Origin of the sequence: Cecembia lonarensis LW9 (genome assembly GCF_000298295.1) — a bacterium.
Taxonomy (GTDB): domain Bacteria; phylum Bacteroidota; class Bacteroidia; order Cytophagales; family Cyclobacteriaceae; genus Cecembia; species Cecembia lonarensis.
In genome coordinates, this window is sequence record NZ_AMGM01000017.1 from 1 (window position 1) to 57,671 (window position 57,671).

Here is a 57,671-nt window from a genome sequence, read left to right on the forward strand (position 1 = left end):
GCTGAAAGCCTGATCACGGATTTTATCCAAGTCCTTGGTGTCTGTACCTTTCAACTCAATTACAGCCAATGCAGTACCGTCTTTCAGGATGGCACCATCTGTCTTTTTGGAATCTTTGATGTTTTTGAGTTCCGTGGTCAGATTATAATCCGGCTCAGGATTGATGGTATAGCCCAAGATGTTGACAAAAAGCTCCCTGAGAAATCCTTCCTGAAATTGTTCTTCTTTTGCAGCACGGATATTTTCACGGACCTGTGGATGATGGAAATACTTTTGATACGCTGAAAAAGCTTCCTTTACCAGCAATTGATCTTCTGCTCCAAGGTATTTCTTAAGTACTGAATTTTGAAAAAGGGCCATAAGCAACTATTTGCCTAAAAATATAAAATTAAAATGATTCAGACGTTCATTGGGACGATCAAGACACAAAATGTCTTAAAATTTAATAAAAACATTAATGTTCTTTGATTTTGCCAATTCCTTGTTTGAATTCCGTAAGAAAACCAGTTTAATATTCTGTAATTTTGGTTTACCAAAATTAACTTTAATTCCAAAGAGCTTAACAAACTGAAAAACACATGAAATCTTTCCTGCTGACCATTCTTTTCTACCTTTACTTGTCCTTTCCAAATCATGCCCAAACCCATCCCAATAGCGATACTGAAAAAGAAGTCATTCAACTCTCCATGGACAAATGGCAGTGGATGGCAGACAAAGACGTTTCGAAACTTGCTCCTTTGTTCCACCCGCAGGCAAAGTTTGTCCATATGAGCGGAACATGGACCACAGCCCGTGAACTGGAAATCATCGAAACAGGCAGCATATGGTACAAAAAAGCCACCGTGCATGACACAGCAGTAGAGCTTGTGGGAAATACTGCCATTGTCTGGAACCGGATCACCCTCGAATCGGTAGTCCGGGGAAATGATGCCAAAGTAGAATTTACAGTAACTGAGGTTTATCAAAAAGAGGGTTCTGACTGGAAAATGATGGCCATGACCTTTAGTAGTGTAAGAGACACGCATCAAATAGAAAAGTAATGAAATCTAACAGGTTTCTCTTTCGTCGAAAACAAATTCCTAAAAACCTTCAATCAATTTGCCTTGACATTAGGGCTATATACTGGTAAATTGAGAAGATAATCCATCAACTCATAAAATGACCTTATCCAAAACTTCCCTTAACCGCCGCTCCTTTCTTAAAGTATCTGCCCTTGCCGGTGGAGGATTGTTTTTGAGTGTGGGTTGGCTGGCAGGCTGTAAACCCGGATCCAAAGAAGCGGCACTTGGAATGCCGGAGGAATGGTTCAGGATCAATGGATTTATCAGAATCGGTGAAAACGGTCTCATTACCATCATGTCTCCCAATCCGGAAGGTGGGCAAAACGTCAAAACTGGCATGCCCATGATCGTGGCGGAGGAATTGGACGCAGACTGGTCTAAAGTAGTTGTGGAACAGGCACCATTGGACACAGACAACTTTACCCGACAATTCATAGGCGGAAGTCAGGCCATCAGAATGGGTTGGAATGTGCTGAGACAAGCCGGTGCTACAGCCAGACAACTACTGGTCAATGCTGCAGCCCAAACCTGGGATGTCCCAGCCAATGAAATTACCACCGAATCAGGTTATGTCATCCACACAGCATCCAGGAAGAAAGCCCACTATGGAGAAATGGCTTCTCTGGCAGCAACACTTCCTTTGCCTGAAAATGTTCAATTGAAAGATAGAAAGGATTATAAGATAATAGGAACTGCACGCAAGAATGTAGATGCCAAAAAAATCGTTACAGGCAAACCGCTTTTTGGAGTGGATTACAAAAAAGAGGGTATGCTTTATGCCATGATCATCCACCCTCCTGCCCACGGATTAAGATTGAAATCATTTGATGCTTCTGAGGCCACAGGCATGCCGGGAATCAAAGATGTTTTCCAGGTCAAATCCCATCAGGATGATTACGAACGCACCTTTTTTGACACCACCAGTTTCACGGATACCGTTGCCATCGTCGGGAATTCGACATGGGAAGTAATGAATGCCAAAAAAGCAGTCAAGGTAGAATGGGAAGAATTTTCAACTTACGAGGAAAGCAGGGACTGGAATGGCAGAAAAGAAAAGAGAACGATCCCGGCAGGACTGGAAGACGAACAGGAACAGCTCCGAAAAATGGGTATTGCAGCTAAAAATGCACGGACCGTCAGAAAAGACGGTAACCCAGAAGATGCTTTTCGTTCAGCTGCAAAAGTAATCGAAAGGACCTACAATGGGCCATTCCTGGCACACAACTGCATGGAACCAATGAATTTCTTTGCCCATGTCAATGGAGATAAAGTGGAATGCGCTGGGCCACTGCAGAAACCCGAACTGACCGAACAGGCCCTTTCCAGTAGATTAGGGATTCCCATAGAAAATATCCATATAGATATGACCCGTTTGGGCGGTGGTTATGGCCGTCGCTCCTATGCCCATTGGTTGATCGAGGCAGCGGTAATTTCCCAAAAAGTGAATGCTCCCATCAAACTGATATATTCTCGGGAAGATGACATGACCGGGGGAATCTACCGTCCCATGTACCAGGCTACCTATCGTGCCGCTTTGGACAAGGACAATAACCTGATCGGTTTCCACGTGAATGCCGGTGGATTGGTAGAGCCTCCTTTGTACGCGGACCGCTTCCCTGCCGGATCTGTGGAAAATTACCTGGCAGAGGAATGGACTGTAGCCTCCAACATAACTGTGGGCTCATTTAGGGCTCCCAGGTCCAACTTTATCGCTGCCGCGGAACAATCCTTTTTGGATGAAATTGCTGAGGCTATTGGAAAAGACCCCATTGATTTCCGCTTGGAATTATTGAAAAAAGCAAAAGAAAACCCGATCGGACAAAACAACGATTATGATCCTGTTCGATATGCGGGTGTCTTGGAACTGGTCAAAGAAAAATCCAACTGGGAACAAGTTCCCGCAGGAATATCCAGAGGTGTTTCCGCCTATTTCTGCCACAACAGCTACGCAGCACAGGTAGTAGATCTCAAAATTGAAAACGGGCAGGTAAAAGTAGAAAAAGTGGTTCAGGCCGTGGATTGTGGCCTGATCATCAATCCTGATGCTGCCAGAAACCTCTGTGAGGGTTGCGTCGTGGACGGTATTGGAACTGCGATGTATGGAGAATTGAAGTTCAATCAGGGAGCACCTGACCGATCCAACTTTGACCGCTATCGCATGATCAGGATGAGTGAGGCACCAAAAGTAATTGAAACCTATTTCGTGGAAAGTCAGATAGAACCCACTGGTTTGGGTGAACCCGGTTATCCTCCGGTTTTTGCTGCCTTGGCCAATGCACTTTACCAGGCGACAGGTAAGCGGCTGTACCAGCAACCTTTCGCTCCTCAGCTTTCTTAAAAAATCAGTTCAACTCATTTCAAAAAAAATATCCATAAATATCCCGGCCGTGGCGGATCCAATATCAAATAATATCCATAAATATCAACCAATATCAAGTTATATCCCTAATTACGATCATTTAAAGCAAAAATATATGGCAACATTCAACCTCAACATCAACGGAAAAACCCAAATAGTGGATGTCGATCCCAACACCCCAATATTATGGGTATTGAGAGACCATCTTGACCTGGTGGGGACCAAATATGGATGCGGTATAGCCCAATGTGGCTCCTGCACGGTTATTATGGATGGAAATGCGGTACGCTCCTGCTCTATACCTGTTTCAGCGGCTGAAGGCACTAAAATAACCACCATAGAGGGTCTTTCAGAAAAAGGAGATCATCCCGTTCAAAAGGCATGGATGGAGCATGATGTGCCACAATGTGGCTACTGCCAAGCAGGACAGATCATGAGCGCTGTAGCTTTGTTGGACAACAATCCCAATCCTAGTGATACGGATATAGACAATGCCATGAATGGCAACATCTGCCGTTGCGGTACTTATGTAAGAATTAAAAAGGCCATCAAGACAGCTGCCAATTCCTAACCCTAAAGCATACAACCATGAGCATTGTAAAAACAAAACTCGATAGAAGATCCTTTTTGAAGGCATCGGCTCTGGCAGGAGGCGGTATGATGCTGAGCTTTAGCTGGCTGGCGGGTTGTAAACCCAGTCCTAAGGAAGTGGCTTTAGGATTACCGGATGAATGGTTTGAAATGAACGCCTTTATCAAAATAGGTGAAAATGGTGCTGTTACACTATTCAATCCAAACCCGGAATTTGGACAGAATGTCAAAACTTCCATGCCGATGATCCTTGCAGAAGAGCTGGATGTGGACTGGAAAAATGTATGGGTAGAGCAGGCAGATTTTTATCCGGAAAGATATGGAAGACAGTTTACCGGAGGTAGTCAGTCCATCAGACAGGGATGGCAACCACTAAGAACGGCAGGGGCTACGGCCAGGGCCATGTTGGTCGCTGCAGCAGCACAAAGCTGGAATGTTCCTGCAAATGAAATCACCACAGAATCAGGAGTTTTAATCCATCAAGCCTCCGGCAAAAAAGCTGGTTATGGGGAGATGGCCTCCTTGGCAGCTACTTTACCTGTTCCGGAAGAAGTAGAATTGAAAGACAAAAAGGACTTCAAAATAATTGGAACATCAAAAAAGAACGTAGAAGTCAATAAAATCCTTACCGGGAAACCGCTTTTCACCATAGATTATAAAAAAGAAGGCATGTTGGTGGCCATGATCGAACATGCACCTGCCTTCGGAATGCGCTTGAAATCCTTTGATGCGGCTGAGGCCAAATCCATGCCCGGTATCAAGGATGTATTCAGCTTCAAGGTGCACCAAGATGATTATGAGCACAACTTCTTTGATACCACTACCCATTATGAAATGATTGCCGTCGTCGGCAATACCACATGGGAAGTGATGCAGGCCAAAAAGAAGCTCAAAGCCGAATGGGAAGTAGCACCGGAAAGGTCTATAATGCAATCAGGTTTTGGCGGAAATGCCAGCAAGGTAAAAATCCCGGCAGGTTTGGAGAGTTCAGAGGGACACCGTGCCAGGATGGAAGAATTCTCCAAAAAACCCGGAAACATCCTGCGCAGAGATGGGGATCCTGAAGCTGCATTTAAAAAAGCCGCCAAGATCCTGGAAAGAACCTATAACGCGCCATACTTAGCCCATAATTGCATGGAGCCGGTCACCTGCTATGCTCATGTGACTGCAGATCAGGCAGAACTTTACGGACCAATACAGGCACCGGAAGTGATCAGCAATACCTTATCGGCAAGATTAGGGCTACCTAAAGAGAAAATTCAAATCAACCTGGCCAGAATGGGTGGCGGATTTGGTCAGAGGGCTTATGGCCACCATTTGGTGGAAGCAGCCGTTATCTCTAAACAAGTTGGCGCTCCTATTAAGATGGTGTACTCTCGGGAAGACGACATGACTTATGGTATCTATCGTCCTACCTATACCGCCACTTACAGGGCAGCTTTGGATGAAAACAACAAGCTTTTGGCGCTTCATGTCAAAGCAGGAGGCATTCCTGAGACTCCGATTGCACCAAACAGATTCCCCGCAGGTGCATTGGATAACTACCTTGCTGAAGGTTGGGCCATAGAATCCAATATCACCATTGGGGCTTTCAGGGCTCCAAGATCCAACTTTATTGCCAGTGCTGAACAATCCTTCCTGGATGAATTGGCCGAAGAAATGGACAAGGATCCAATAGACTTCCGCTTGGAACTCCTGGAAAGGGCTAAAACCAATCCTGTAGGCAGCAACAATGACTACGATGCGGAGCGGTATGCAGGAGTATTGAAATTGGTAAAAGAAAAATCCAACTGGGGTCAAAGCGAACCTGGTATCCACCGGGGTGTATCTGCTTATTTCTGTCACAATTCTTATGTGGCTGAAGTTTTGGACCTTCGATTGGAAGGAAATAAACCGGTAGTGGAAAATGTTGTCGCAGCAGTAGACTGTGGTATTGTCATCAACCCTGATGCTGCTGCCAATATGGGTGAAGGTGCCATTGTGGATGGAATCGGCAATGCCTTCTTTGGGGAATTACCATTCAAAGATGGAGTGCCTCAAAAAAACAACTTCCATCAATACCGCATGATCCGTATGGCGGAGGCGCCTAAAAAAGTAGAGGTCCATTTTGTGAAAAATGACATTGACCCCACCGGATTGGGAGAACCCCTCTTCCCTCCTATTTTTGCGGCAGTTTCCAATGCCCTGTACCAGGCCACGGGAAGAAGGCTGTACAATCAGCCTTTTATGAAGGAACTGGAGTCAGAGATCACGAGGATGTAGAAACCTTTGAGTACGCCGCGGCGCACTCGAAGGTTTTTTATTAAGGAAAAGCTGATCAATTGAATATTAGAAAAGATTAAAGACCTTCGAGGTTTTTGGAAACCTCAAGGGTAAGTAACTATTAACCTTTGAGGTCTTTTTTTGACCTCGAAGGTTTTTCAATATCACGATTCAGGCATAAAAAAAGATGCGGAAAACGCAAAGGAATTTAACCCAGTACCACACTTTTCCTCTGCGTCATTTTTAGAAAACCCTTTTCTTGACACTTTAAAAAATAATATGTTTTTTATATAAAACATTTTGATATATTGTTTTACAGAAAAAACATTTTATATTTTTGTTTTGTTCATAAAACAACATGGAGCGACTCATTCAATTTTCTGAGAAAAAAAAGAAAGAAATCAAACAAGATTTCCGACGCTATCTGTTTGATCAAATAGATTGGTCACAGCGGTTGATTTTGGTTTTGGGACATCGTGGAGTTGGAAAGACCACGCTTCTTATTCAGCAAATGCAGCAGGTTACAAGCCCTTCCATTTATCTGAGTTTGGATGATTTCTTTTTTGAAGAAAATAGATTGGTGCTTTTTGTGGAAGATTTAATTGAGAAAGGATATCAAACTTTCTTTTTGGATGAAGTGCATCGCTACCAACATTGGTCAACCGACCTTAAAAACCTTTATGATAATTTTCCAGAGGTTCGGTTTGTCGTCTCAGGTTCTTCTATTTTGGCTTTAGAAAAGGGAAAAGCAGATCTCTCGAGAAGAGCCGCGGTTTACCATTTAGCTGGTCTGTCTTTTAGGGAGTTTTTAAAGCTGGAAAAGAAAGGTGAGTTTCACAAGCTCATGTTATATGAAATCTTGGAGAAGCATCAAGAACTGTGCGAACAGGTTACCGATCAGATTGAGGTTCTTTCTCTATTTAAGGAATATCTGGAATTTGGCCACTATCCTTTTTATAGGGAAGGTAAGAGCAACTATAAATCCCGACTATTGGAAACAACACAGGTAGTTTTAGAAATGGATTTGAGCCCTTTGGAGGACTTGACGCATCAGACAATTCGCAACATGAAAAAGTTGATACTGATCATCAGCGAATCTGTTCCTTTTATTCCGAATATCAGCAAATTGGCAGAGAGACTGGAAGTGTCAAGGAATACTGTCCTTAAGACATTGGATTTACTGGAACAAGCCCAGATATTGAACCTCCTTAGACAATCTACCAAAGGAGTGTCTTTTCTCCGGAAGCCTGAAAAAATCTACCTTCAAAATACCAACTTAGCATTTGCATTTTCTTCTCATTCAACTGATTCAGGAAACTTAAGGGAAACATTTTTCTTCAACCAACTCCGGCAAATGCATGATGTAACATTCCCGAAATTTGGGGACTTTATGGTAGATGATACTTACTTTTTCGAAATCGGTGGACCAAATAAAACTGCTCAACAGATTAAAGGTGTTCCGAATGCATTTGTGGTGGCTGACAAGATAAAATTTGGAAGTGGAAATAAGATACCCATATGGCTATTTGGCTTCCTATACTGACCAATTTGCAGATTACCTTCAAGGAGCCAATAAACTGTTTGATTTTTGCAAGGAATTGTGTTTTTCCCATTATCATTTTTGAGCCCTTTGGTATAATTTTACCTTAAATGGTGATAGAATTTCACTCGGGTTCAGAACCTTTTGATCCTATTTTCGATTATATAAAAGTGTTTGTCCAATTCAGCCTTTTTATGAACTGAATTTCTCATCGTGAACATTGGCACTTTGATGATCAGGCCCTTATACAAACAATAACCCAAACTTAAACAGTAAATTCGAATGCTTCAGGTTTAAATTAAATAGGACTTCCTGTTTGATTATAACAACCTTGAGGCCAATAAAAATATTTAAAATTTCAAAGTTCGGTTTAGGCCGAAAATTGATTGGGTAATAATTATTAAAAAGCGATGGCTCCATGGGCCATCGTTTTTTTTATTCATTTTCCTGCTAAAACTAATCCATAACCCTCCTGCTCAAATATATCAGAAGGATTTATCAGGAATCCTTCATTTTCGAGCAGCTGTTTTATTTCGGGGAGTGCATATTTTCTGGAATTCTCCGTATGAATTACCTCTCCTGCCTCAAATTCTATGAATTGGCCGGCAATTTGGACCTTTTGTCTTTTTTTGCTGACCAAAAAGCTTTGGGCCAAACCACTGAGTGGATTATAGGTAGCGTAATGTTCAAATTGATCCAATCTAAAATCTCCCTCAAGCTCCCTGTTCATTCTTGCCAGAAGATTTAGGTTGAATTTTGCAGTAATGCCATGGGGATCATCATAAGCTTTCGCTATTTTTTTGGGATCTTTTTTCAGATCCACTGCCAACAAAAAATAATCTCCACCATCCAAGTGGTCATAAATCATCTTCAAGAAGTCTCTGGTCCTATTTTCGTCGAAATTACCCAGATTACTTCCCATGAAAAGCAAGAGTTTTTTACCCTCCATGCCAGCGGCTTTCGATAAGGTTTCGAAATAATTCCCGGCAATAATCTTTACCTGAACACCTGGGATGGCTTTTACCGTTGCCTGCTTATTTTCTTCCAAAACATCCTTATCAATATCAAGTGGAACATACGTGACATTTCTAGAGGACACTGACAAAGACTCCAGGAGAATCCGTGTTTTACTTCCATCCCCTGCTCCCAGTTCAATGACCGTAACAGGCTCCTCTTTGAAATGCGCGGCAATGGATTCAGCTTCTTTGATCAATAAAGCTTTTTCCAGTTCCGGTAAATAGTATTCCGGCATATTCATGATTTCCTGGAAAATTCTGGACCCCTTTGTGTCATAAAAATAAAGAGAGGATATTTTCTTGGGTTTTTGACGCAGTCCTTCGATGACATGGTCTAAAAAGGCTTTTTGTTGACTCATAATGATTTGGCTAATCGGATACCTGCAAAATGCCATCTGCAGGCCGCATGAAAGAAATTTCTATATGTGATTCTGCTATGCTTGGGCGCCGTAGCCACGGATGCACCACGCAAGACATTTTGGTTGATCATGAATTTCCCATTGTACTCTCCCAGAGCTCCCGGGGCTTTTTCAAAGTCGGGGTAAGGTTGATAGGCACTGTAGGTCCATTCCCACAATTGCCCCCAGTTCAATTGTGATGCTGCAGCCTCCCATTCAAACTCCGTAGGCAAGCGCATTCCTTTCCATTCAGCAAATGCAAGTGCCTCATAAAAACTGATATGTTGTACCGGTTGATTTGGATCTATTTTCTGAAAGCCTTGTAGCGTATATTGCCACCATTCCCCTTCCAGTTGATGCCAATATAAAGGCGCCTTTATTTTTTCCCTTTGGATAAAATCCCAACCCTCCGAAAGCCATAAATTGAAATCTTTATATCCCCCATCAGCAATAAACTCAAAATACGCTCCATTGCTGACTAAGGTATTACTGATGGCATATTTCCCCAAGTAAACCTGATGCTGTCCTCTTTCATTGTCGTAACAAAATGAGTGGCCATCAGCCCCTATGTTATAAAGCCCTTCTTTCAGTTCTACAAATCCTTTCCCGGTTTCAGGTTTTAATTCGAAACCTTCTCCATATATAGGAAAGGTTGGTTGGTTACCCAATATATATTTGATATCATAGACCAACAATTCCTGATGTTGTTCTTCATGATTGATTCCCAATTCCACAATGTCCATAATCATTGGATCATCAACCTGTGATAAGAATTGCAGCATGGCTTCAGTTACATAATCTCTGTAAGCCATCACTTCCCTGACCGGTGGGCGGCTCATCAGTCCTCTATTGGGGCGCAGTACCCTTTTGCCAGCATTGTTGTAATAGCTGTTAAACAGATACGCAAAATCATTGTCATAAAGCCGGTAATCCTTAAAGTAGGGCTGCAAAACAAAAGCTTCAAAAAACCAGGTAGTGTGTCCTAAATGCCATTTAGGAGGGGAAACATCTATGGTCGGTTGGGGAATGTAATCTTCTACTTCCAAAGGCTTGCAAATCGTAGAGGTACGCTGTCTACAGGTTTTAAAAAGTGTTTGCAATAATTTATTTCTGTTCATACTTTTTTTCTAAATACAATTGAAAGATAAAATACAAAACCATTCCTAAAAACAAAAAGCCAAATGGAAGGGCGGCCAATATCAATAACTGACTGACGGATTCCAGCAAACTCTCTTTTCCCACCCATATTACAGCAATAGTAAAAAGTGCAATGAGAATACCCCAAAACAACCTGATTCTTTTATTGGGTTGGGTTTTACCATTTTCGGAAAACATACTCAATACAAAAATGGCTGAGTCGACTGAAGTCAGCAGAAAAGTAAAAACCAATAAAGTACTGACCGCATTACTGATCAATGAGCCTGGAAAGAAATTCAGGAAATTAAATAATGCACTATAAATAGATTCAAAATAGTCCTCTGGAATTTTTCCCAATTCGATCAATTCAAAGGCGTTGATGCCAAAAACAGTAAACCATAAAAAAGTACCCAAACTGGGCACTAGCAAAACACCAATAATGAATTGCCGAATGGATCTACCTTGTGATATTCGGGCAATAAAAACACCGGTAAAGGGGGCCCAAGCCAACCAAAAAGCCCAATAAAAAAAGGTCCAATCCAAAAGAAAATCTTTAGATACTTTTTGTGTCCCAAAATTCAGGCTCATGGGAACAAACTCCAAGATATAAATACCCAAAGATTCCACCAGGGAAATAAGGACTGAGCCCTCAGTACCAATGATCCAAATAAATAACAACAGGGCAGTAGCCATGGCTAAATTTAGATTCGACAAGACTCTGATTCCTCTACTAACACCACGGAAAGCTGACCATGTGGCTAAAATACAAACCAAAAACACTATCAGGATAGTGTTTTCTATCACCAAATTTTGACTTTCAGTCCAATAAACAAAGGATTCCAAAAGCTGTCTGCCGCCCAGTCCTACAGCTGCCACCACTCCTAAAAGGGTACAAATGATGATTAGAAAATCTATTGCCACCGCCCAAATGGAGGACTGTAGATTTTCAGTCAGTATTGATGAGCCCAAAATACGTTTACCCCGTACAGAGACTTGATAACCAATAACGAGTCCAAATAACCCATAAAAAGCCCAAGGCGTAAATCCCCAGTGGAAAAAGGTATATTGTAGTGCAAATTCAGTTGGAACATGGAGTGTCTCCCTTGGTGGATTGAGGTAATAAAAAACAGGTTCCTGTACTGCCCTCAGGAGCAGGCCCGCTCCCATTCCTGTGCTGTACAGCATGGCGATCCATGAAAACCAGCCATAGCTTGGTTTTTCAGAGCCAAGTCTTTTTCTTCCTAATGGTGAAATAGCAAGCACTATCAGTAAAACCACTGCAAAAAAGCCAAGCCACAGGTAAAACCCTCCAAATACATCCATACTTGCAGAAGACCATGACTGCAGCTTGCTTTTAAAGCTTTCCGGAAAAATCAAAGTAATCCCCAAAAACAACAAGCAAAAGAGTAAAGAAAAAATGAAGGTTAAATATTGCTTTTTTGGCTTCCTCATAGTCAAAACGAATATGGCGTAAGATACATAGTTGTGCTTGGCACTAAAAATTGCATCTTGGTAAATAACTATGTTTATGCATTCCTCATGATGATGATCAAGGCTCCACTTTTACACCCTTCCAAAAGGCGACATAACCTTTGATTTCCCTGGCTGCAGGTTTGGTTTCAGGATAGTACCAAGCTGCATCTTTATTGGTCTCACCATTGACTTCAATATGGTAATAAGAGGCCACTCCTTTCCAGGGACAGGTGGTATGTGTTTCAGATGGGGTAAAGAATTCTTTTTTTATTGCTTCGGCAGGGAAATAATGGTTGCCTTCTACTTGAAGGGTTTGATTACTTTCGGCGATCACTTGATTGTTCCAGATTGCTTTCATGATTATTGAATGGTTAATTATTTATTCCTTTATAAATAAAAGAACAATGCCTTGAAAATGTTTGACTTTAGGGTTTAAGGTAATATAATAAGGCCAATTATTCCTTCAGTTATATATAAAAAATAAGAGCCGTTACCAGAGGTAACAGCTCTTAATAATCAAGGTGATTTACAACTTTACTCAGCTTTTTCTTTTTTATTGACCGAAATGGTCAATTCTTCTCCTTCTCCACCGTAGTCTGCTAAGATGACGTCTCCGTCTGACAATTCACCTTTCAGTATTTCTTCCGCCAGCGCATCTTCCAAGTATTTTTGGATGGCCCTATTTAAAGGTCTTGCACCATATTGCTGGTCGTACCCTTTTTCTGCCAAGAAATCTTTCGCTTTGTCTGTCAATTGTATTTCGTAACCCAAATCGGTAATTCTACTGAACAACTTTTTAAGACTGATATCGATAATTTGATGGATATGTTCTTTATTCAAAGAATTGAACACTACTACATCATCCAATCTATTAAGGAACTCAGGACTGAAGGCTTTTTTAAGGGCACTCTGAATGGTTGACTTCATCACTTCGTCCATACTCTGCTGCTTGGATTTAGATGCGAAACCAATACCAGCACCGAAATCTTTTAAATCTCTTACACCGATGTTTGATGTCATGATGATGATGGTATTTCTAAAATCAACCCTTCTTCCCAATCCATCTGTCAAAATACCGTCATCCAGTACCTGAAGTAGGATATTAAACACATCTGGGTGTGCTTTTTCTATCTCATCCAAGAGAACTACTGAATAGGGCTTCCTTCTGACTTTCTCGGTCAACTGTCCACCTTCTTCATAACCTACATATCCAGGAGGCGCACCTACCAGTCTTGATACGGAGAATTTTTCCATATATTCAGACATGTCGATTCGCACAAGGGAATCTTCTTTATCGAAGAGATAGGAGGCCAACATTTTGGCCAATTCTGTTTTACCTACACCGGTTGGTCCAAGGAAAATGAAAGAACCGATCGGTTTTTTGGGATCTTTTAAACCTACTCTTGTTCTTTGGATCGCTTTCACCAATTTTTTTATGGCCTCATCCTGACCAATCACCTTGGCCTGAAGATCATGCGCCATACTAAGCAATTTAGACCCTTCATTTTGGGCAATACGCTTGGCTGGAATACCTGTCATCATCGCAATCACTTCAGCTACATTATCTTCTTCGACCATGTAACGTTTTGTCTTGCTTTCCTCCTCCCACTTCACTTTGGCATTCTCCAATTGCTCAAGAAGTTTCTTCTCCTTATCCCGCAATTGTGCTGCTTCTTCGTATTTCTGGCTTTTTACAACCCTGTTTTTCTCTACTTTTATCTGTTCAACTTCTTCCTCCAGTTTCAGTATCTCTTCTGGGACATGGATATTGTTGATGTGAACCCTGGCTCCTGCCTCATCCAATATATCAATGGCTTTGTCTGGAAGGAACCTGTCTGAAATATACCTGTCAGACAACTTCACACAAGCTTCAATGGCTTCAGGCGTGTAGATCACATTGTGGTGATCTTCGTACTTATCTTTAATGTTATTGAGAATTTGAACGGTCTCTTCAGGAGTAGTGGCGTCCACCATAACCATTTGGAACCTTCTTGCCAATGCCCCGTCCTTTTCTATGTACTGCCTGTATTCATCCAAGGTGGTTGCGCCTATACACTGTATTTCACCTCTGGCTAAAGCAGGTTTAAACATGTTGGAAGCGTCCAAGGAACCACTTGCACCACCTGCACCAACAATCGTATGTAACTCATCGATGAAAAGAATGACATTTGGCGATTTTTCCAACTCATTCATTACCGCCTTCATACGCTCCTCAAACTGTCCTCGATATTTGGTGCCTGCCACCAAGGAAGCCAAGTCCAAGGTAACTACACGCTTATTGAACAGCACTCGGGAAACTTTCTTCTGCACAATACGAAGTGCCAAGCCTTCTGCAATGGCTGTCTTACCGACTCCCGGTTCACCAATAAGAATGGGGTTGTTTTTCTTTCTCCTGGAAAGAATCTGCGCAACGCGTTCGATTTCCTTTTCTCTTCCAATGATCGGGTCAAGTTTATCATCTTCCGCCATCTTGGTCAGATCTCTTCCAAAATTATCTAAAACCGGAGTCCTTGATTTTTCAGCGGATCCTTTAGCGCTGCTTCCTGAACTTCCACTACCGGAAGAGGAACCAAATAATTTGGATCCATCCTCATCTGGATCATCAGCCTGAGCTTTGGACCTTGGCCCGCCATCAGTCTGAAATTCCAGCATTTCCTTTACCGCGTCATAATTGGCATCAAATTTTTGTAAAATCTGCGTCGCAATATTGTCCTCATCCCTCAGGATGGACAGCAATAAATGCTCAGTACCAATTAACTGACTTTTAAATATTTTTGCCTCCAGATAAGTAATCTTCAATACTTTTTCAGATTGCCTGGTCAGAGGAATATTTGCCAGATTCTTCACGTTGTGATTGGCAGTACCTTTTACTGCCCTTTCGATGGAATTTCTGAGCTCGTCCAAGGGGACACCCAACTTTTTCAATATGGAAACAGCCACTCCTTCACCCTCACGGATCATTCCCAACAAGAGGTGTTCCGTACCGATGTAATCATGGCCCAACCGTAATGCTTCTTCACGGCTGAGTGAGATCACCTCTTTGACTCTGTTTGAAAATTTTGCTTCCATTTATTTCCTTTCTGAATTGATTTTAAATCTGTATTAATGTTACCGAATTTGTTTTAAAAACACAATCCTTTTAACGTTTGTTCAATCATTTTTTTTGAGAAGCCCTGAGGATGGACTCAGCGGAACTTCCTTCACAAAAAAGCAGATCGATGATGCTTAGATTAGGTGCAAAGTCTACGCCAAATAACTGCAAATATTCCTTTTCTTGGTAGAAACTGTACATTCCAGGTCCTGATTTTACATGTAAAAGACCTCGAATATCCATTGAATCAGGTATTTGCCCCTCTTCTTCCCATACGGAAACTTTGACATTGAGTTGGAGTAACTTAAGACAAACTGTCAGTAAATCCATGTTCATGTCAAATAAAAACTTGTGGTTTTTTAAATAAACATTTTCAATATAAGGATAAAAATATTCAAAAAAAGGAGCTTTTCCATATGCTGACTGAATCCCCCTTAAGTGAACATTTTTCCATTTTTGGTTATAATCAATTTGAATGTCTCTGTATTTTCTCTTTTTGTTACCACCTGCTACAGGGACCGAAAGCGTTTCAACCTTATTGGCGAGGAGGATTTTTGACCTGTTCCTAAAGGTCTGTTTTTGATAATATTCAGTACCGTCCAAAAACAATTCATCCTTATCCAAAATTGCTGTAAAATACTCTAGATTGGGCAAATAAAATAATTCCGTATAAATACGCATCCTTGGTTTTTTCAGGAATTATAAAATATCATCCACAGGCCCTAAACCTTCCCTGACCAATTCAATCTCACTTCCTGTACAATCAAGTACTGTGGATGCGACATTATTGCCATAGCCTCCATCAATTACCACATCTACCAAATCTCTGTATTTTTCATAAATCAATTCAGGGTCGGTACTGTACTCCACCACCTCATCCTCATCATGAATGGAAGTAGTCAAAATTGGCGAACCCAATTCTTTTACCAAAAGCCTTGGAATGGAATGATCCGGCACGCGAATACCTACCGTTTTTTTATTACTATTTAATATCTTGGGCACAGCGTTATTTGCCTCTAAAATAAAAGTATATGGGCCTGGTAATGCTTTTTTCATTACTTTAAATACAGGTGTGCTCAATGCCCTCGTATATTCCGATATATTGCTCAAATCATAGCAAATGAATGAGAAATTGTGCTTTTTGGGTTTGATGCCTTTGATCTGGGCAATCCGTTCAACTGCCCGTTGATTATGGATATCGCACCCCATACCATAGACGGTATCCGTAGGATAAATAATAACCCCACCATCACGAAGCACCTCTACAATGCGTTGGATCTTCCGCATTTCAGGATTTTCAGGGTATAATTTGATCAATTCCGCTGCCATTGGATTTCGTGTTTGGTCTTGTATTAGGTATTGTACTGCTTCAATGTGACTTCTCAAAGAAATACATACCGAAATTAGGGGCACAATGCATTAAGTCAAAATATTTAACGGTTTAAAATAAATTTAAAAAATAGACACTGTTCAATACCATCATTATCAATCGCTTAAGATTTGCATGCATTAGCAGGATTCATTACATTTCAACATGTTTTTTTATTCAATTTGGGAGTGGTTTTTGACAAAAACACGCATTATTGGAATATCTGCTTCAGCCCAATCCAGATTTTTTAAATCATGAAAACCTTTCCAGATAACCTGCTTATGTTCTCTTACCTGTAAATCCCCCCCTTTGATACGGGCTAAAAAAGGAATCAGTTCAATCTGCCTTCCTTCACCGTAAGTATGCACATTACTTTTTAACCTTTTGCCCACCTCAATAAAAAGATTCAATTCCTCTTTTATTTCTCTTTTTAAGCAATTCTCAGGACTTTCTCCCGGTTCTATTTTACCTCCGGGGAATTCCCATTTTAAGGGCAAAGACATATTTTCTGCCCTTTGGGCACATAATACCCTGTTATTTTGTACAATGATGGCACATACAACCTGTAAGGTATTACACATAGTTTTAGCAGAAGGTTAGCCCCGTGAACAAAATTCTCTATTTTTGCCGTTATTCTTTTGAAGAAGTACAAATCATGTTTGAAGATAAGAAAACAAAAATTTATTTGATCCTCATCATCACATTCTCTGTGCTGTTGACCTCCATGTCCTTTTATTTTTATCAGGCTTTTTTTAGTCCAAATGCCCTAGTAGACAAAGAGGAACCCTATTTACTGAAAATCCCATCCAATGCAACTTTCCAACAGGTGGCCGATAGTTTGTATCAAAATGCTGTGATCCATGACCTCATTACATTTGGGTTTGTATCAAAAGTAATGAAATACCAGGAAGCAGTAAAACCAGGTTTATATACCATACCCCCCAAAATCAACAACCTCAACTTGGTCCGCTTGCTTCGTTCTGGTAATCAAACACCTGTAAACATTACTTTTAACAATGTAAGAACGAAGGAAGATCTTTCAGAAAAAATAACCAGAAACCTGGAAATCGATGAAAGTAGCTTTTTAAACTTACTTTCTGATTCTATTTATATCATGAAATTTGGCTTTGAGCAAGAAACAATCATGTCTATGTTCATACCGAATACTTATGAGGTGTGGTGGAATACCAGCCCGGAGAACCTTTTTGACCGCATGTATAGGGAATATGAAAAATTCTGGACGGAAAGCCGAAAGGAAAAAGCCGAAAACATCGGTTTAACGCCTTTGGAAGTTTCGACATTGGCCTCCATCGTTCAGGCCGAAACCCAAAAATCAGATGAAAGACCCAGAGTGGCTGGTGTTTATATGAACCGTTTAAGAATCAACATGCCTCTTCAGGCTGATCCAACATTGGTTTTTGCGGCTGGAGATTTCAGCATCAGAAGGGTATTAAATGTACATAAGGAAATAGATAGCCCATACAATACGTACAAATACACAGGACTGCCCCCGGGACCGATCAACTTACCCGAAATTTCAGCTTTGGATGCGGTCTTAAATTATGAAGGCCACTCTTATCTGTATTTCTGTGCGAAGGATGATTTCTCTGGTTATCATGCATTTGCCACCAACCTCAATGACCACCTCAATAACGCCAGGAGGTATCAGGCAGCATTAAACAGGGCTAAAATTTATTGATATGTTCCAAGCTACAACCCAAGTTCGTGTCAGGTATGCCGAAACCGATCAGATGGCTTACGTATACTACGGAAATTATGCCATGTATTTTGAAGTGGCCCGTGTCGAAGCCTTACGTTCCGCTGGATTTTCTTACAAGCAAATGGAGGAAGATGGTATCATCATGCCTGTGCTGGAACTCCATTCTCAATTTATCAAACCCGGTAAATATGATGAGATTCTCACAATCAAAACCACGATACCTGAAATTCCCGGTATCAGAATAAAATTTGAATATGAAGTGTACAATCAAGCCGAGGAATTGATCACAAAAGGCTGGACCACACTCACTTTTCTAAAAAAAGAAAGCCACAGACCCTGCAGACCTCCCCAATATTTATTAGATTTATTGCGGCCATATTTTCAATAATCCTATTTTAAGTGAAAAAAAGGATTCGTTTATTTTCCATCAAATTTACCCGTAAGGCAAAATTGCTCAGGAAGTTTCATTTTGGTAACCCTGATCAAAACCTTTATGATGTAGGTAAGATTTTTATTGAGCAAATTCAAAAAGATGAAATCAGCGAGAGGGCGGGGGCCATGGCATTCAGTTTTACAGTGGCCATGTTTCCACTGTTACTTTTTTTATTGAATATGATACCTTACATAGGTATGTTTTTTCCAAATGTGACAACGCAAAATATTTTATTGTTCATTGGGGAATTGATACCGACGAGTATATATAAAGAAGCAGAAACAACAATCATGGATATTGTCAGTAAACCTAGGCAGAGCTTATTGTCACTTGGTTTTTTTCTCGCACTTTTTCTTTCCACCAATGGCGTAGTTTCTATGATGAACGCATTCAATGCGGTATATAAAACCAAAGAAAACCGTTCTTTTTGGAAAACAAGACTGATCGCAGTAAGCATTGTAATGATATTGGTTCTCGCCATCTGTGGTGCCGTAGTCATCATGATCTTAGGAAGTTCAATTTTGTACAATATTTCTGAGTGGGAAATAGTATCAAGCGCCCTGTATTATTACATGCTCACAGCTTTTCGGTTTTTGGTTTTACTCGCCCTTTTTACCTTGGCAACGGCTTACATATTTAGATTTGCTCCAGCTGTGCATGATAAATGGCGCTTTTTTTCTACAGGATCGGTCACTGCGGGAGTGCTGATCAACTTCAGCTTTTACCTGTTCAGCTATTACTTAAATAATTTTGCGACATACAATAAACTATACGGTTCTATTGGAGCCATGATAGCCGTAATGTTATGGCTATTCATTACCTCTTTGATCATTTTAATCTGCTTTGAAATCAATGTGAGCCTGGATAAGGCCGCAGAGCGAAGAGCAGTGTCTGCCAAACTTGCAAATTAAACCACATGATTTAAGTCATGTTTGGGGCATGATTTCATCAAGACATTGTATCAACGGAAGCATTAATTTTGCATAAATGAAAAAATACTAATGATGGAAATCAATAAGAGTGTTTTTATAGCAACCGCAGAACCTTACAGCGGAAAATCCACTGTAGCTTTAGGCATTGTGGACATGCTTTTATCCAAAACACAAAAAATAGGTTATTTCAAACCCATTATCAATCACAGCCCTGAGGCGAAGAGTGATGTTCAAATTGATACGCTAATCCAGCATTTCAAGCTGCCCATAGCCTACAACAGGTCCTATGCCTATACCAGAGATGAGGCTAATTTGCTTGCTGAGTCCGGCATGCAGGGTGAAATCATCGATACAATCATCAGTAAATATAAAAAACTGGAAGAGGAATACGATTTTACCATCATTGAAGGCAGTGATTTTTTGGGTGAAGGAACTGCATTTGAATTTGATGCCAATGCTACTATAGCCAAAAACTTGGGTACCCCTGTTATCATCGTGACCTCAGGTGCGGATAAAACTGCCCAACAGATAAGCAATGCCAGCATTGTGACCATCAAAAACTTCCTTCAAAGGAAAGTCAAAGTGCTTGGGGTAGTTGTCAACAAAGTAGAGCCGGCAAATCTTGAGGAAGTCAAAAACCATTTGCAGGCACAGCTGAAAAAAGACATCCTTGTGACCGTCATCCCTAATGTCACAGAACTTAAAAGCCCCAGCATGAAGGAAGTCAAGGATCATTTGCAGGCGGAAGTAATGTTTGGAGAGCAATATTTATCCAATAGGGCTGATCATTTCATTTTTGGTGCTATGCAGATAGCCAACTTTTTGAACCATATCAAACAAAATGTACTTATCGTCACCCCAGGTGACAGGGCAGATATCATTATGGCCTCTTTACAGGCTAACCTTTCAAAGAACTATCCAAAAATCGCCGGTATTGTATTGACCGGTGGATTTGAAATTGCAGGTTCAGTCATTAAACTCATGGAAGGGTCAAATATCAGTGTCCCTATTCTAAGGCTAGAGGAACCCTCTTTCTATGCTGCGACTAAGGTGGCTGGAATTCATTCCAAAATCAGCCCAGACAATCCGGACAAAATCCACCTTGCCATCAGCACCTTCAGGAAGTACATGGACATAGAGGCCTTGGAAAAAGAAATAGCAGCATTCAAGCCTGTTGGAATGACCCCGCGGATGTTCCAATACCAATTGGTCAGCTGGGCAAAAGCCAAGAAAAAACATATTGTTCTGCCAGAAGGAAAGGATGAACGGGTATTAAAAGCTGCTGACCGCTTGGTCAGACAGGACATTGTAAAAATCACCTTGCTAGGGGATGTTAATGAAATTAGCAGTAATATCAGCAGGTTGGGTTTATGCCTCAACCAAGAAAATTGCCAGATCATCAATCCGCAGGATGCTTTCCACTACGATGAATATGTCAACACCCTTTTTGAACTTCGGAAAGGAAAAAATATGCCACTTCAAGTTGCCAAGGATTTAATGACTGATGTGGCTTATTTCGGCACCATGATGGTATATAAGGGACATGCAGATGGTATGGTTTCAGGTGCCATCCACACAACAGCACATACCATTAGACCTGCCCTTCAGTTTGTCAAGACAAAACCGGGCATCTCATTGGTCTCTTCAATCTTCTTCATGTGTCTACCGGATAGGGTGACCATTTTTGGAGATTGCGCCATAAATATTAACCCAACTGCTGAAGAATTGGCAGAAATAGCCATCTCTTCAGCAGACACCAGCATCAAATTTGGCATAGATGCCAGAGTAGCCATGCTTTCTTATTCCTCAGGAGCATCAGGGACAGGAGAGGATGTGGAAAAAGTCAGAAAGGCCACTGAAATTGTTAAATCCAAGAGACCTGATATACAGGTGGAAGGTCCCATTCAATACGATGCTGCAGTTGACCCAATAACAGGTAAACAAAAAATGCCTGATTCAAAGGTGGCTGGAAATGCTTCTGTACTTATTTTTCCTGACCTGAATACCGGAAACAACACCTATAAGGCCGTTCAAAGAGAAACTGGGGCCATCGCGATTGGACCTATGCTCCAAGGCTTGAACAAACCTGTCAATGACCTAAGCAGAGGCTGTACCGTAGACGATATTTTCAATACAGTTGTCATTACCGCTATTCAGGCGCAAGAGGACTGAGCGTTAAGAAAATGTCCTGTGGACATTTTTAGCTCAAGCTTGTCCCGAGAGCAAAGCGATTCGGGAGGCCGGGATGTAGGGTAGACAACTAATAAAATCAAGATCAAGCATAAAGAACCAAAAGCTATGAAAATATTAGTATTAAACTCCGGTAGCAGTTCCCTAAAGTACCAGCTTTTTGAGATGCCTAACGAGCAAGCGCTTTGTACTGGATTGGTAGATAGGATTGGACTGGAGCATTCTAGCATCACACATAAGACTTTTTTCAAAGGGAAGGAAAGTAAACATCAGGTTGAACTAGCCATCCCGGATCACGAGGGTGCTTTATTGAGAGTAACTGAATTATTAAAAGACCCCAAGGTTGGCGTGTTGAAGGACAACACAGAAATTGAAGCCATTGGGCACCGTGTGGTACACGGAGGAGAACAGTTTGCCGCCACCACCTTGATTACTGAAGAAGTCAAAGCCAAAATAAAAGGGCTTTTTGCCCTTGCGCCACTTCATAACCCGCCTAACTACCTGGGCATTACCGTAGCAGAAAGGGTATTCCCTCAGGCGAAGCAAGTGGCTGTTTTTGATACTGCTTTCCATCAAAGTATGCCAGCTTTAGCTTATCGCTATGCTCTTCCCAAGTCCATGTATACGGATCTAGGAATCCGTGCCTATGGATTCCATGGCACCAGCCATCAGTATGTTTCCAAAAAAGCCAGTGAATACCTGAATAATTCAAAAGCGAAAATCATCACCATACACCTAGGCAATGGCTGTAGCATGACGGCAGTGGACTCTGGGAAATCTGTTGACACAAGCATGGGTTTGGGGCCCATGGGCGGTTTGGTCATGGGCACCCGGGCCGGTGACATTGATCCCTCCATTATTTTCCATTTGATCAATGAAAGGGGTTTTAGTGCGCAAGAAGTCAATGATATCCTGAATAAAAAGAGTGGTTTATTGGGCCTTTCGGGTTTGAGCGATATGCGGGATGTCAAAAATGCCATTACTGAAGGGAGTCCAGATGCCAAATTGGCTTATGAGTTATATGCCTATCGCATACAAAAATATATCGGCGCATTTGCAGCCGTACTCAAAGGCCTTGACGCCATTGTATTTACAGCCGGTGTAGGCGAAAATGATGCAGACATGCGGGAAGCTGTTTGCAAAAACATGGATTTCTTTGGAATTATGTTGGACACCAAACTCAACCGAGCAGGAAATAAAAACATTAGAGAGGTAAACAAAAGCAGTTCTGCCGTAAAAATATTGGTAATTCCTACCAATGAGGAACTTGAAATTGGCCAACAGACCTTTGAGCTGATCAGGAAATGATCTGCTCAAAGCTTTCTTCATCTGTATTCCCTTCTGTATTGAAGAGCAAAATCCGGGTTTGCGGACCTATTTGTAATTGCTCTTTGATTCCTGCATAAGCAGGATCTTGCAAAATTGTCAAAAGGCCTGCCAACCCCGCTGCTCCAGATTCCCCTGAAATGACCCTTTGGTCATTCCCTAAAGGAACATACAATTGCCTCATGGCCCGCTTAGCCTCTTCATCTGGAATTCTGATGGCTGCAGTCACCGCATTTTTAAGCATCTCCCATCCAGAAAGTGAAGGAATGCCACAACTTAAACCTCCCATAATGGTATGAGAACTGGATTCAGGGGATACCCTTTCTCCATTTTTCAGGGAATCAAAGAATCCCGCTGACCCATCAGGCTCCACCGTAATCAGTAAAGGACTCTCTTTACCATAACGCTGCAAATAATAGAATGCGGCTGAGGCTGCCCAACTGCCCACTCCCACTTGAAGGAAAACAAGGTCAACATCTGGCCTAGCAACCCCATGGAGACTGTCTTCCAACTCCTTGAAATGGGTAAGATAACCGGCCATTATATCAGCTGGTATTTCTTCATAACCTTTCCAGGCCGTATCCTGGACCAACTCCCATTGATTAATTTTGCTGATGCGCTCGGCATGGGCACAGGTATCATCATAGTTTTTATTCAACTGTACCACGGTAGCCCCTTCTTTTTCAATGGCTTTAATCCTATTCAGAGAAGTATCAGCTGGCACAAATACCACGGATTTTTTGCCAGCTGCTTTGGCGGCCCAGGCCACAGCCCGTCCATGATTGCCATCAGTAGCCGTACAGAAAATTTCTATTTCGGGCTTTTTTTCTAAGAGTTGGCCGATGGCAAAAGAAGCACCAAGACCCTTGAAGGCGTTCAAATCAAACCTGTAAGATTCATCCTTGATGTAAATAGCTCCTAAGCCTATTGCTTTGGCCAAAGCACCTAAGGATATCAAGGGTGTGGGACAGTAAGCCGCTAAACCTTGGTGAAAAGGGAGTGCATTTTTATTTTTCAAAATGGAAACCGTGAGATTATTGGGCAATTGAAAAGAGGGTTCCTGTATGTGAAAAGGGAGTTGATCCATATGGCTAAAGAAAATCAAACCCTAAGTTAAATCAAGAAACTATAAAAAATTAAAATTTTTTATGAACTGCATGCAACCTAATTTTAACAATTGGTATCTACCTAATTGAAAGCCATCAATAATGCTATTCAGGAAAACTTTTACAACGGAACAGGAAATCATCAAGGGCTGCCTTAAAAATGAGCGAAAGGCTCAGGAGCAGCTTTATAAAACCTATTCCAAAAAGTTTCTTGCCATTTGCATCCGATATGTCAAAGACAAAAATTTGGCTGAAGATGTCATGATAGAGGGCTTTATGAAAATCTTTGATAAGCTTTCCCAGTTTGAAGGCAAGGGAAGCTTTGAAGGGTGGATGAAGCGTATTATAGTCACTCAGGCCTTGCTCACATTGAGAAAGCAAAAAAACCTGAATATGGAGGTACTACAGGCTGAAAGCCATTTGGAACCGAGCCAAACGACTTATGAGTTTGATCATCTGGAAGCAGATGACCTTATGCTCCTCATAAAAGAACTTCCGGTAGGCTACCGTACTGTTTTCAACCTGTATGCCATAGAAGGTTACAGTCATGCTGAAATAGGGGATTTATTGGGCATCACAGAATCTACCTCGAAATCGCAGTTGAACAGGGCAAGAAATGTATTGAAACAGCAAATAGCCGATATACAAACCAAAGAAAGGAGAATCAATGGCTAAAACAGAAAATAATTTAGACCGCTATTTCAGGGAAAAACTGGAAAAGCACGAGGAAAAGCCCTCTGCCCTGGCTTGGGAAAGGTTAGACCAGGAACTCGGTAGAAAAAAATCAACCTATGTTCCTTTTCTGAGAATAGCGGCCACCTTGCTTCTGGTTATGGGTCTTGCATTTGTCTTTTGGCAGCTTGACGACACTTCAGAACAAGCCGGTGAGCAATTGGCAGAGGTAGAAGAAGTCTCCAAGCCTGAGGAAACAGTCGAAATGAATGGAAACCTGGCATTAGAAGAAGAAAATCTAGAACCTCAAGAAAAAGCCAATACCATTCAAATGGCAAAAACAGCGCCTTCAGTTGAAAAACTGCCAGCAAGAAAAGTACAGGAAGAACCTGCATCTAGCATTTTACTTGCCGAAGAGCGACCCCAAAGAGTGGAAGTAAAACCTATTGAGTTACCTGAAATCCCCCTTGCTGAATTACGGCTAGACCATGCCATTACCTCTGCACAAAACCTTTCTATGGAAGCAGAAGAGGAAGTCAGCTATCGGGTAATTATCAAGTCAAGTGGAATCAAAGACGAACCTAAAAAACCAAATCTTATTGAAGGAATAGAAAACAATGTGAACAAATTGGGGACATTTCTTAGCAAAGTAGAACAGGGATTTGCAGACCTGCAGGATGCAAAAAACAACCTTTTTGCAAGCAATAGCCCAGCAAGAGAACCTAACGAATAACATTTTAGAAGATCAATTATTATGAAAAAATACCTGCTATTATTTTGCTTATTAGCCTCAGTGCAGTTTGCCTTCGGAAAAACTGATGCACTTTACCAAGCAGAAAAGGACACCATCCTGATTGAATTTGGCAACTCCGGTAAAATGGTCCTTATCGTGGACAATAAGGAGGATTTTGAAAGGCTTAAAAAAATGAATATTAACCAGATTATTCAAGAACTCGACCTTCAAATGGATGAGGAAACAGGAGAATTGGTAATTGTAGAAGTTACCGGAAAATCCGGTAGCAAGGAAATCGTCAGGGTAACTGAAGACTGGAATAAAACCGAAGTAACTGTCGGTGGACTTCGTGTCATCGTTGATGAAACAGATCCTGTCAATACCAAAGTAAAAATTGAAACTGGCGGCAAGAAAAAAAGTGACCCTCCGTTTAGGACCTATTTCAATCTGGACTTAGGCATCAACAATTACCTGGATGGAAATGGGAATTTTCCGGGCAGCAGTTCCCCTTATGCAGTAAGAGGTTGGGGAAGCTGGAATGTAGGGCTTAATTGGATGGCCAGCCAAAGAATCAGCAAAGGGTTTCATTGGGATCTGGGACTTGGTGTTCAATGGTATAATTTCAAATTTGAAAATCGGGATTTTCAAGCAGTACGTGGCGATGGAGAGATTGATTTTATCCAAAGAACAGACGTCAATGGCTTCAAGAGTAAAATTTCGGCCTCTTACCTCACTGCTATGTCTCTATTCAAGTTAGATTTCGGCAAGATGAATGATCAGGGCAGGAAAGGCTTTAGGGTAGCCGCAGGCCCCTATGCAGGCTACAGATTAGGCGGTAGAAGCAAGTATGTGTATAGGCCTTTAGATGGAGGCGGCAGAAGAAAGGAACACCTCCCTACCGGAATTTATCTTAACAATTTCCGATACGGTGTGCGTGGTGAAATCGGGGTTGGAAGATTCAACTTCTTCGGTACTTATGACTTGAACAAACTTTTCCAAAATGGCGCAGGGCCTGAATTGAACCCAATTGCTTTTGGAGTAATATTTTAATTAAAATTGACATGAAAAAATATTTAAAGCTATCACTTCCCATTTTCATTTATTTCATCCTTGTCGCGCCGTTGCAGGCTCAGATGAAAACCATTGTGGACACCAACAAAACTTTCTCAGGAATCACCAAGGTGGAAGTTAGTGGTGGAGCAATTGAGATTGCCTATCAAGGTGATGATGTGACAGCAGTAACTGTGGACGCATTTTTGGAATCGAACAACCATGAACAAGACATTATCTTTGTCAAGGTAGGAAATGTCTTAAAGGTATCCCACGAGGTGAAATATCACTCATCAGGTTGGACCAACACAAGAACCAAAGGCCATATCAAAATCACCGGACCTAAAGAAATGGAATTGGAAATGACTGCTGGATCTGGACGCATTCATGCAGCCAAGATCAATGCTGAGCAAATCAGGCTGTCCGTTGGATCCGGAAAAATAACCGCCAATGACCTGATAGGAAATATCCAAGTAAAGGCAGGGTCTGGCAATATCCAACTGCACCAAATAGAAGGTGAAGTAGACGGTAAAGTGGGTTCTGGAAGCGCAGAAATCAGGGACATCAAAGGAAACGTAACATACAACTCTAGCTCTGGCAGATTGGTTGCCAGCAATATTGATGGTATGGTGGAAGTTGGTTTGACCTCCGGGAATGCAAAACTGAATAATATAACAGCCCTAGGATCAATTAAATTGACCTCAGGAAACATCAATGCACAAAATGTGGGTCTTGGTGCCTACTCAGGATTCTATGGTACCTCAGGCAATTTCAATATACAAACCCATTCCAACCTAAACGACTTTAACTTCCAATTGAACAGCACTTCCGGAAACTTAACCGTAGGCAATTCCCGATCAAGAAGAACCTTGTCCATTGATAATGGTTCGGCTCATCAAATTAAAGGTAACATCACTTCCGGTAACATTACCATACAAAACTAGCCTCTATTGATGTTGAAATTTTAGGAATAAAAAATCCCCATAGAAACATCCTGGGGGATTTTTCTATATATAGTTTAGTTGATATTGGTTTTTAAATTTTTCTTTTGGGTGATTGGAACTAATCCGATGGAAATTTATTCAAAATTCAGATCAATCCAAATCTAGATTAATTAATCATTAATAGCCGGATTAATCACTCACAAGTCCCGTTAATAGAAATTCCAGTAAAACTCAATGGCTTTTTGACTACTTTACCTATTGAACAAGAAAATATTTTAAGTTTTAGACCATATCACACCTAGGATGAAGCCAATAGATAAGAAAAATATCAAACAGGAAGTTTTTGATTTATATGATGATTATTGTCATAACAGGATTGAAAGAAGAGATTTTGTAAAAAAACTTTCTGCATTTGCTGTCGGCGGGCTGACCGTTTCTACCTTACTGAACTACCTGATGCCCAATTATGTCTCTGCTAAGCGCTTTGATCAGGATGACCCGAGGTTGATCTCAGAATTCCTGGAATATGATTCTCCAAAAGGAGCTGGAAAAATGAGGGGCTTACTTTCCCGTCCCGCGGGAATGACTGAAAAACTTCCAGGAATCATTGTTGTACACGAAAACAGAGGACTGAACCCCTATGTGGAAGACACTGCCCATCAAGCTGCATTGGATGGATTTATTGCTTTCGCTCCAGATGCTTTGACTCCATTTGGTGGTTATCCGGGCACAGATGATGAAGGCCGTACCATGCAGGCTCAAAGAAACAGAGATGAAATTTTGGAAGACTTTATAGCAGCTTACGAAATGTTGAAAAACCACCCCGAATGTAATGGTTATGTGGGTGTAGTAGGTTTTTGTTTCGGCGCCTGGGTCTCCAACATGATGGCAGTCAGGCTACCTGATTTAAAAGCCTCCGTGCCATTCTACGGTGGCCAAGCTCCGGCAGAAATGGTACCGCAGATACAGGCCCCTTTGCAGCTCCACTTTGCAGAATTGGATACCAGGGTAAATGAAGGCTGGCCGGCCTATGAAGCAGCACTTAAAGAACACGGTAAATCCTATGAAGTGCATTTCTACCCTGCAGCTAACCATGGTTTCCATAACCATTCCACTCCTCGGTACGATAAAGAAGCTGCTGAATTGGCTTGGTCAAGAACCATTGAATTCTTTAAAAAGCATTTGAAGGCTTAGTCCATTGAAGTAAAATCTCCATATCCCAATTGAACCAAAGCAGCGTTCAATTGGGCTTTGCTGTTTTTTACCCCGGAAAGGTCCACCAATTCAACTTTTCTGAAGTCTATGGGATGACTTTCACTCTGTAAGGAAATAAAACCAGAGGTAAGAGGCGTTCCATCTATTTTCACTTCCGGATCTACGGGATGAACATTTCCTCCACCAATTTGCGGTTTTTCGTAAGAAATAACCGACTTTCCCTCAAGGATGTGGTACACTATGGAATCACCCAATACCAAAAATTCAGCAGTGACCCACTGATCACCATGATAGGTCTTTGAAGAAGAGTTGATACAGTGGGGAGTAAACAATTCACCATTCATAACGACATGGGTACCCGGAGTGCAAAGGTTACTGGTAGTCCTTTCATTTTCACCATCTCCTCCTAACAATTGACCTTCTATACTAATAGGGAAATCCTGGTCCTTCAACATGGTCTGAGGATTTTGGCAGTGCAACATGGCCCCTGAGTTTCGAAAAGCCCAACCTTCTCCTCCAGGTGCCTGCTCTCCTACAAAGCGGTATTCTACCTTCAACAAATAATGTGAAAATGGCTCTTTATAAAAAATGTGCCCGTACTGCTGATCAAAATCATCATAGCCATCATATCTGACTTTCATCAAACCATCCTCCACCCTGAAGGTATTGGCGAAATTTTCCCCAAGTTCATGTTTAGAAACCTTAATGATCCAATCCTCTATGTCATCTCCGTTAAAAAGCGCTATCCAGGATAAATCATTCTCTTTTTCTCTATTGGATGTGCAACCAACTGCAATTAAAATTGCCAGGAAAGCCAATGTTCGAAATACGTGTATACTATTCATCATTTTTGATGTGTTTAACCTATACCCAATTATTTTAACTCAATTACAGCAAATACCGGTAAATGGTCTGAGAACCTGATTTCATACATTACTTTGTAAGATTCCACAGACCATTCAGAATTTTTTGAAAGCCAAATGTAATCTATTCGAATTTCGGGATTTTCTGTTGAAAAGGTGAAATCGCTATTGCCAAACAATGCTCCTGTATCCCAAAAATGCTCCTGCATGAGCGCATATCCCTCTTCCGAAGGCTCAAGATTAAAATCCCCAGCGACTATTACAGGATTGTCTAAAGTCTCAAAATGCGCAATGATGGCCTTTACCTGTGCGGTCCTGTTTTCTTCAAATTCATGACAGAGATGTGTACCTGCAAATGAAAGACTTCTTCCATCACCTAAAATAGAATGAGCAATGGCCATGCTTCTCCCCTCTCCTCCTTTGGGAATAGGGAGTTGGACAGCTTCAAACCCGGCTTTTTTTTTACCCAAAACTGCTTCCCCATAACCCCCTCCACTAAAATCAATCGCCTTGGCAAAGAAGCCATGCATCCCGGTTTGCTTGGCCCAAATCGCCGTAAGATCAAGCGACTCCCCAGCAAAATTGGCTGTCCGTCGGGTCATACTGTCCACTTCCTGCAATGCTACAAAGTCAGGGTTCAAGGAACTGATGAATTTTGCCACCTCGTCGACAATGGACTCACCGGGTGAATAAGGATTCTCTCCATGATAGATGTTATAGGAAAGTATATTCAATTTTTGTTGCGCCTTAAGTCCCATATTACCCAAAAAGAAAAGGATCAAAACCAATATTACCTTGTTACTCATTATTTCATCAATTAAATAATCATTGTTCATTAGCCAAAATTGCCTTCCATTCCATTTTCAATCGCTCAAGAATTTCAGGTCTTTGTTTGGCAAGGTTATCTTGTTCTCCCTTATCCTCTGGAAGGTAGTACAACTGATCTTCCGGCAAAAAACCGGTTTCTATTTCCGTTCCCCAAGGAACAATTGCAGGCCCTTGATGTGCAGGAATATATTTATAACCATCACTATTGATGTAAGTTAGGACACCCTGAATAGCCTCTTGTACCAAACCTTTTCGACCTTCTGAAGTATCTCCAATCAATGCTATCCAATGGTTTTCCGTGTCTACTGCTTGTTCCTTATCAAACTCAACTTGTAAAAAAAAAGCGAAAGAAGCCAAAAAGTCCACCTGACTGATCATGGCCTCTGAGTTTCCACTTTTTATTTTCTTTGGCCAGTGCATAATCAAAGGAACCCTTGTCCCTGCTTCAAAAGCACTGTATTTACCACCCCTCAAAGGGCCTGCAGGCTGGTGAAGACCAATTTTTTCCTTGGCCTGATCTACATAGCCATCATCTAAAACAGGTCCATTATCAGAGGTAAAAATGATGATGGTGTTTTCAAAGACTCCCAGTTTCTTTAGTTTTTTGACCAATTCTCCAACAGTCCAATCCAATTGGACCAATACATCACCTCTAGGCCCAAAATCAGTTAGGCCCTGAAACCTCTCATGGGCAATCCTGGGTACATGTATATCGTGTGTAGCAAAGTACAGAAAAAAAGGGTCCTCCTTATTTTTATCCATAAAAGAATGTGCCCGGGTAACCAAATCATCAGCCATGTCTTTATCCCGCCATAAAGCTTCTTTACCTCCTGCCATAAATCCAATCCTGCTAACACCATTAACGATCGTATTATCATGGCCATGTGAAAACATAGTAGTCAGTAATTCAGGGTTTTCTTTTCCAGTAGGCCAATCCCCTACTTTTTCCTTATAATTGACCTGGATGGGATCTTGAGGATTCAAATTAAGGACATGATGGTTTTCGACATAAACTGTTGGAACCCTATCTCCCGTAGAGGGCAAAATAAATGCATAATCAAACCCTATTTCCAATGGTCCGGGACTGATTTTACTATTCCAGTCAGGACCATCTCCTTCCCCCAATCCCAAATGCCATTTTCCTATTACCCCTGTCTGATAGCCTGCGCGTTGGAAAACAGAAGATAAGGTTTCAACCCCTGGGCGGATCAGAGCTACCGCATCTCCTGGAGCCACCCCTCTCCCTTTGCCCCTCCAAGCGTATTCTCCCGTCAATAAAGAGTAGCGGGAAGGTGTACAGGTGGCAGCAGTGGCATACGCATTGGAAAAGATCAGGCCATTTGCTGCCAAAGCATCAATATTTGGTGTAGGAATCAAGCCTCCATAGGCCTGAATATCTCCAAATCCAACATCGTCAGTATAAATCAGAACTACATTGGGCAGCACTTCCTCATTTCCTTTTTGGGGAGAACTACAGGAAAAGCCCCATAATATAAATAGCATTAAAAACAGATTTTTCATAGGCTCCATTTTTTGAAAATAAGGCAATTTTTGAAGAATTAAAAGCGATTATCAGCCAATTGTAATGATCATTGGTAGGTAATCAGCCCTAAATCCGTGAATCGACTCCAACCTTTTTAAAATATTTCAGTATGTTTTAGGGATCAAAACTTTCATTATGCCATTTTACTTAAGAAAAGGATTGAATTTTGGACCGATTAGGGTTAATCTCTCGAAAAGTGGGTTAGGTTTTTCAGCTGGGGTAAAAGGAGCCCGAATTGGCATCAATTCCCAAGGCAGAAGCTATGTTCATGGGGGTAGGCACGGACTCTATTACAGAAAGCAACTTGGCAGCATCCGTGGAAATGATTCATTTAAAGGTGATTTTTCACGAAACCAATTGGAAACAGAGGATATTTTCACGGATACAGGTCTCTCATTCCCGCAGTTAGCAGTAAAAAAAGAAAGTGTTCAATTACCCACAATTCCTGCAAACAGTCATATTAAAATATTGTATGCCGGGATTGGTTTGATATTTATAGCCCTGTTCATCAAATTGATCTGGGTGAAGGCAATACTGGGGCTATTGGGTGTAGCTTTTACTTTTTACCATTTAAGAGCCAAGAAAACGGAAAAGAAATTTCACAAGGCTTTACTTACTTTGACACAATGGGAAACAAGTGAAATGAATGCAGAAAGATGGAATAAAACCATAGAAAATATGAACCCAGATCAGGCAATGGTTTTGGGAACCCATGCACTCCCTGCTTGGCTGGAAAAACAAGTACAGGAAGAGAAAATTTTAGATATCAAACAGATCAAAAGTTTTGTTTCTTTAGACCCTGAAGCGGCCACAGCCATCGCGGTGGATACTTACAGGGATGTGGTAGAACAACTTTTGTCCGATCACCAACTTTCAGAAGCAGAAGAAGCATTCATCAAGTTGTTGGAAGATAAATGGCATATCCCCCAAGATGACATCCAAAAGGAACAAAAGTTGATCAAACGCTTCCAAAGACTCCGGGAAATACAATTGCAAGAACTTCCTGAAATTACTTTTTCAAGAGACCTGGTAAGGGGAGAAAAGGCCTATTTTGAAGGAGATGGTAGGTTGTTAAATTTAAGGGTATTGAACAGCTGGCAGCAGAACAGGGTGAGGTACAGGGAAATGGGTTATGTCCTCGACATGGAGGGTAAGGTCAGGATTAGCAGTCGGGTACTGGAAATCCAGGAAGGAAGAAACAGCAGAAGCTATCCCATTCGACAGGTCCAGGACATACACCTTTCCGTAGAAGAAGGCGTTATTGAAGTATACCTAAGCAACCGCAAAAACCCCTTGATCATCAGCAGTCCTGAGCTATTTGAAATGGCAGGTATTTTAAACAGGGTGAGTGAAGAAGAAATTTAATAGTGGTTCAATTTTAAGAAGGAGCATGGATTTCTGGATCAATATTTCAACAGCCATGCTCCTTCATTGATATTTTGCTGGTGTCTTTTTAGTTGTCTAAGCGCGTCTCTTTCTCTAGTGAACCTTTGAATTGAAACCCTATAATTACTTCTTCCTTGGCCTGTAGGATGGATCAGGTAAAAATCCGTATGATTTCTGGACAGGAAGAATATGAACCTCTTAGCTTCGTCTATTGTCCTGAAACTACCCACCACAGGATAATACCAAGGCTCAGTATCTTTTGCGGTTATTTCTTGGTAAACAATACCTGCGAGAATATCCACTGCTGGCTTTTCATCCTCAGCCTTATCTTCTTTCAATTCTGAAGTTTCAATATCGAAAGTTGGTAATACAATCATATCATCATCAAAAATGATTTCTTCCTTATCGATTTCTTTTGATATTTCTTCTTGATCTAATGTTTTTTCATTTGGCGCGTGTTCCTCACTTCCTTCAGTTCCAGTATCCTTATCCCTGGCTTCTACCGCTTTCAGATCAGTCATCTCAAAGGTTAAATTCTCAATAAAATCTCCTTCTGCCAAAGCACGGACTTCAAAATCTATAAAAGCAGGATTTGCTTTAACCCCCATAAATTCCAACTGATGTGGATCAATGGAAAGATTGTATTTCCCTGGCAAAAGGCCAAAAGCGTAAAAACTGCCATCAGAGAAAGTTCGGATAATTTCCTTATCCTGCCCATCATTTCCCTCTTTTTCAAGCAACAACCTCAATCCTCCCACGGCTACTTGCTGACCTTCTTTTTGTAAAAGAACCAATCCATCAATTAGGCCGGTTTGATAAAGTGGTATATCGATCAGCCTAAACCTGTTAGGTTCAGCTACAAAAACAAAGCTTTTCATCTTAGGTGCCAAATTAGGATTTGGAAGTGCATTGACATCTACATCCAATTTGTATTTCCAGTAGCTCTGCAGCTGCGTGATCCTTAAAATACCATCTGAACCAAGTAGCATATTACCCGACCTGTCCAACCTAATAGCTTTGGCGGGAACTATCTCCTCTCCTTCATCATATATTCCGTTATCATTACTATCCACAAACATTCTGACTGAAACACCGGATCGGGTCACCTGATCTCTATTTGAAGGCAAGAAATTTCCAATTGGATCCAATCCAATTGATCCACTTACGGATTGCTGTGCGGTATAACCTGAATTTTTCGCGGAAAACAGGGAAGATAACCTTAAGGCGTTAAAGTCATACAGCAGTCCAACTTGTAGCTGCCCCCTTTTTTGGATTAAATCCCTGTCGTATCCAAAGGTAAAACGTCCATTTTTAAATACCGTTTGAGAAAGTAATACACTGTAGGATTGAGGGCTACCAAGATCCGTATCATATCTCATTTGCCCACGTATAAACATCCCCCTTACAAAAACCGGTATACTGGGTAATCTTTTTACCGTATAAGTCAAAGAAGAGGTCAATAAGCCCTGACTGAATGGATTTGAACCTGGTAAATCCCTGTTATCGAAGATAATTTCCCTATTGATTCTACCCCTGTAATTAACCCTTGCTACCACTCTACCTATTTGCGTATTGAAATCTGTTTGGAAGCTGTTTCGTCCACCTTCTGACATCCAAAATCTTTCTCCTGTGAATCTTATCCCTGAAAATTTGCCCAGCATTTTAAAAGGATAGAAAAAGTTAATATTAGCATCGCGGGTCTGTCCTTGAAAATTAAATTGAGATCCAGGCGTATATTCGGTAAACTGAACGTTCAAGGAAGCATTGTTAGCATAAAAAACTGAACCTGTAGCCTGATAATAGCGATTGGGATAAAGATCCACATTGACCAAATATTGCTGTAACACCCTGGCCGATAGCCCCATAAAACCATAGGTAGTCTGCGGGCCAAAAAATGACCCATGGTCAACTCCTGCCCTAATGGTCATGGCATTTGATAGACCATAAGCTACATCCACATGACCGACAACTTCTCTTCCTAGACTATCCAAGCCAAACTCCGGGAGTCCAGCCTGAATATTGTATGTCGTAAATCCTTTTGGAACAAATGAAAATGGAATCTGAAGCTGCCTATCTTCAACAATCACTTCGCCCTTTGGCGTATAAATCCTGATGCCAAGTCTTATGGTCCCAAAAGTTATGGGAGCATTGAACCTGTAATAGCCAACCTCATCCGCCCTCATGAAATCTACCAATTGCCCCCCAATCAACAATTCCACCTCAGAATCTGGTTCTGTATAGCCATCAATTACAAAAACATCGAGCTTAAAACGTGGAATGACAGGATTATTGGTTAGCCCCACCCCTAGCAACCTGGTAGCGCCTAGAGAACCGGAGGTATTGATTTGTCCAACACTTATACTGGTTAAAGCCGTATTGTCATCAGGCCTTAAACCTCCCGGAAGCACATATCGCCAACGTAAATTGGAAAATGCACCTGAAAGATTATTCTGCTGTAAATTCCCATTAAAAATGCCCTGAAAATCCCCCCCTAACAATTCCATCCCTGCACTAAACAGCATCCCCAGGTTTTGCCCACTTTGATTTTTATTCATGTTTACATTGTAATCCAACATCCCAGGTGCAGCCAATTTCCTTTCCCTGTCATATAGCAATGGGGCATCTGCTGGGTCAGTAGACTGCTGCTTTAATTTCTTTCTTAAACTTTCTCTTTTTTGCCTTTCGTCCACCGGAAGTGGATATTCAGAAGACAAACTCATAGAAAGTGAATATATATTTATAGAAAAATCCAGACCAAATATTCTAAAAAGGTATTCCGGATGCACATAAAGGTCGAGTTCACCAAAATAATATTTATCCGCAGGTAAAATCTCTGTTTTTCCCTGAATGGTAATTTTTCCCTCGATGGGATCAATCTCCCAGTTGTTGTTTTTTAATGGATAGGATCCCTTAAGACCTTTACCATTGTCATTTCGGTCTCTTGGAATGTAGAGGATACTCAACACTTCGTTGATTGGAAGGTAAGCTATGTTATCAAAAAAAACCGCATTCACATACACCTGCCCTACGGAAGGGTAAGAAAAAAGCAACAAAGCCTCTCCATCTGGCTCCTGCTGTGCATAGGATTGCAGTGGAGCTAAGGTAAGGACCAGGGAAAGTATAAGCAATATGATCCCTGCCAGGCTTTTGCCGGTATGTTTGAATAGAAATTTCAAAGCTATTTTATTGAATAAAAATCTTTTGACTAAGGTGGATTCAATCTATTGCTGCTAAAATCTATTTCAGCTCAATTTGCACTGTTTTTCGGATAGGTGATGCCTGAACCAGGTCAGAAGAAGGAATATCTGATCGCTTGGTTTCCATTTCCAATTCTAAAGTATAGGTTCCTTCATGAAAAGATTCAGGCAATTCCAACTCTACCGCTTTCAGTCCGTCAAAATATAAGGCCATCGTTTGTTGCTGTTGCGCGATAATTTGTGCGTTTCCGTCCTTTAATACCGCATATACACTGCCTAAGTAGGGGGCATTCCCCAAGGTTTGAAAAGGTATAACTGCCCTTAACTTATTGTCGGTTAAAGAAGTCTGTAAATCTCCAATATGAAGACCTGTCTCCACATTACCGTTTTTATGAAAGGCTGCAATCACCTGCTCGAAGCGGAAGTTAACCTTGGTAGTGACTTCATCATTGCTTGTTTGGCCAATGTCGGGAGTCTGTGCACTGGAAGAAACCTTTACCCTTGTGAAATACATGCCACTCGGTAAAGTCCTGTCAGGTCTTACCTGAAGCCTTACTGTCTGCTGTTGATTGGGACCCAGGATAAATGTTCTTGGAAATGCCCTTAGCCTTTCACCAAGACCAAATTTGCTTTCCATCTCACTATCCTCATATATCATAACTAAGTTACCAGCCGCATCATTCCCTGGATAACCGAAGATAAAACCTATATTTACTTCCTGAGGAATATCTGAAGGATTGGTTACGTAAAGGGTGGCTATACCATTGGCATCAGTAAATACTGTCGTTGGTGCAATGGAAACCTGTGCAGAAACCGCAAAAGACAGAAATGTAAATAGGAAAATGATAAAAAGCTTTTTCATAAGAGAAAGGGTTAAAGCCAGTAGAAGTCGTCTACTGGCTTTTAGATTGGATGTTAGTTGTATTCAGCAGTCAATGTAACTGTTCCTGTATATTGACCTATAGCTTGATCAGCTGCAGCTTTAACAGTACCTCCTACAAATACATAAATACCATTTTTATTATTTATTGCATTAGTAGGGAAAGCAGCGATATCAACACCATTAATAGCAGAAAATCTTGTAACGCCATTTGCGTCGTCAGAATTTCCATAGCCTACAAGATCTAAAGCAGTTCCTGTAGGATCTTCAGTAAATGATATGGGAAGTGTTTCACTATTTGGCCCATCAAGAGCTGCTGGCAAAGTGAAACTGAGCTTAACATTGGAACCGGCACCGGCTGCCAACATAAAACGGCCCACTCCTGTACCCACTGTAGAAATACCATTCGAACTGGAAGTTACATTTCCATCAAGATCAATTGTCTTGTTACTCCCAACCTGTACTTGACCAAAAGTCAGATCCTGTTCCTGTTCAACTGTAATCTCATCCAAAATTGTCGCAGAAGCAGACAGGTTAGCATTTGCGCTTTGTGCCATTGCATTCATTCCAAATACCATTAAGAATGCAAAAAAGGCTAGAGGTTTTAAAATTGTTGATTTCATGATTTTTGTTGATTAATAATTAGATGTTAATTTTTGTTTTTAAAGAATTGATTAGGTAATAATTAGTTTTAAATATTAAGCGACTTATAAATTATAGGCTGTTAAAAGCCTGTTAATTATTTATAAAACATTTTAATTATTTTGTAATGCAATTTTATGTATTTGAAAAGTAACAGCCAAATATTCAATACCTGTTTGTAACCAAGTGAGCTTTTTTATAAATAAAATGTAAATAAAGATTTTAAATACCGTCCAAAACTCTATTCTGATCTATAAAATATCATTTTCCCCACTCATCCAATTCATTGGTTTATATCCATTTTTCTAACCAAGTTCTTCTTTTTTAAGGTATTTCGCTTAGCATTTCACCAAGAAATCCGGGACTCAGCTGAGAACTTAAAAAGGTTAAACCCGTATTATGTATTGGGCTAAATAGTAGACTGTCCTGTTGAATTGAAGTGTCTTCGAATTAGTGGGCCATATTTTTTTATGTGGGGAACTTCTAAGAAATTATACACAATTGACACCCTAAAGATGATTTATCCGGGCAATATTTGGCCATCAAATCCTTTCAGCGTCCCACACCTTATTGATACATCTGAAATGATTAATCAAGGGTAATCTATGATCACCAAATATCGCTTCCGCTTTGAGTGCTTCACATCCTTTTGATTACCTGCTATTGCATCTGCTTGTATCCTTTCTTCCATTGCCGAAAATATAGGAATGCCTACCCAGGCACGGATGATTTTTGATTTAGGCTTATTAATCCCTTTAATTTTACCTTTTGTACTTAATAGAACCGGGGTATTGGATTTGACTTTTTGAGCTTTAGAGAAATCAGTCGACCCATTGTTAAGGATAAAAAAATCCCTTTTTTCATTTGTATCTTCTTCATTTATACTGATCAAGAGGCTTAGGTTATCATTGCCGGCCAATTCCATCCAAATTGTTGGCTCCATCCCGTAAACAATGGGATCATTGACCATCTTGGTTTTGAACTGAATACCTCCAGGAATCTGTAACCTCACGTTAACAAATTGCGCATGAGCAACAGAATGAAGGATACAACCCAAACAGAAGAATAATATGGTTAAATTAACTTTAATCATAAGTAGAAAAGAAAACATTGATATTTACTTCTGCACTATAGTCTCCTGAAGGAATCGAACCTATTGGCCCCAGTGAGCCAAAAAGATAAAGGTACGCTGTTGCTTTAGGCCTAACATACCCCCCACTTTCAGGCGTAGGAGGCGGCAAAGGAGCTCCGGAAAGCCTTCGATTAACAGGAAATGTTATGGCGTTAAAACCCAGTGGCAACTCAACAGCTGAAGCTTTACCTAGCCATTCATTGGCTGGCTGCTGATTATTATAAGCCAGTTTGAGCTGGAAAGGTATGGTATTAGAAGGATCATCTTCTAAACTTAAAGCGTTTGGCGCTGATACTTCCACAGTAAGGTCAAACCCTTCAGGGGCTTCGATGGCATACACGACAGTCTGGGTATCGTTAAGCTGAATGTCCACCACAGGCCCGCCAACTATAATTAGGTTTTGCTTTTGATTAAAGGCCAAAGAAGGCATAACGCCTTGTGGAGATGTCACAGTTATTTCATCACTACCAGTCCATACACTGAAATTGATCCTTTGGGAAAATCCTTTTTCAGCAATGCAAAAAAAGAACACCAAAAAAAACAATTTCAAGTAGGAAGATTCTATATATTTTCGGAAATCGTTCATCATATATATTCAATTTCAAGAATGAATTCAGAAAGGTATAGGCCAGGGAGTGCATCACTAAAGTCCAGTATCGCACCCAACCAAATGAATAACTCCCCATTGTCACCAATAGGAACTACAGCTTCACCCACATCCAAAAGTTGGCTCTGTTGCTGTATATCTTTCTCAGCAGCACTCATGATGTATCGTGCTTCCACTACACCAATACCATCATTTTGCTCCCGGAGTGTCTCACTCTGTAAATAAGTAATTCTGATCTTTGCATTGGGATTACCTATGATTTTAAACATTCCGGCATAACTACTGTAGATTGGAGATATTTCTATATAGCCATCTTCAACTTCCGGGCTGATAAGGTCCAAATGCCTGATGGTAATCATTTGCAAATTATCTGTAACAGTAGCTGACGCACTGATTGTTAGCGTTTTAAGGCTCTGGGCATGAAGTTCCTGTAGCCCAAGCATAGTAAATAGAACTATCAAGCATACATTAAGCTGTTTTTTCATTAGTCTTTGATAATCTTTTGGGTTAAAAACCTTCCTTCTGCCAACATCTGAACGATATACACTCCCTTGGGTAAGTTGACAGGCTCCCAATACAGTTCGTGAATTCCCGGACGAAATATTTTTTCCTCAAACTGATGTACTTGCTGCCCTTGAACGTTGAGTATTCTCATAGATACTACTTCTTCAACAGGCACATAGAAAGGTATCCTCAGCTCTCTTTCAAAAGGATTAGGCATGGGAGTAAACAACTTGGCAAAATCCGGCCTGTACTCGGGCTGATCTCTTATAAACTCTCCACCTACTAAAATTGTAAATGGACGCATAGGAGCTTTTGGATTTGTTCTTGCATTTACTTCTCCGGCTTCATAAGGACTTTGAAAAATCAATGCCTGGGGAGCCTTGAAGCCCATATCTTTTCTGGCTTGGGCATTTCCAGTAGTCTTTGGTGCCTGAAATACAAAATCATAACTATCCTGGGCCAGCATATCCACTGCCTTTTTCTGTAAATGATCCATAAGGACCAAAGTTACTTCAGAAGGCCAATTGTCAGGAACTTCCCAATTAAGCGTATACCTTCCATTAATATTTCTTCCGCCTTTCGAAGCTGCAATATGCAGCGGTATACTTTGTTGTTCCTCCCCTGGCAAAGGTAGATGATTGATTACCAAAGGGCTCTTGCTCCTAAGTCCTCCATAAGTATATAATAGCAGCCAATCCTCCGTCAAAGATTCCAGCTGATACGCATCCTTAGTGTCTGGCCCCTCTTCTCCAGATTCACTAAAGTGAAGGAAGCTATTTGCTTTCATTCCTTCGCCGGATAAGGCAAATTTCAAATTCAGGGCTTCATCTGCTTCAGTAGGGATTACCCTGCCTACAAAAGACTTGGAATTGCCTGATTTTACTGCATTCGAAAAGCTCAAAACTGGGTTATCGGCATTGGCCCTTATCCAGAATCCCTGAAAAGGAGGAATAAGTCCGGAACCTAAATCCCCTACTTCTCCATTAAAAGTCAAAAACTTTCCTTGACCATTATTAAAATTGGGATCCCAAACATATACAGTTTGGTCAATTCCCTGCTTGGTCCATCCATTTGGGGCATGAAAATCAATAAAGCTAGCGGCAGGATTGGCCAATAAATTAAAGCCCTGATCTGCCTGATTGACTTCAGTTAACTCGTCACCAGTTGCAACCAAAGAAGTGTCCCTTCTGGTAAAAGTCAATGGAAATGAAAAAGGACTACTAAGATTAACTTCCGTGCCAGTAGCGCTGATTGTCAGCGGTAACTGATCAGCATAATTTCCAGTACCCGCAGAGGAAGGTAATGATGCCCCATCAAAAACATAGAAATAATGACCTCTCCCTGATATTACAAATTCATTTATACCTTCAGGTGTTCTCCAGGCCTGTAAAGAGGTTCCTTTATCCGTTTCATCCCACCAAAGTAAATTGGGCTGAAGAGAAGGAAAAGTAGCCCCTGCAAAACCCTGCGTAACAGCATTTCCTAATAAATCTGCATAAGTAGTAAATACAGGACTTCCCAGCAACCGCCAACCTTTGGCTCCCTGAAGAAGTTGCCTGACCTCCAAAAGAGGCGTACTGTTACTGAGGTTACGGTAATTGGCAGATGGTTCCAAGACTATGATGGAATTTCCTTGGGAGCTTACCGTTGAAGTATTTTCCAAAGTCAAACTTGCATCTGAATTGACTGATAGGTTGCCAGATTGTAAATTAAGTGCATTTGATATCCGTACATCAGAGGATAAAAAAACGCCTGATAGATTATTGACTGCTAAGCGATGAAAGGTTGATTGACTAGCGCCGGATATGGTTTGGGTAAAATTGCCATTAAAGTCAAAAGTACTCGTAGCACTGTTAAAGGTCCCTCCATTATGGATAAAGTCTCCTCCGAGGGTATGGTTAAAATTACCAGCGTTTAAAACTCCCGAACTGACCTCCAATTTCCCTCCAAAGGTCATCGATCGATTCAAAGTTGTGCCCGCCGTACCTGAAAGGATAAAATCTCCATTAATGGAATTCGTACCGCTCTGAAATGTTTTTACGCCACTCCCGGATAAAATCAGGTTATGATAATTGGCGCTGTAAATGGACTGATTTCCTGAACCATTATATTCTACGGTTGAGCCAGGTCTAAAATCAATGGGATTATCCCAACCTGAAGTAGCTATAGCATGGCCATTTCCTGAAAGCCTTAATACCCCTTCAACTCTGACATTTTTTGGCCTATTTCCTGTATTTGTTAAGCTTTGTACTTCTACGGTGGCATCCGGTCCAATAACAAAAGTAAGGGATCTTCTGCCACCTGATACTGCAATGTCAATTTCTGAAAAAGAAGCTGTTCCAGGCCCTGAAATAATCACTTCTGCATCACCATTCTGAGAAATAAATTGCACAGTAGCTATCCCGAAGTTTTTAGACACATCCATTACCAAGGTAGCACCGTGGTTAATTACAATATTGGATCCATCAGGTATTCCTGATGCATTTATGGTTTCATCCCTTCCTAATTCAAAACTCTGTGCATGTGCCTCTAAACTCCCTAACCCTGTACATAGGAATAATAGGAGTAGTGCAATTCTTGTATAACTCACTTTGGAAACCAGATACCTAAATTTCTCTTCTCCTGTAGTCTTATTTATGATTTGTTTATGCATGGTCTATTAAAAAATCTTCTAATCAAACAGCAGATTTAATTTGTAAATCATTTTAATTTATTTGAGTTACAATTTTATGTATATAAAAAATATTAAACAAAAATCATCAACCACTTTGAAACCAAAAGGATTTTTAAATAAATTAAGTGCAGTATCTAGCTATTGTCTGATTATTTAAGGCAGGTTAAAAATTACCATACTTTAAAAAGATTTGCCACGGATACATCCGTGCACATGCGGGCATAAGTGACATGAAGAAATAGGTTTACCAATCTTCACTAGCCAATAAAAATACGTGCTTGGCTGCTAGAATCATGTTGGGAATAGAAGCCCATTCGTCCGGATATCCTCTTTGTCCTCCCCTATCTCCACCTAATCCAATCGCAGAGACTCCTCCGGCAATGGCAATATTCATATTACTGCTGCCTGCATTTGATAAGGTAGGTTCAAAGCCTAAATATTGGCTAATGGCCTTGGCCCTTTTGACCAAAGGAGACTCCAAAGCACCTTCCAACTGTCCACCAGGAGTGACTTGAAAAGGTTCTAGGCTCAATTCAATATTGGTCTCCTGCCCTACTTCTTCCAAAACACCTAACACTTTTTGCTCCATCTCTGCCAAAGTTAGGTTATTCAGGCTCCTCATATCCAATGAAAACCAAGCCGATTCCGGTTTATGGTTAAATACCTTTCCGCTTTCTATCATGGCGATGTTGATCACTGTCCTGTCTTCCCTGTAGTCTAACTGGAATATCCTATCAATTGCCTTGGCCATGGCCTGATTGACATTGGGAAGTCCGCCTCCCAAGGAATGGCCTCCCGGACCCTTAGCATGTACTTTGTACCAGTGGATGCCCATAGCACCATAACTTATTCTCCTGCCATCTCCTAAAATATCCACGAATCCTACCGCCTGATCTTTGTAAGTTTCAAAAACTGCATGCATCCCCTTCAACCCTGTTTCTTCCTGTGCAACAGCAGCAAAAACTAAGGTGTATTTGGGTACAATGCCTGATTGGACCATTGCTTCAGCTGCCAAAAGCATCGCTACAGTAATGGAACTGGTGTTGGTTCCTGGACCTATGACCCTATTACCTTCCACATAAGGGAATTTACCACTTGCTTTCTGGTGTAATGCTACTGTTTCGAGGTCATCCAGTGTACTGATAAATACAAGTACGCTGTCACTTTTCCCGGGGATAACCCCTATCGCATTGGGCATATCATCTACCCTGACCTGTGATAAGCCAATCTTCTTCATGATTTCAGCCACTTTCTTGGCTCTTTCCCATTCATTACCCGAAGGGCTGATAATTCCTCCGATTGATATCAGCATATCTGCTGCTTTTTCGGATTGTTCCTCGATTGATTTGATGAAATTGGCCTGCTGTTGGGACAATGGTATTCCCTGGCCTAAGCTGCTTATTATTAAACTTTGCCAATGGAAAAGACATAGAAAGAGTAAAAAGGACTTTAATTTCATTAGATAATTATCGATTATAGATGGGTTCAGGTCGAATAAGAAAATTAAAAAAGCTGCCGGAAATACCGACAGCTTTTTATTATTTCTATCATTCAAAGATTAATTACCTACATAATTATCCCAATTCACCTCTGATTGAGGATGTGGGAATTGGGTAAATACCGTTCCTCCATCAAAAGACACATCAATCTCAGAAAGTTTTTCATATCTCCTGGCATCTATCCATCTATGACCCCATGGCTCCAACCACAAGGAGTACCTCCTTTGATACAAAATTTCATCAATTAAGGCAGCTTGGCTGGTTCCACCGGTATAATCACCAATTCCTGCGGCATTCCTGATAATATTGATAGCCTCCACCGCTTGGGCTGTTTGGCCCAAATTGGCATGCGCTTCTGCCTTCAAAAGAATCAATTCTTCGTTTTTAATAAAAGGTATAAAGGCTGTATTGACCGGCCATCTACTGTCTTGGTGTGTGCCTACCAATGGTCCAACGTCCGTAGTGACAGTAACAGGAGCTACAGTTCTTTCAAAGAACTTGTTTGCTACCCTAAGATCCCCTGGGGTGGCATCCCTTAACACGGAAGGATGTACCACAATCATGGTAGTCACCAATGCATTTGGCACATAAAACAAAGGGTTAAACGCATCTGGCGGCGCACCATAGGGATGGGCAGGACCAGCATTTAGGTCGCCTGAAAGATTCATGAAAGAACCTTCCAAAGCGGAGAGCACTCCTGTCCAATCTTTTCTGTATGCATTCAACCTGGCAGCAACGGCCCGATTTACCTGTCTTAAAGCCGCATTGGTATTGAAACCATTAAACCCTGGAGTAAGTCTTAATGGGAAATTACCTCCACCTGCCGCAACCAAATCTTGGTCTCCTTCATCAAGGACCGTTTTAATAAAGTCAAGTGCTTGTTCATAAGGAACAAACGGACCAGGGTTTAAGGGATCAGATACGTCAATTCTAATTCCGTTTTGATAGACAAAATTGGCTGGAATCATGAATTGGTATCCTTTGATGGTTTTAGCAAAACCTGAAATGGCACTTCTATCTGTCTGAGATAAAGTAGCAGCATTTTCGGCTGCAGAAATCAAGACATCTGCTTGATTAATGGCCTGGTAAGGAGAAGCATAGGAGCCACCACCTGTCACACCAAAACCAAAATAAGCCCGATCTGGAGTCCTTCCACCCTGACCCAACCAATCCGTTTGGAATCGGGGATCAGAAGCGTTCAAGTACCATGCCTCTCTTCCAAAAGCACCCCAAGCAGCAGTTACATTAAATACATATGCCCTGTGACGTGCTTCCAACCCTGTGATAAGAAATTGAATTTGTTCCCTAGAAGCATTGTTACTGATGCTCTCAACCGAGGGGTTATTAGGATCAATTATTTCATCTAATTGTAGTGGATTACAAGCGAACAAACTTATTGCTGCCAAAGCCACTGTTCCTAAATATTTTTGTATTGTTTTCATAATGATCAGCTTTGGATTTTAGAAATCAATGGTTATGTGGAAAAATACCCTTCTTGGAGTAGGATAAGGCGTAATGTCCACGTTATTGGCTACAGACTGAGCTCCGAATGTTGAAGTCTCAGGGTCATAACCTTGATAATTGGTAAACAAGAAGGCATTGTTCATAGAAGCCCCTAAGCGGATATTTTCCACACTGTTACCGAAAGTTTGGATGACCGTATTTTTGGGAATGCTATAGTACAATCCAATTTCACGGATTTTTAGGAAGGTAGCATCCTGAACCCATCTGCCTGCATTGTTAAATGGAGCCGGTGGTCTTTGTCTGCCGTTTGGAATGCCATCACCATCATCATCATCAAACCAACCGTTTGTAGTTCCACCAGCATCAGTCAAGAAGGAAGTAAGGTTGATATTATCCCCACCTTTTCTATATTCCATTAAGAAGGAAAATTCCAAGTTCTTAGCAATGGTAAAATTATTGATCATCGACATATTGAACTTGGGCTGTGAATTTCCCCAAATGGTGAATCCACCAGGGTTATTAGGATCAGCTGGAGTACCAACAATGGTGGTTGGCGCTATTCCTTCTGCAAAAAGGAATGTTCCCAAGGCAGCTCCAAACCCTCCTGACACATAGGTGGGAATACCAAGTCTTCTCATATTCAATCGGTTTTGCCAATACATAACTCTGGTATTCCATCTTAAATTTGGCTTATCTACTACAGTTCCGAATAAAGCAAGTTCAATTCCCTTGTTCTCTAACTCCGCCTCATTACTTGGTGTAATATTCACCCCGGTAGAAGGCGCTAAATTAAGGTTCTGAATGTTGTTTTGCGTATTCTTGATATAATAAGTAGCTTCTAAACCTAGTCTGTTGTTAAAGAAACCTGCATCTATACCAAACTCCAGTTCTGTGGCTGTCTCAGGCAAAATTTGGGTGTTCCCAATTTGGGTAGAAACTACTGATCCTAAAAGACCTCCAATATTGGTACCTCCAAGGGGCGTAAAAGTTGCCCCGAAAGCTACCGGCCCTGCAGTTTCACCATAAGCTATTCTTGGTTTTAAGGCAGAGAAAGTAGTTTTGGAGCCCCAAAAATCAAAATTAGCCAAATTGAAGGCAACAGAAGCCCTCGGGAAAGCATAAAATTGGTTTGGATCACCGTTCAAGGTAGATTTATCCCAACGCACTCCTACAGTACCTATAATTTTATCTTCAAAATTTGCTTCCTGCTGTAAGAAAATTCCTGCTTCTTGAACCTCAGAGAAGAATTGTTGATTGATCTCCTGAACTGTAGCCTGTTGTAAATTAAGTTGCCCAGGAGCCAATCCACTACCTCTTGTAAATAAGCCATCATTATTAAAATCCAATCTTACCAAACCCACCTGGGAGTTCATGTTGACACGACCTAAGTTCCAATTGTAAACCATTACAGCTTGTAAATTGGTATTGAAGCTTTCCTGTTTGCCCCAAAGCACATCACCTGGGTTGGCCTGCCCTCTTTGAAATTGCAAGAACTCAGGAAGATATACCAAAGAAGTATTCTGCAAGAAGTCCATGCCACCTGCTAATTGGAACCTTAAGAAGCTATTGGCAGATTTGTAGATATCTGCATCCAAGGTAAAGGCCTGGATAAATCTATTGACCACAGAATTGTTAATGCCATGATCTGTAACCGCTACCGGATTTTCTGAAAAATAAGGGTTTATGGGGTATGTACCATCCGCATTTCTCCTCAAATCATAGTAATTGGGAACATAAGCGATGTTATAACCAATACTGGCTCCAGTTCTATTTTGATTACCTGTGAACCCCCTGTCCGTATTGCTTCGGATGTAATTGGAAGAAACGCCTAACCTTATAAAATCAGAAATTTTATGGTCTACGTTGGCCCTAACTGAGTATCTTTCAAAGCCAGTGTTTCTTACAGTACCATCTTCTGAAACTATATTACCACTGATAAAGAACTTGGTTCTGTCATTACCACCATTAACTGTTACCCTGGTATTGGAAAGTGTAGCTGTATTGTTGTAGAAATAATCTTCATAATCCACAAAAGTATTGGTCGCAACAGCTTGGCGGTACCTTTCCAACTCAATTGGCCTTCTGGCTTCAGGGAAGAAGAAATTGATTTTTTCTTCACTCCAGTCATCCACGCCCAACAACCTCAAAGGGGTAGCAAACCCAATGTCTTGAGAAATTGAAACCTGTGTTTTACCAGCAGAACCCCTTTTAGTTGTGATGATGATTACACCGGCATTGGCGCGAGTACCATAAATCGCTGCGGCCGAAGGGCCTTTCAAAACTTCAATGGATTCAATATCATTTGGATTCAAGTCTGCCAAACGGTTGGCTCCATCATCCTGATTGGATCCACCAGCTCCGGTTACAGAAGCCCTTCCTGTTCTCTGAAAGCTATTGTTGATGTAGACGCCATCCACGATAATCAGAGGCTGAGAAGCTCCTGTCAAACTTGAAATCCCCCTCAACTGAATAGACACACCACCTCCCGGTGCACCCGAGTTCATTCTGATGTTGGCACCTGCAATCTTTCCGTACAAGGCACCATCTGTTGTCTGAATATTGGTAGTTCCCACCAGTTCCTGTGCCGATACGGAAGAAACTGCATTGGCAAGGTTACTCCGCTTTACGGTAGAAGCAAGACCTGTAATCACAACTTCTTCCAAGTTGGTGGCGTCTTCTCTCAATCTCACCTGCACGGAGGTAAGACTCGGAGAAACATTGACGTTTTGACTGATATACCCTAAAGAGGACACCACCAAAACGGCATCTTGATTTCCTGGAACTGTGATACTGAACCTACCATCAAGGTCTGCCACGACTCCCGTGGTGGTGTTTCGTACAAGAATGGTAGCCCCAATCAAAGGTTCACCAGTCCGTTCATCTGTCACAGTACCCGACACGGTGTACTGCGCCCAGCTCCATCCCACACTTAAGAGAAGGAGCAAAAGGGTAGTGCTAAATCTGTAAAATTTTTTCATAGAAATTATTTAAATATGAGGTAAAAACCATGTATCTAATTTACTCAATTAACTTTCATATTTAATCGTTAAAATCCATGAATGGCAAAATATATTTTAACCTATGTTTACCTAAAAAGAAAATAACAAACTAAAAATTCATTTGACAGGTATAAAGTTTCAAGAAGAAACACAAAATAGACAAAACTGGAATAAATCGAAATGAAATGAAAATAGGACGTTTGAAACGTCCTATTTTGATAAACGGAAACTATTAAACCTTATAAGGGTTCCGTTAAAATGGAAAGCGCTGTCTTGATACCTTCTTTATAATTTCCCAACCTGATATTTTCATTTGGTCCGTGTTGGTTGTTATCAGAATTGACCGTAACTACCGTCACGGCCGGGACTTGAAGCGCATCAACAAAAGGAGCGATAGGCAAGGAACCTCCACTGATTCTCTTTCGAATAGGCTCTTTACCAAATGCCCTCACCATGGCCTTGTTTAACCAAATACCAGGCTCTGAATCAAAAGGAGTCCTAAATGCCTGGTACGAAATACTACCCTCCCATTTCAATAGTTTAGGATATCGCTCCCTTTCTTCATCAGTAGGTCCCCTACCATCAATGATATGATAACCCTGATCTTCTATATGTTTTCTAATTAAGGAAAAAAGACGCTCCGGATCACTTTCAGGTACCAGCCTAATATCAATTTCTGCGGTAGCATCTGCAGGAACGATGGTTCTTACCTCATCACCTACCCACCCTGAGGACATTCCCCTTATATTTAAGGAGGGATATTGTAAGGACTCCTGATATGAATTTCCTACTTTATCCATATTACCAATACCTATTTTCTTCCGGATTTCAACTTCGTCGTCAGGAACTTGGGCTAAAATTTCCTTCTCCTTATCTGTCAGAACTATACCGTCATAGTAACCAGGTATTATTACCCTACCGGCATCATCCTTCATGGAAGCCAAAAGCTGTGAAAGTCTAAAAGCTGGATTAGGCGCATAATTCCCATAATGGCCTGAATGTTGAGCAGCCCTAGGTCCAAATACGGTTAGCGTAATCTGTGAAATACCCCTTGCCCCAAAACTCAATGTAGGCTCATTACTCAAATGCCTTGGACCATCCATGATCAACATCATATCTGCCGCCAAGGTCTCTTTGTGACGGACAACGGCTTCAGGAAGGTGTGGCGAACCTATCTCCTCTTCAAAATCCAAAATGATTTTCACATTATAATTCGGCATCAACTTCTGTTCTACCATGGCATCCCAAGCGGTGAGAAACATGGCAAAAGGACCTTTGTCATCAGAAGAGGACCGGGCAAATATCCTCCATTCAGGGTCATAAGCTGTCTTCAAAGTTTCCATGGGAATAACCTCCCATTTTCCTGAACTGTCTTGACGTTTCAATACAGGCTGATATGGATCGGGTTGATCCCAGCGCTTCCTATCCACAGGCTGACCATCAATATGGAAATAAAACAACACGGTTTTTTTGGCTTTAGGTACTGTCATCTCTGCGAATAAAAGCGGAAAACCTGCAGTCTCTAATCTACTAACCTGCCAATTTCTGGCAGAAAGATTAGCTTCACACCACTCGATATTGGGAATAAGCTGTTCAGGGTCATTTGAATCATTTGGAATGGACACCAAATCATTGATTATTTCAATGCCTCTTAAAAAGTGGCTTTCTGTTACCGCGTCTAAATCTATCCCATCTTTCTTCTGTCCTAACACCTGCACAAAAGAAAACAAAAGGCAAAGCCCCGTAAGAATGATATATTGTTTCATGATAATTTATTTTTGAAGTAGAAATTTAAAGCAAACAAGCTTGGAATAAAAACCAATATGATAGACGGTAAAAAATCAGGGTTTTCCTAAGCTTAAATTCAGGCTTATAATATACTAGGTAATCGAGCTTATCATGTAATAAATGCTTCAGGGGAAAACTGTCCACTAAAATTATATGATGATGAAAATGAGAGGCATTTAACAAGTAAAGCACAGGGATAAAAAATAAAAACTAAAAACCCTGTACAATGATTTAATTATTCAGAAAAAATTGTTTGAAAAGTCGCTTAATCACCCATATCAAAGGTAAGATGCTTTTCATTTACAAAAAATACCCTGTACAGGGTATTTTTTACTATTAAAAAATTATTTTTTCGAAATAAATTTAACAATACCTTTATTTATTGTACTTTTTAAAGATTTTTAAAAAGAAAAATCCCATGATTTACACCATGGGATCCTCAAGGTCTTCCTCCTTCTATCGATCAAAGGTAAAAGTGACCACTACCTTATCATTAAGTTTTCTTTCCTCAGGCCTGAATATAGGCTCTTCCCTAGGTGCCATATCACTTGCCATACTTACCCTTGCCTCTCTCATGATTGGATAAAAGGTATTACTAGGGGAAGTATAGACCACTTTTTGCACCTGAATATCCTGTACGCCTATACTTTTGGCTATGATGTGTGCCTTTTTAATGGCATCCTCAATAGCAAGTTCGAGTAACTGTTGTTGTGTTTGCTTAGTCAAAAGGTCAGATACCTGCAAACTGAGGTTAAAGCTTGGGTTCCCGGTTTGATGAATGGTCTCAGTTACTTTGATAAGATCCATTCCAACATCAGAAACCTTCACCCTGACACTTTGAGTAGCTACATAACCGCTGTCCCTAGAGGCACCCCTGGAATATATCCTGTTGACATTTACATAATAGTTGTCTACAAAAAACTGATAAGTTTTAACACCTGATTTCTTAAGTGCATCTTCAATCGCCTTTGTTTTTTTATTCAAACGATCTGTTGCTTCAGCCACTGTCATTGCTTTTTCCGATAGGGAAACTTGAATCAACGCCTCATCCGGCATTACGCTTACCTCACTTATCCCCTCCACTTCTATTAATGGTATTTGCTGTGCGCTTACGGCCATAAATACTAGCGAGAACAATAGCACTAAGATGGTATTTTTCATATTTTTTCCATTTCGATTAAAGAACACCTTTATCAAATAACAAGCCATTTTTTCAATGAAATGGGATCAGGAAAGGTCCAGGATATCTCTTATTTTATTGATTTTCTCCATTTCATGAAATAGACCTTCAAAATCATCTGCAATAATCTTATCTCTAAATTTAGATAAATTGGCAATGTACATACTTAAACCTTCCAATATATTTTTTTTGTTTTCCAACATGATTGGAGCCCACATGGCTGGAGAACTTTTGGCAAGACGTACAGTAGAAGCAAACCCACTACCTGCCATATCAAAAACATTTTTGTCATCTTCCATTTTATCAAGAACGGTCTTGCCTAGCATAAAAGAGGAAATATGCGACAAATGGGAAACAAATGCCAATTGCGCGTCATGCTCTTCCGGATCCATAAAACGCAGCTTCATATTTAAAGCTTCCAAAACCTCATAGGCTTTTCCTTTGAGATGAATATCTGTCTTTTCCATTTCACAGATGATGAAAACTTTTCGATCCAAAAGATCAGCCTTGGCTGCTTTTGGACCTGAATACTCTGTACCGGCAATGGGGTGGCCCGCAAGATACTGTGCCCGCTTAGGATGTGCTGCAACTGCCTCACAGAGCTTGGATTTAGTTGATCCAAAATCTACTACCAAGGTATTATCATTGATTTCATTTAAGGTGTTTTCCAATAAACCCGGTAATGTATCTGCTGGTGTGGCCAAAACAATGACATCCGTGTCCAGATCGGCTTTTTCCCTGGCTTCATCCACCAACCCTAAGGTGATCGCATCACTCAGGTTTTTTGGATTGGCATCATAGCCTGTAAAAATCAATTCTGGTTTTGCCTTTTTCAATGCCAGTGCAAAAGAGCCGCCTAAAAGGCCTAAACCCACAATGTGTATCTTTTTCATATTGATCGGTATGGTATATATTTAAATTTTCATGTAATTCTTTGGATAGCCTCCTTAATTTGTTCCAGATTGACGCACAGTGAAAACCGTACCCAGCCTTCCCCCCTTTTTCCAAAGATATCTCCTGGAGCTATAAAAATATGCTTTTCACTTAGAAGTCTATCCACAAATGAGCTTGAACTATTTCCTTCTGGTAGTTTTGCCCAGACAAACATCCCTGCGGTATGCGCACTACAGGTCAATCCCAATCGCCTCACCAGCTGCCACATGAGTTTTCTTCTTTCTGCATAAGTTTCATTCAGCTGATTATACCAGTCCTCTCCTAAGTTCAAGGCGGCTATTGCACCGTCCTGAAGACCCAAAAACATTCCCGAATCTACATTGCTTTTGATCTTGATAATGCCATCAATGAATTGCCGGCTTCCTAAAACTGCGCCAATTCGCCAACCTGCCATATTGGTCATTTTACTCAGGGAGTTCAGCTCCAGGGCTACCTCTTTGGCCCCTTCCACTTGAAAAATACTCCTTGGCTCATCCGTAAGAATCATGCTGTACGGGTTGTCATTAATCAGAAGTATTTGATGCCGTTTTGCAAAATCAACCAGTTTTTCAAAGACTGATAAATCCGCTTTGGCTCCCGTGGGCATATGAGGATAATTGACCCACATCAACTTTACTTTTGAAAGGTCGGATTTCTCTAAGGCTTCAACGTCAGGATACCAGCCCTGGGCCTCAGAAAGCGGGTAATAAATACATGTATTGCCCAGCATCCTGAGTACAGAAGTATAGGTAGGATATCCGGGATCAGGTACAAGCACAGCATCCCCCTCATCCAAAAAGGCCATGCAGATATGAAGAATACCTTCTTTTGATCCCATCAAAGGCAGTACTTCATCTTCCGTTAAACCTTTCACCTGATACTTATCTATATAAAAGTCCAGAAATGCCTTTCGCAAAGCAGGAATGCCCTGATAATTTTGGTAAGCATGAGCTTGGGGAGAAGTTGCTGTTTTGTTGAGGGCTGAAATAACAGAAGGATGTGGCGGTAAATCAGGGCTCCCTATCCCCATATTGATTACAGGAACACCTTCCAACTGAAGCTTTTTTACTTCCTTGAGCTTTTGGGAAAAATAATATTCCTCTACACTTTTAACCCTATTTGAAAAACTGATCATTGTTTAACAGCTTAACCTACTTATTTTCTACTTATATATTCTCCAAGAACCTTTACTTCTGCTCCTTCTAATTTGATTTTCGCTAAAGCACTTCGGAAATCTACATGTCCTTCAAATTGTGCGTCAATAAAAAAAGCATAATCCCAAGGTTTTTCTATCACAGGCACTGATTGAATTTTAGAAAGGTTAAGCCCATAATCACTCAACAAAGTGAGCAATTTAGCCAAACTTCCCTTTTCATTGCTGATCGTGATTTTTAGGGAAATTTTATTGACCGCATCCGTACTTTCCGGTTTTTCCCTTTGCAAGATGATAAACCTGGTGAAATTGTCTTTTACTGTTTGAATATCTGAAGCCAAAATTTCCAATTGATAAATAGCCGCAGCAGTCTTACTGGCAATAGCCCCTATTCCCTTCAATCCATCTGTAGCAATGCGCTTTGCCACCGTTGCAGTATCAATATCATCAATTAAAAGCACCTCAGGATAAGCTTCAAAAAACTTTTTGCACTGCAACAGGGCCATAGGATGGGAGCGGACTTCTTTGATAGCTTCAATTTTTTGCCCTGGCAGAGCCATTAAATTGTGAGAGATGGGCAGGTAATATTCTCCTGAAATACTAAGGCCATACCTATCAATCAATTCATAATTGGGCAGAATGGCTCCCGCAATGGAGTTTTCAATAGCAAGTACCGCATATTGGTCTCTACCTTCAAAAACCGCTTTCGCTACTTGTTCAAAGGTTTTATAATAACTTATCTCGGATGCATTTCCAAAATAATCCAAAACCACTTGATGGTGAAAAGAACCTGGAATCCCTTGAATACCTACCCTCATAGGCTATTTTTTAAAGATGAAATAAACTGCCAAAACCAAAAAGAAAAAGCCGATGACATGATTGGCCCTGATACTTTCATTTTTAAAGAAAATCAAAGTAAATGCCATAAAAACCATCAGCGTGATTACTTCCTGAAGGACTTTTAACTCCACTAAAGAAAAAGGACCTCCATTACCCTTAAAACCAATCCTATTGGCAGGTACTTGGAACATGTATTCAAAAAAAGCAATGCCCCAACTGATCAGCACGATGGAGATCAATCCCAAATTTTCAAACCATCGCAATTCCTTAAATTTTAAATGCCCATACCAGGCAAATGTCATGAAGGTATTGGATAGGACCAGCAATAAGATTGTAGATATTCCTTTCATAGCCCTTTAGGTTATTCCCAATCAGATTTTAAGCAGCTCTAAGTGCTTCCAAAAACTGGGATAAGACTTATTAACCACTTCAGGATCTTCTATGATCACCCTGGTCTTGGTCATCAGAGGCATAAATGCCATGGCCATTCTGTGGTCGTCATAGGTGTGAATCCTAACCTCATTTGGCATACTCACACTGGGAATCAGGGTAAATACTTCATCTGAACCTTCCTCTAATTTGGCTCCAAACTTGGCCAACTCCTGTTGAAGGGCAAAAATCCGGTCTGTTTCTTTTATCCTTAAACTTTCCAGTCCCGTAAACGCCACTTTCTGTCCAATGATCGCACAGGTAACAGCCACCGTCTGGGCCAAATCCGGACAATCACTGAAATCGAAAGTTTCCAGACCTTTGACCTCTTGTTTGGTCAGTTGCAAACCTCCAACCTTAAATTCACTCTTCACCCCCAAGCGGTCCATGATCTCTACAATCTTTGAGTCTCCCTGCAAACTATCTTTTTTTCAGCCCTTCCAAAAACAAATCCCCTTCATCCGCACAAGCTAAAAGACTAAACCAATAACTGGCTCCTGACCAATCGCTTTCTACTGAAAAAACGGTAAACTTATACGCCTGGGGTTTTACTTGGATGCGATTTTCAACCCATTCACAACTCACACCAAAAGCTCCCATCAATTGAATGGTCATTTCGATATATGTTCTGGAACCAACTTTACCGGTCAATTCAAGCGTTAGGCCTTGGGGAAGAACAGGCGCAATCATTAAAAGGGCCGAAATGTATTGGCTGCTGACGTCTCCCCGAATCTGAATATGATCAGTTTTTTGAATCTTAAGTCCGTGGACTGCCAAAGGTGGAAATCCTTCCTTATTCATGTAATGAATTTCTGCCCCTAAAGCCCTCAAGGCATCCACCAAAATACCAATGGGTCTTTCACACATTCTTGGGGTACCGGTCATTACTTTATGTTGGTCGGTCACGGCAGCATAAGCAGTAAGAAACCGCATGGTGGTTCCAGCATCTAAGACATCATAAATGGGTGGATTTTCCCTCAAAAGACGGATCATAGTCTGAGTATCTCTGGCCTCAGCCAAATTAAGCAAACGGTTTTCCCCCTCCGTCAAAGCATCAATGATCAATGCCCTATTGCTTTCACTTTTAGAGGATGGAAGTGGAATTCTAGTGGGCAAAAAGGTGCTGTTCTGTTCTAAAATCAGGGTTTTCAATGCTGGGAAACTTTATTTTAAAGATGTAAATTTCTGTAATGTTTAATGGCCTCATAAATATCCTGCTCAGTAACAGGGACATTAAAGTCACATTTCCCTATGCTACTCAGTAAACTGAAATATATTTGACTGCCTTCATTTTTTTTGTCCTGGGTACATAACTTGATTATTCCCGGTATTTCTTCCTCTTCAAAATCAAACTTAGGGAAAACCTTTAACAGGGCCTCTTCGATGGATTCCAGCTCACTTACTGAAAGTCCTGATTTAAGATGGGAAAGATAAGCCTCCGCAATCATTCCAATGGCAATAGCCTCACCATGAAGCAGCTGCCTATCTGTATCGAGATATTTTGATTCAAAGGCATGACCAATGCTATGTCCAAAATTCAGAATCTTACGTAAGCCAGCTTCTCTTGGATCTTTTTCCACCACCACCCGCTTGATGCTGATGGATTTTTCGATAATATCCCTCCAATTTTGCTCTTTCCAATGCTCAAATTTGAGCAGTCCAAAATAAGCTTCATCCTGAATTAAACCATGCTTTATCACTTCCGCATATCCTGAACGCAATTCGGATTCGGGTAATGTATGCAAGAATACATCTCCAATCAGAACCGCTTCCGGTTTGGTAAAAACTCCAATATGATTTTTGAAGCCCATAAAATCAATGCCCAACTTCCCCCCTACACTGGCATCCACTTGAGACAAAAGTGTTGTGGGTAAATTAATAAACCGTATCCCCCGCTTAAAAGTCGCTGCACAAAACCCACCCATGTCACCGGTTACTCCTCCTCCTAAATTGATGATGAACGCCTTCCTATCAAACCCCTCTTCTGTCATCCATTTCCATATTTGCGTGCAGGTTTCTAGATTTTTATGGCTTTCACCTGCAGTAAAAACAAAACGGCTAAATACTTCAGGTAGGCCATCCAGAACCAAGGGCAAACAATGCTTTTGGGTATTGGAATCCATGATAAGGCCCAACTGAGAATACTTGATGTTTTCTAAAAACAAGCGTAAATCCCTGGCGATTTGATTTGAAAATAAAACTTTTTCCACAGTGTAATTTTTGACAAAACTAGCAATAAAAGAAAACCTAGCCGAATAAAATGCTCTATGGCCTTTTTACTGGATCGGCCTCTCTCAATTGCTTTTCCTGTCTTTTTACAGACTCTTCATGAATACAATAAAGCAACTCCTTCATGAATTTTTCACTAAGATTTTTTTGTACACCTTTTTGCGTTCTGGACTCCATGACATATTTCCAGCGATCAGATTGGAACACAGTCAAATGATTTTCCCTCTTGTAAGCCCCAACTTGATCAATCAAGGAAAACCGCTCTTGAAGTAGATCAAGCAAC

General features: G+C 40.9%; 46 protein-coding genes and 2 pseudogenes (1 of these 48 running past the window's edge). 16 read left to right on the plus strand and 32 right to left on the minus strand.

Annotated elements, in window-relative coordinates; all coding sequences use genetic code 11:
* A pseudogene (locus tag B879_RS07350) lies at positions 1 to 360 on the minus strand (Eco57I restriction-modification methylase domain-containing protein); the annotation flags it as partial.
* A 218-nt stretch (positions 361 to 578) separates the two neighbouring features.
* On the opposite strand from B879_RS07350, the gene B879_RS07355 reads away from it, so the two are divergent.
* The 5 genes from B879_RS07355 (at position 579) to B879_RS07375 (ending at position 7,816) form a co-directional block, all read left to right on the plus strand.
* Complete coding sequence (locus tag B879_RS07355) at positions 579 to 1,040, plus strand: nuclear transport factor 2 family protein (protein ID WP_009184526.1); 462 nt, start codon at positions 579 to 581, stop codon at positions 1,038 to 1,040.
* A gap of 118 nt (positions 1,041 to 1,158) precedes the next feature.
* A complete protein-coding gene (locus B879_RS07360; protein ID WP_009184527.1) occupies positions 1,159 to 3,399 on the plus strand; it encodes a xanthine dehydrogenase family protein molybdopterin-binding subunit in 2,241 nt (746 codons plus the stop codon).
* A 136-nt stretch (positions 3,400 to 3,535) separates the two neighbouring features.
* On the plus strand, positions 3,536 to 3,991 hold the full coding sequence (locus tag B879_RS07365) for a (2Fe-2S)-binding protein (RefSeq protein WP_009184528.1): 456 nt from the start codon (positions 3,536 to 3,538) through the stop codon (positions 3,989 to 3,991).
* A gap of 17 nt (positions 3,992 to 4,008) precedes the next feature.
* Complete coding sequence (locus B879_RS07370) at positions 4,009 to 6,273, plus strand: xanthine dehydrogenase family protein molybdopterin-binding subunit (RefSeq protein ID WP_009184529.1); 2,265 nt, start codon at positions 4,009 to 4,011, stop codon at positions 6,271 to 6,273.
* Positions 6,274 to 6,631: 358 nt separating this feature from the next.
* Positions 6,632 to 7,816, plus strand: a complete 1,185-nt coding sequence (locus B879_RS07375; protein WP_009184531.1) for an ATP-binding protein — start codon at positions 6,632 to 6,634, stop codon at positions 7,814 to 7,816.
* Positions 7,817 to 8,252: 436 nt separating this feature from the next.
* Here the strand turns inward: B879_RS07375 and egtD are convergent, their stop codons facing one another.
* From egtD to B879_RS07415, 8 genes are all read right to left on the minus strand, one after another.
* Positions 8,253 to 9,188, minus strand: coding sequence for an L-histidine N(alpha)-methyltransferase (egtD, locus tag B879_RS07380; RefSeq protein ID WP_009184533.1), 936 nt, complete (start codon positions 9,186 to 9,188; stop codon positions 8,253 to 8,255).
* Complete coding sequence (egtB, locus tag B879_RS07385) at positions 9,185 to 10,345, minus strand: ergothioneine biosynthesis protein EgtB (RefSeq protein WP_009184534.1); 1,161 nt, start codon at positions 10,343 to 10,345, stop codon at positions 9,185 to 9,187. The genes egtD and egtB overlap by 4 nt, the downstream gene beginning before the upstream one ends.
* On the minus strand, positions 10,332 to 11,816 hold the full coding sequence (locus B879_RS07390; protein ID WP_009184535.1) for a BCCT family transporter: 1,485 nt from the start codon (positions 11,814 to 11,816) through the stop codon (positions 10,332 to 10,334). Before B879_RS07390 ends, egtB begins: the two co-directional genes overlap by 14 nt.
* A gap of 97 nt (positions 11,817 to 11,913) precedes the next feature.
* On the minus strand, positions 11,914 to 12,195 hold the full coding sequence (locus tag B879_RS07395; RefSeq protein WP_009184536.1) for a DUF427 domain-containing protein: 282 nt from the start codon (positions 12,193 to 12,195) through the stop codon (positions 11,914 to 11,916).
* 176 nt (positions 12,196 to 12,371) lie between these two features.
* A complete protein-coding gene (locus tag B879_RS07400; protein ID WP_009184537.1) occupies positions 12,372 to 14,906 on the minus strand; it encodes an ATP-dependent Clp protease ATP-binding subunit in 2,535 nt (844 codons plus the stop codon).
* A gap of 85 nt (positions 14,907 to 14,991) precedes the next feature.
* The gene (locus B879_RS07405; protein ID WP_009184538.1) at positions 14,992 to 15,609 is read right to left on the minus strand and encodes a WbqC family protein; all 618 of its coding nucleotides are present in this window, start codon (positions 15,607 to 15,609) and stop codon (positions 14,992 to 14,994) included.
* 18 nt (positions 15,610 to 15,627) lie between these two features.
* Positions 15,628 to 16,257: an L-threonylcarbamoyladenylate synthase gene (locus tag B879_RS07410; RefSeq protein ID WP_040400364.1), complete on the minus strand. Its 630-nt coding sequence runs from the start codon at positions 16,255 to 16,257 to the stop codon at positions 15,628 to 15,630.
* Positions 16,258 to 16,470: 213 nt separating this feature from the next.
* Positions 16,471 to 16,878: a (deoxy)nucleoside triphosphate pyrophosphohydrolase gene (locus B879_RS07415; protein WP_009184540.1), complete on the minus strand. Its 408-nt coding sequence runs from the start codon at positions 16,876 to 16,878 to the stop codon at positions 16,471 to 16,473.
* A gap of 74 nt (positions 16,879 to 16,952) precedes the next feature.
* Between B879_RS07415 and mltG the strand changes: the two genes are divergently transcribed.
* From mltG to B879_RS07440, 5 genes are all read left to right on the plus strand, one after another.
* The gene (gene mltG, locus B879_RS07420) at positions 16,953 to 17,996 is read left to right on the plus strand and encodes an endolytic transglycosylase MltG (RefSeq protein WP_009184541.1); all 1,044 of its coding nucleotides are present in this window, start codon (positions 16,953 to 16,955) and stop codon (positions 17,994 to 17,996) included.
* 1 nt (position 17,997) lies between these two features.
* The gene (locus B879_RS07425; RefSeq protein WP_009184542.1) at positions 17,998 to 18,405 is read left to right on the plus strand and encodes an acyl-CoA thioesterase; all 408 of its coding nucleotides are present in this window, start codon (positions 17,998 to 18,000) and stop codon (positions 18,403 to 18,405) included.
* An 11-nt stretch (positions 18,406 to 18,416) separates the two neighbouring features.
* Positions 18,417 to 19,361, plus strand: coding sequence for a YihY/virulence factor BrkB family protein (locus B879_RS07430; RefSeq protein WP_009184543.1), 945 nt, complete (start codon positions 18,417 to 18,419; stop codon positions 19,359 to 19,361).
* A gap of 90 nt (positions 19,362 to 19,451) precedes the next feature.
* A complete protein-coding gene (gene pta, locus B879_RS07435) occupies positions 19,452 to 21,554 on the plus strand; it encodes a phosphate acetyltransferase (RefSeq protein WP_009184544.1) in 2,103 nt (700 codons plus the stop codon).
* A gap of 126 nt (positions 21,555 to 21,680) precedes the next feature.
* Positions 21,681 to 22,880, plus strand: coding sequence for an acetate/propionate family kinase (locus tag B879_RS07440; RefSeq protein ID WP_009184545.1), 1,200 nt, complete (start codon positions 21,681 to 21,683; stop codon positions 22,878 to 22,880).
* Here B879_RS07440 and B879_RS07445 read toward each other — a convergent pair.
* Positions 22,870 to 23,985: a diaminopropionate ammonia-lyase gene (locus B879_RS07445; RefSeq protein ID WP_040400357.1), complete on the minus strand. Its 1,116-nt coding sequence runs from the start codon at positions 23,983 to 23,985 to the stop codon at positions 22,870 to 22,872. The two genes, B879_RS07440 and B879_RS07445, sit on opposite strands and share 11 nt — an antisense overlap.
* A 121-nt stretch (positions 23,986 to 24,106) precedes the next feature.
* Here B879_RS07445 and B879_RS07450 point away from each other — a divergent pair, with 121 nt between their 5' ends.
* The 5 genes from B879_RS07450 (at position 24,107) to B879_RS07470 (ending at position 28,597) form a co-directional block, all read left to right on the plus strand.
* A complete protein-coding gene (locus tag B879_RS07450; protein ID WP_009184547.1) occupies positions 24,107 to 24,679 on the plus strand; it encodes an RNA polymerase sigma factor in 573 nt (190 codons plus the stop codon).
* Positions 24,672 to 25,409, plus strand: coding sequence for a hypothetical protein (locus tag B879_RS07455; protein WP_009184548.1), 738 nt, complete (start codon positions 24,672 to 24,674; stop codon positions 25,407 to 25,409). The genes B879_RS07450 and B879_RS07455 overlap by 8 nt, the downstream gene beginning before the upstream one ends.
* Before the next feature lie 21 nt (positions 25,410 to 25,430).
* Positions 25,431 to 26,459: an outer membrane beta-barrel protein gene (locus B879_RS07460; RefSeq protein WP_009184549.1), complete on the plus strand. Its 1,029-nt coding sequence runs from the start codon at positions 25,431 to 25,433 to the stop codon at positions 26,457 to 26,459.
* An 11-nt stretch (positions 26,460 to 26,470) separates the two neighbouring features.
* Positions 26,471 to 27,403 (plus strand): DUF4097 family beta strand repeat-containing protein, encoded by a 933-nt coding sequence (locus B879_RS07465; protein WP_009184550.1) that lies wholly within the window; start codon positions 26,471 to 26,473, stop codon positions 27,401 to 27,403.
* Between the two features lie 303 nt (positions 27,404 to 27,706).
* Positions 27,707 to 28,597 carry a dienelactone hydrolase family protein gene (locus B879_RS07470; RefSeq protein WP_009184551.1) on the plus strand — a complete coding sequence of 297 codons (891 nt, stop codon included), beginning with the start codon at positions 27,707 to 27,709 and terminating at the stop codon, positions 28,595 to 28,597.
* Here the strand turns inward: B879_RS07470 and B879_RS07475 are convergent.
* From B879_RS07475 to B879_RS07485, 3 genes are read right to left on the minus strand one after another with little or no spacing between them, the layout of a single operon-like run.
* Positions 28,594 to 29,466, minus strand: a complete 873-nt coding sequence (locus tag B879_RS07475; protein WP_009184552.1) for a 3-keto-disaccharide hydrolase — start codon at positions 29,464 to 29,466, stop codon at positions 28,594 to 28,596. The two genes, B879_RS07470 and B879_RS07475, sit on opposite strands and share 4 nt — an antisense overlap.
* Before the next feature lie 26 nt (positions 29,467 to 29,492).
* On the minus strand, positions 29,493 to 30,287 hold the full coding sequence (locus tag B879_RS07480; RefSeq protein ID WP_009184553.1) for an endonuclease/exonuclease/phosphatase family protein: 795 nt from the start codon (positions 30,285 to 30,287) through the stop codon (positions 29,493 to 29,495).
* 19 nt (positions 30,288 to 30,306) lie between these two features.
* Positions 30,307 to 31,830, minus strand: a complete 1,524-nt coding sequence (locus B879_RS07485) for a sulfatase-like hydrolase/transferase (RefSeq protein WP_009184554.1) — start codon at positions 31,828 to 31,830, stop codon at positions 30,307 to 30,309.
* Positions 31,831 to 31,987: 157 nt separating this feature from the next.
* Here B879_RS07485 and B879_RS07490 point away from each other — a divergent pair, with 157 nt between their 5' ends.
* Positions 31,988 to 33,217 (plus strand): DUF4236 domain-containing protein, encoded by a 1,230-nt coding sequence (locus B879_RS07490; protein ID WP_009184555.1) that lies wholly within the window; start codon positions 31,988 to 31,990, stop codon positions 33,215 to 33,217.
* 38 nt (positions 33,218 to 33,255) lie between these two features.
* Here the strand turns inward: B879_RS07490 and B879_RS07495 are convergent, their stop codons facing one another.
* From B879_RS07495 to B879_RS07585, 19 genes and pseudogenes are all read right to left on the minus strand, one after another.
* Entirely contained in the window at positions 33,256 to 36,414 is a 3,159-nt protein-coding gene (locus B879_RS07495) for a fimbria/pilus outer membrane usher protein (protein ID WP_009184556.1), read from the minus strand.
* Between the two features lie 61 nt (positions 36,415 to 36,475).
* Complete coding sequence (locus B879_RS07500; RefSeq protein WP_009184557.1) at positions 36,476 to 37,297, minus strand: fimbrial biogenesis chaperone; 822 nt, start codon at positions 37,295 to 37,297, stop codon at positions 36,476 to 36,478.
* Between the two features lie 53 nt (positions 37,298 to 37,350).
* Positions 37,351 to 37,938: a DUF4402 domain-containing protein gene (locus tag B879_RS07505; RefSeq protein WP_009184558.1), complete on the minus strand. Its 588-nt coding sequence runs from the start codon at positions 37,936 to 37,938 to the stop codon at positions 37,351 to 37,353.
* A gap of 611 nt (positions 37,939 to 38,549) precedes the next feature.
* Positions 38,550 to 38,969, minus strand: coding sequence for a hypothetical protein (locus tag B879_RS07510; RefSeq protein ID WP_157231555.1), 420 nt, complete (start codon positions 38,967 to 38,969; stop codon positions 38,550 to 38,552).
* A 73-nt stretch (positions 38,970 to 39,042) separates the two neighbouring features.
* Positions 39,043 to 39,678: a hypothetical protein gene (locus B879_RS07515; protein WP_009184560.1), complete on the minus strand. Its 636-nt coding sequence runs from the start codon at positions 39,676 to 39,678 to the stop codon at positions 39,043 to 39,045.
* Positions 39,675 to 40,181: a hypothetical protein gene (locus B879_RS07520; protein ID WP_040400360.1), complete on the minus strand. Its 507-nt coding sequence runs from the start codon at positions 40,179 to 40,181 to the stop codon at positions 39,675 to 39,677. Before B879_RS07520 ends, B879_RS07515 begins: the two co-directional genes overlap by 4 nt.
* The gene (locus tag B879_RS07525) at positions 40,181 to 42,853 is read right to left on the minus strand and encodes a T9SS type A sorting domain-containing protein (RefSeq protein WP_009184562.1); all 2,673 of its coding nucleotides are present in this window, start codon (positions 42,851 to 42,853) and stop codon (positions 40,181 to 40,183) included. Before B879_RS07525 ends, B879_RS07520 begins: the two co-directional genes overlap by 1 nt.
* Before the next feature lie 265 nt (positions 42,854 to 43,118).
* Positions 43,119 to 44,333, minus strand: a complete 1,215-nt coding sequence (locus tag B879_RS07530; RefSeq protein ID WP_009184563.1) for a M20 family metallopeptidase — start codon at positions 44,331 to 44,333, stop codon at positions 43,119 to 43,121.
* 99 nt (positions 44,334 to 44,432) lie between these two features.
* Positions 44,433 to 45,815: a RagB/SusD family nutrient uptake outer membrane protein gene (locus B879_RS07535; RefSeq protein WP_009184564.1), complete on the minus strand. Its 1,383-nt coding sequence runs from the start codon at positions 45,813 to 45,815 to the stop codon at positions 44,433 to 44,435.
* Positions 45,816 to 45,833: 18 nt separating this feature from the next.
* Entirely contained in the window at positions 45,834 to 48,815 is a 2,982-nt protein-coding gene (locus tag B879_RS07540; protein WP_009184565.1) for a SusC/RagA family TonB-linked outer membrane protein, read from the minus strand.
* 260 nt (positions 48,816 to 49,075) lie between these two features.
* Positions 49,076 to 50,602 carry a M20/M25/M40 family metallo-hydrolase gene (locus B879_RS07545; protein WP_009184566.1) on the minus strand — a complete coding sequence of 509 codons (1,527 nt, stop codon included), beginning with the start codon at positions 50,600 to 50,602 and terminating at the stop codon, positions 49,076 to 49,078.
* Positions 50,603 to 51,080: 478 nt separating this feature from the next.
* Positions 51,081 to 51,785, minus strand: a complete 705-nt coding sequence (locus B879_RS07550) for an SIMPL domain-containing protein (RefSeq protein WP_009184567.1) — start codon at positions 51,783 to 51,785, stop codon at positions 51,081 to 51,083.
* Between the two features lie 66 nt (positions 51,786 to 51,851).
* On the minus strand, positions 51,852 to 52,697 hold the full coding sequence (locus tag B879_RS07555; RefSeq protein WP_009184568.1) for a prephenate dehydrogenase: 846 nt from the start codon (positions 52,695 to 52,697) through the stop codon (positions 51,852 to 51,854).
* 29 nt (positions 52,698 to 52,726) lie between these two features.
* Positions 52,727 to 53,872, minus strand: a complete 1,146-nt coding sequence (locus B879_RS07560) for a pyridoxal phosphate-dependent aminotransferase (protein WP_009184569.1) — start codon at positions 53,870 to 53,872, stop codon at positions 52,727 to 52,729.
* A 20-nt stretch (positions 53,873 to 53,892) separates the two neighbouring features.
* A complete protein-coding gene (locus B879_RS07565) occupies positions 53,893 to 54,708 on the minus strand; it encodes a prephenate dehydratase (protein WP_009184570.1) in 816 nt (271 codons plus the stop codon).
* Positions 54,709 to 54,711: 3 nt separating this feature from the next.
* Entirely contained in the window at positions 54,712 to 55,080 is a 369-nt protein-coding gene (locus B879_RS07570) for a DMT family protein (protein ID WP_009184571.1), read from the minus strand.
* Positions 55,081 to 55,101: 21 nt separating this feature from the next.
* A pseudogene (gene aroA, locus B879_RS22080) lies at positions 55,102 to 56,311 on the minus strand (3-phosphoshikimate 1-carboxyvinyltransferase).
* 17 nt (positions 56,312 to 56,328) lie between these two features.
* On the minus strand, positions 56,329 to 57,369 hold the full coding sequence (aroB, locus tag B879_RS07580) for a 3-dehydroquinate synthase (protein WP_009184574.1): 1,041 nt from the start codon (positions 57,367 to 57,369) through the stop codon (positions 56,329 to 56,331).
* Positions 57,370 to 57,424: 55 nt separating this feature from the next.
* Positions 57,425 to 57,671: the final stretch of a chorismate mutase gene (locus B879_RS07585; protein WP_009184575.1), read on the minus strand. The gene runs 854 nt beyond the window's last position; only the last 247 of its 1,101 coding nucleotides appear in the window; its start codon lies beyond the right edge, outside the window; the stop codon is at positions 57,425 to 57,427.

Excerpts from the sequence above, each read along its gene's own strand:
- B879_RS07535 (WP_009184564.1), bottom strand. The coding sequence starts at position 45,815 with ATGAAAACAATACAAAAATATTTAGGAACAGTGGCTTTGGCAGCAATA.
- B879_RS07550 (WP_009184567.1), bottom strand. The coding sequence starts at position 51,785 with ATGAAAAATACCATCTTAGTGCTATTGTTCTCGCTAGTATTTATGGCC.
- B879_RS07365 (WP_009184528.1), top strand. The coding sequence starts at position 3,536 with ATGGCAACATTCAACCTCAACATCAACGGAAAAACCCAAATAGTGGAT.
- B879_RS07555 (WP_009184568.1), bottom strand. The coding sequence starts at position 52,697 with ATGAAAAAGATACACATTGTGGGTTTAGGCCTTTTAGGCGGCTCTTTT.
- B879_RS07565 (WP_009184570.1), bottom strand. The coding sequence starts at position 54,708 with ATGAGGGTAGGTATTCAAGGGATTCCAGGTTCTTTTCACCATCAAGTG.
- B879_RS07530 (WP_009184563.1), bottom strand. The coding sequence starts at position 44,333 with ATGAAATTAAAGTCCTTTTTACTCTTTCTATGTCTTTTCCATTGGCAA.
- B879_RS07525 (WP_009184562.1), bottom strand. The coding sequence starts at position 42,853 with ATGCATAAACAAATCATAAATAAGACTACAGGAGAAGAGAAATTTAGG.
- B879_RS07515 (WP_009184560.1), bottom strand. The coding sequence starts at position 39,678 with ATGATGAACGATTTCCGAAAATATATAGAATCTTCCTACTTGAAATTG.
- B879_RS07445 (WP_040400357.1), bottom strand. The coding sequence starts at position 23,985 with ATGGATCAACTCCCTTTTCACATACAGGAACCCTCTTTTCAATTGCCC.
- B879_RS07500 (WP_009184557.1), bottom strand. The coding sequence starts at position 37,297 with ATGAAAAAGCTTTTTATCATTTTCCTATTTACATTTCTGTCTTTTGCG.
- B879_RS07390 (WP_009184535.1), bottom strand. The coding sequence starts at position 11,816 with ATGAGGAAGCCAAAAAAGCAATATTTAACCTTCATTTTTTCTTTACTC.
- B879_RS07410 (WP_040400364.1), bottom strand. The coding sequence starts at position 16,257 with ATGGCAGCGGAATTGATCAAATTATACCCTGAAAATCCTGAAATGCGG.
- B879_RS07360 (WP_009184527.1), top strand. The coding sequence starts at position 1,159 with ATGACCTTATCCAAAACTTCCCTTAACCGCCGCTCCTTTCTTAAAGTA.
- B879_RS07460 (WP_009184549.1), top strand. The coding sequence starts at position 25,431 with ATGAAAAAATACCTGCTATTATTTTGCTTATTAGCCTCAGTGCAGTTT.
- B879_RS07465 (WP_009184550.1), top strand. The coding sequence starts at position 26,471 with ATGAAAAAATATTTAAAGCTATCACTTCCCATTTTCATTTATTTCATC.
- mltG (WP_009184541.1), top strand. The coding sequence starts at position 16,953 with ATGTTTGAAGATAAGAAAACAAAAATTTATTTGATCCTCATCATCACA.
- egtD (WP_009184533.1), bottom strand. The coding sequence starts at position 9,188 with ATGAGTCAACAAAAAGCCTTTTTAGACCATGTCATCGAAGGACTGCGT.
- B879_RS07455 (WP_009184548.1), top strand. The coding sequence starts at position 24,672 with ATGGCTAAAACAGAAAATAATTTAGACCGCTATTTCAGGGAAAAACTG.
- B879_RS07475 (WP_009184552.1), bottom strand. The coding sequence starts at position 29,466 with ATGATGAATAGTATACACGTATTTCGAACATTGGCTTTCCTGGCAATT.
- B879_RS07480 (WP_009184553.1), bottom strand. The coding sequence starts at position 30,287 with ATGAGTAACAAGGTAATATTGGTTTTGATCCTTTTCTTTTTGGGTAAT.
- B879_RS07405 (WP_009184538.1), bottom strand. The coding sequence starts at position 15,609 with ATGCGTATTTATACGGAATTATTTTATTTGCCCAATCTAGAGTATTTT.
- B879_RS07490 (WP_009184555.1), top strand. The coding sequence starts at position 31,988 with ATGCCATTTTACTTAAGAAAAGGATTGAATTTTGGACCGATTAGGGTT.
- B879_RS07425 (WP_009184542.1), top strand. The coding sequence starts at position 17,998 with ATGTTCCAAGCTACAACCCAAGTTCGTGTCAGGTATGCCGAAACCGAT.
- pta (WP_009184544.1), top strand. The coding sequence starts at position 19,452 with ATGATGGAAATCAATAAGAGTGTTTTTATAGCAACCGCAGAACCTTAC.
- B879_RS07355 (WP_009184526.1), top strand. The coding sequence starts at position 579 with ATGAAATCTTTCCTGCTGACCATTCTTTTCTACCTTTACTTGTCCTTT.
- B879_RS07545 (WP_009184566.1), bottom strand. The coding sequence starts at position 50,602 with ATGAAACAATATATCATTCTTACGGGGCTTTGCCTTTTGTTTTCTTTT.
- B879_RS07485 (WP_009184554.1), bottom strand. The coding sequence starts at position 31,830 with ATGAAAAATCTGTTTTTAATGCTATTTATATTATGGGGCTTTTCCTGT.
- egtB (WP_009184534.1), bottom strand. The coding sequence starts at position 10,345 with ATGAACAGAAATAAATTATTGCAAACACTTTTTAAAACCTGTAGACAG.
- B879_RS07540 (WP_009184565.1), bottom strand. The coding sequence starts at position 48,815 with ATGAAAAAATTTTACAGATTTAGCACTACCCTTTTGCTCCTTCTCTTA.
- B879_RS07570 (WP_009184571.1), bottom strand. The coding sequence starts at position 55,080 with ATGAAAGGAATATCTACAATCTTATTGCTGGTCCTATCCAATACCTTC.
- B879_RS07520 (WP_040400360.1), bottom strand. The coding sequence starts at position 40,181 with ATGAAAAAACAGCTTAATGTATGCTTGATAGTTCTATTTACTATGCTT.
- B879_RS07450 (WP_009184547.1), top strand. The coding sequence starts at position 24,107 with ATGCTATTCAGGAAAACTTTTACAACGGAACAGGAAATCATCAAGGGC.
- B879_RS07400 (WP_009184537.1), bottom strand. The coding sequence starts at position 14,906 with ATGGAAGCAAAATTTTCAAACAGAGTCAAAGAGGTGATCTCACTCAGC.
- B879_RS07440 (WP_009184545.1), top strand. The coding sequence starts at position 21,681 with ATGAAAATATTAGTATTAAACTCCGGTAGCAGTTCCCTAAAGTACCAG.
- B879_RS07395 (WP_009184536.1), bottom strand. The coding sequence starts at position 12,195 with ATGAAAGCAATCTGGAACAATCAAGTGATCGCCGAAAGTAATCAAACC.
- B879_RS07560 (WP_009184569.1), bottom strand. The coding sequence starts at position 53,872 with ATGATCAGTTTTTCAAATAGGGTTAAAAGTGTAGAGGAATATTATTTT.
- B879_RS07505 (WP_009184558.1), bottom strand. The coding sequence starts at position 37,938 with ATGAAATCAACAATTTTAAAACCTCTAGCCTTTTTTGCATTCTTAATG.
- B879_RS07370 (WP_009184529.1), top strand. The coding sequence starts at position 4,009 with ATGAGCATTGTAAAAACAAAACTCGATAGAAGATCCTTTTTGAAGGCA.
- B879_RS07470 (WP_009184551.1), top strand. The coding sequence starts at position 27,707 with ATGAAGCCAATAGATAAGAAAAATATCAAACAGGAAGTTTTTGATTTA.
- B879_RS07375 (WP_009184531.1), top strand. The coding sequence starts at position 6,632 with ATGGAGCGACTCATTCAATTTTCTGAGAAAAAAAAGAAAGAAATCAAA.
- B879_RS07415 (WP_009184540.1), bottom strand. The coding sequence starts at position 16,878 with ATGTGTAATACCTTACAGGTTGTATGTGCCATCATTGTACAAAATAAC.